This is a genomic window from Desulfuromonas sp. KJ2020, assembly GCF_024197615.1.
Classification (GTDB): domain Bacteria; phylum Desulfobacterota; class Desulfuromonadia; order Desulfuromonadales; family SZUA-540; genus SZUA-540.
In genome coordinates, this window is sequence record NZ_JAKUKE010000001.1 from 1,553,847 (window position 1) to 1,607,853 (window position 54,007).

The following is a 54,007-nucleotide window of genomic DNA, read 5'->3' on the forward strand; positions in this document are numbered from 1 at the left end:
GTCTCAAGACGACGATTCTGGGCGGTAACATCATCGGCGGGCTCATTTTCGGTGTCGGCTGGGGTCTGCTCGGCTACTGCCCCGGCACCTCTGCCGGGGCTCTGGGTGAGGGGCGTTGGGACGCGCTTTACGGCATCCTCGGTATGGTGGCCGGCGCCGCCATCTACGCCGAAGCCTTTCCCCTCATGAAACGCACCGTGCTCACCTGGGGAAACTTCGGCAAGATCACTATTCCGCAGGTACTGGGCATCAACCACTGGCCGGTGATCCTGGTCTTTGTCATCGGAGCGGTTTTGCTCTTTCGGTTTTTTGAGAAGAAGGGGTTATGAGAGACCGGCGGGTTGCGCCCCGCCGGACGCCTTACTTTTTGTCCAAGCCCACAAAAAGTAAGCAAAAAGGGGCTTTTTTATTGCTGACGCCGGGTTTTGGTGGCTTTGCTGAAATAGAGCCGGTTTAAGAGGTTCTTTATTTTGTGGCACGAAAAGGCAATGGCCCCGGCTCACTGCGTTCACACGGGCTAAATTGTTCCTGCCGTGTGTCAACTGTGCCGGTCTGCCGGGCATGGCCTGTTGGTCTTTTGATCGTTTTTGTTGTTCTGAGTTCACCCCTCTGGGTTTGCTGAGGTGCATGCTTCCTTTTCTTTTGCTATGCTGTCAGTTCAGTTCGACAATCCCGGAGAACATAAACATGAAAATCGTAGTGCTCGACGGCTATACTCTGAACCCCGGCGATCTCAGTTGGGGGGCTCTGCAATCCCTGGGGGAGTGCGTCATTTACGAGCGCACCCCGGCGGCGCAGGTGGTGGAGCGCTGTCAGGGCGCCGGGGCTGTGCTCACCAATAAGGTGGTCTTCTCCGCCGAGGTCCTTGATCAGTTACCCGAGCTGCGCTATATCGGCGTTACCGCTACCGGCTACAACGTGGTGGCGCTGGAAGAGGTGCGTCGTTGCGGTATTACGGTGACCAACGTGCCCGGCTACAGCACGGCCTCGGTGGCGCAGATGGTCTTCGCCCTGGTGCTGGAGCTGACCCAGCAGGTCGGCCATCATGACCATCTGGTCCGGCAGGGGCGCTGGTCGGCCAGCCCGGACTTCTGTTTCTGGGATCGCGGCCTGACCGAGCTCGACGGCCGGATCATGGGGGTGGTGGGTTATGGGCAGATCGGCCGGGCTGTCTGCCGTATTGCCGCCGCCTTCGGCATGGAAGTGCTGGTCCATACCGCGCATCCCAAAAAGTATGGCGAGCGCGAAGACGTGACCTTTGTGGCGCTCGATGCGCTCTTTGCCCGGGCCGACGTCATCAGTCTGCACTGTCCGCTTACCCCGCAGACCGAGCGGCTGGTGGATGAAGAGCGGCTGGCCGCCATGAAGAAGACGGCCCTGCTCATCAACACGGGGCGGGGGCCCCTGGTCGATGAAGTCGCTCTGGCCACCGCCCTGAACCGCGGCGATATCGCCGGCGCCGGCCTTGATGTTCTCAGCAGCGAGCCGCCGGCAACGGACAATCCTCTGCTCGCCGCAAAGAACTGTTTCATCACCCCGCATATCGCCTGGGCCACCCGCGAGTCCCGCCAGCGTCTCCTGGATATCACTGTCGGCAATCTGGCCGCCTTCCTGCGGGGAGAAGCGGTCAACATTGTGAGTTGACGGCCTTTGCCCGCTTCATCTTGACACCCGGCAGGGCCAATGGTATAAGAGGCCCTCGCTCAACAGGACAACCAGCCGCAGGGAATTTTCCCTGTGGCTTTTTTTTGAAAGAAGGAAAGTTTATGAGTCAGAAGAAAATCTCCGCCGGCGACCTTGTCGACTCCCAGTGCACCAAGTGCCGCATGGTCACCAACCATACCGTCGTCGCCATGGTGGGCGACAAAGTGGTGCGGGTTCAATGCAATACCTGCGGCGGCATGCACAATTACCGGGAGGCGGCGCCGAAGAAGACCGCCACGCCGCGGACCACGACCACCAAGGCCGACGCCGTGCCGCGCCAGCCGCGGCAGCGAGCCGCCACCGCCGACCTGATCTTCTGGGAGGAACGCTGCGGCGAGGACGCCACGGGTTCCGCCAAAACCTATGCCATGGATGGCGCCTATCGCGCCGACGACCTGGTGAGCCATCCTGTTTTCGGCATTGGTATCGTCACCGCCGTCACCCCGCCCAACAAGGTCGAAATTCTCTTCCGCGACGGCCGCAAGCTGCTGCGCGGCCTGCCTCGCTGATTCAATCTCTCGATTAATGGCCAGGCCCCACTTTTTCCGCGGGCCTGGCCTTTATTCCTGCCTTTAGACCCCGAAAAATCCTTCACCACCAAGCCACAAAGACACCAAGGAAATCCCTAAATTCCAACGGGACCCAGATGCGGACTGTTATCCATGATACAGACCTTCTTGGTGTCCTGGTGACTTGGTGGTAGATTATCTTTTACCGGTGATGTTGGCTTGATGATGACGGGGAGATGATGGACTTTGCACATCTGCATGATTGGTCGGTGACCTATACCGAGGCCGTCGCCCTGCAGCGGCAGCTGGCCACCCAGGTGCGTCTGGAGGATGGAGTGACGCCTTCGCTGCGATGGGTGGCGGGGGTGGACGTCTCCTACGAAAAGCACGGGGATTTGTTCTTTGCCGCGGTCGTGGTGCTGAGCTATCCGGATCTGCAGGTGGTGGAAGAGGCCAGTGCCGTCGACCGGGTCAGCTTCCCCTATATCCCCGGTCTGCTGTCCTTTCGGGAGCTGCCGGTGTTGCTGCAAGCTTTCGAGGGATTGCAGACGCGACCGGACGTCGTGCTGGTGGACGGGCAGGGCGTCGCCCATCCGCGTCGTCTTGGCCTGGCCAGCCATCTCGGACTCTGGCTGAAATTGCCGACCATCGGCTGTGCCAAGAGCCGCCTTTGCGGCGAGTACGAGGAGCCGGGCCCGCAGAAAGGGGAGGGCGCGGCTCTGGTGCTGAACGGCGCTCCCGTGGGGGTGGTGCTGCGGACGCGGGAGCGGGTGCGCCCCCTTTATGTGTCGCCGGGACACCTGTGCACGGTCGCCCGGGCCGCCCAGGTGACTCTGGCCTGCACGACACGTTACCGCCTGCCGGAACCGACCCGGCAGGCCCATCTGTTTACCAATCGGCTGCGGCTGCAGGCCCGTGAAGGGGTCGCTAAAGCCTGAGGCCGGCCTATTTCTGCAGCAGGCGGCGCAAGCCTTCGGCCTTGTCGGCCTCCAGTCGCCCCGATTCTTCCGCCAGGTCCACCGTTTTCTCCCCCATGAGGCGATAGATGCGCCTCACCTCTTCCGGCAGCGCCTCCAGCGCGGCCAGATGTTTTTCGACGGTGAGGATGTCGCCGCGCACGATAGGTCCCGTGAGTGCCGACTGCGGTCCCAGGGTGGAGAGGTTTTTCACGGTGCCGCTGAGCAGGGGAGCAAAGAGGCGGCCGGCGTCTTTCGCGTCGATGCCGCAGTAGGACAGCATCTCTCCGGCGGTCGCCACCAGCGCGACCAGGAAGTTGGAGGCCGTGCAGGCGGCAGCGTGGTAGAGGGGTTTCTGCTCGCGGGTGAGGATGAACGGTAGGCCGCCCATATCATCTACCAACTCTCGGGCGAGGGGGATGAGGGAGGCGTCGCCTTCAATGGCGAAGAGGCTGCCGGGCAGATTGCGCATGCCGATGACGGCGTCGGCAAAGCTCTGCATGGGGTGGATGGCCAGTCCCCGCACCGGCGTCCCTTCACCCTCCAGGATGCTGCTGTCGTGAATGCCGCTGAAATGAACGAGGACGGTGTCGGGGCGAACCAGACCTTCCTGGCGCAGGCGGGTCGCCATAGGGGCGATGGCGTCGTCCGGCAGGGCCAAAAAGACCATCTCCGCCTCCTTGACCTTCGTCAGGTCGGTCGTCGCTGCCTGGGGATTGCCGATAAAACGGGCGGCCGCCCGGGCCCTGGCGAGGTCGCGGCTGACCACGGCGACAAACTCGTGGCCGGCGTCAGCCAGCAGGCGGCAGACCGCCTGCCCCAACCGTCCCGGTCCGACGAGGGCGATCCGGGAGCTCATTTTACCCCCACTTCGAGACAGCCGACCCTGTCGATTTCGGCCCGCAGTCGACTGCCCCTCCCGACCGGGCCCACCCCCGCCGGGGTGCCGGTCAGGATAATGTCCCCTTCCTCCAGGGTGAAGATAGCCGAGATCGCCTGGATAATGGCGGGAAGGCGGCGCATCATCAAAGCGGTAGAGGCATCCTGGCGCACCTGACCATCGACGGAGAGCCGGATGCCCAGATCGTGCGGATCCTCCACCTCGCTGGCGGCGACGAAATCAGACAGCGGGCAGGCGGTGTCGAAACCTTTGGCGATTTCCCAGGGGAGCCCTTTGGCTTTGAGTTCCGACTGCACGTCCCGCAGGGTCATGTCGATGGCAACACCGTAACCCGCCACGTGGCTCATGGCCTCTCTTTCAGGGACATTTTTGGCGTACTTGCCGATGAGCACCGCCAGTTCCACTTCATAGTGGCAGTCGTTGCTGTAGGCCGGGATGACCACATTCTCGCCGTCGCGGATGATGCTGGTGGCCGGCTTGATGAAAAGAACGGGCTTGTCGGGAACCTCGTTCCCCAGTTCCTTGATATGGTCGGCGTAGTTGCGGGCCAGACAGACGATTTTCCCGACCCGGAAAACCTTCTGGCTGCTCAGGATATGAACGGTTTGCATGATGCGCTCCTCCAAGATGGTCTAGGGATTTCAGTACAAGTAAACCGCAGGAAAGAACAAAGGCAAGGCCCGTTTCATCATCGCTTTTACGTGCGCGCCTTGGGGAGAGCCCAGTTATGACGGATGGCCAGCAGGCGCACGATGATGACCGTCAGGGCGGCCAGAACCGCTGATAGACCGTGGGGCAGGGGGAGGTGGTGCAGCAGGTAGAGCAGGGCGCCCCCGGCCAGGCAGGCGGAAGCGTACACCTCTTTGCGCAGGATGAGGGGCACCTGGTTGGAGAGGACGTCGCGCACCACGCCGCCGGCGGTGGCGGTCATTACCCCCATCATGACGGCGCCGATGAAGCCGGTGTTGAAGGCCAGCGCCTTGCTGGTGCCGATGACCACGAAGGTGCCGAGGCCGATGGCGTCGAAGTAGAGCAGGGGATGCTGCAGGCGATGCAGGCGGTGGTGGAAGAAGAAGACGGCCAGGGAAACGGCAATGGAGAGATAGAGATAGGTCTCATCCTTCAGACTGAAGGGCGGCAGGTCGCCCAGCAGGATGTCGCGCAGGGTGCCGCCGCCGGTGGCGGTGACCAGACCCAGCACCAGCACGCCGAGCAGGTCCATTTTGCGGCGAATGCCGGCCCAGGCGCCGGAGGCGGCAAAGGCGGCGGTACCGATAAGATCGAGGGCATAGAGCAGGGACATGGCGGGCTACCTCCAGGCTGGGCAGAATACTCTTTTCAGGGGGGGAAAGCAAGAGATGTCAGTCGGCGCAATCTGTGTTAAACTGCCCTCCGGACCGCGTCGCCGCTGAGCTTTTCGAGACGGACGCTTCGCTGAGAAAGGTTTGCCATGTTTCTTCCCATTGGCGATACGCCCAATCCCCGCTCCACCCCCATCATGACCTACCTGCTTGTCGGGCTTAACGTGGCGATCTTTCTGCTGGTTTCCCTGCCGCTCACCGCTCGCAGCCCCGATCTGGCCGACCCCATGCTGCTCGAATACCTGCGCTCCCTCGGTCTGCGCGGCGGCATCTCGGCGCAGCAGGTCCTGGCGCATATGAGCGCCTACGATGTCTTTGTCTACCAGTACGGTTACCGCCCCGGCGATCCTTCCCTGGTCACCCTCTTTACGGCCATGTTCCTGCACGGAGGCTGGATGCATCTGGCCGGCAACATGCTCTTTCTATGGATTTTCGGCGACAATGTCGAACATCGCCTCGGCCATCTCGGCTTTCTGCTCGCCTATCTGGTCACCGGCATCGCCGCCACCCTATTCTTCGCCCTCTTCGTGCCCCATTCCCAGGTGCCCCTGGTGGGGGCCTCCGGCGCCATCTCCGGTGTGCTCGGTCTCTACTTTCTATGGTTCCCCCGTAACCAGGTCAAGGTTTTCATCTTTCTCTTCCCCTTCATCATGAACACCTTTCTCATTCCCGCCCGCCTGGTGCTCGGCTTCTATCTGCTGGCTGACAATCTGCTCCCCTTTCTGCTGTCCCGCGGCGGCGAGGGCGGCGTGGCCCATGGCGCTCACATCGGCGGTTTCGTTGCCGGGGTGGCCATCGCCTGGGGCATCGACCGCCTGCCTCTCTGGCGCTCCGCCTCTTCGGTAAAGTCAGCGTCGTCCCACCCGGATAAAGCCGAGCGCTCGGCCCTGCCAGAACAGATCGCCGACCATCTGCGCGAAGGCAACCCGGCCTGGGCGGCGGCCAAATACTTCTCTCTGGCCAGCCGGTCCGACCGCCTGCGGGTGCCGTCGCCGGTGGTGCTTGAGCTGGGCGAATATCTTCTGGGCAGCGGCGCCTATCCCCAGGCCCTTTCCCTCTTTCGGCGCTTCATCGGCGAGCGTCCCACCGATCCGCAGATCGCCCGGGCCTATCTGGGGGCCGGCCGGGCTCAGCTGCATATCCCCCGGGCCGTCACCAGCGCCTACCATTACTTTCTCTCGGCGCTCGATACGGCCCGCAACAATGAGGTCGCTGACGAAGCGCGTCTGCACCTGCGTGCCATCGAGCGCTTGGGCGAAAAAGACTAGCCAAACCCGATTCCCTCACGGATTCAAGCCCTTACCAATGCGGCCATTTGACATGAAAGGCTGTTTATGTTAAAAACGTTCGCGTACGAAATATTCGACTTGAAAATAAAAGGCGGGTTTTTCAGCTACCCGCCCTGGCATTCACTATCACCAAAGGAGTTTTTCCCGTGCCCATCTACTCGGCCGCACAGCAGGAAATCGCAGAAAAAATCAGTTCACATAATGTCACTCTCAAAAACTGGCGGGACTGGCGCTGGCAGCTTAAACATTCCATCCAGGATATCGATACGGTAGAAACGCTGCTGGGGATTCGTTTCGATCCGAAAAAACGCAAAGCCCTCGAAATGACCGTGAAAAAATTCCCCCTCTCCATCACCCCCTACTACCTGTCTCTCATCAATACCGACGACCACGAAAACGACCCCGTCTTCAAGCAGGCCTTCCCCAGTGCCCGTGAGCTGGAAATCGAGAAGCACGACATGGCCGATCCGCTCTCCGAGGACAAGGACAGCCCTGTTCCCGGCGTCACCCACCGCTATCCCGACCGGGTGCTGCTGCAGGTCAGCAATGTCTGTTCCATGTACTGTCGCCACTGCACCCGCAAGCGCAAGGTGGGCGACCGCGATTCCATCCCCGGTCGTGAGGATATCCTCAAGGGGATCGACTACGTCCGCCAGCATCCGGAAATCCGCGACGTGCTCCTCTCCGGCGGCGACCCGCTCATGCTCTCCGACGACTACCTCGACTGGATTCTCACCGAGGTGCGCCGCATCCCGCACGTGCAGGTCATCCGCATCGGCACCCGCATGCCGGTCGTGCTGCCTTACCGCATCACCCCCGAGCTGGTGGAGCGTCTGAAAAAGCACCAGCCGCTGTGGCTCAACACCCACTTCAACCACCCGCGCGAGATCAACGCCTCTGCCAAGGAAGCCCTGCGCCTGCTGGCCGACGCCGGCATCCCCCTGGGCAACCAGTCGGTGCTGCTGGCCGGGGTCAACGACTGCCAGCGCATCATGAAATCGCTGGTGCACAAGCTCGTGGAAAACCGCGTGCGCCCCTATTACCTCTACCAGTGTGATCTGGCCGAAGGGCTCTCTCACTTCCGCACCCCTGTCGGCAAGGGGATCGAGATCATGGAGAGTCTGCGCGGCCATACCAGCGGCTTCGCCGTGCCGACCTATGTCATCGACGCCCCGGGCGGCGGCGGCAAAATCCCCATGAATCCCAACTACCTCATTTCCCTGTCCACCAACAAGGTGGTGCTGCGCAACTACGAAGGGGTCATCACCACCTATCAGGAACCGGAAAAGTACGAGTCCATCTTCTGCAACCGCAAGTGCGACGAGTGCCACCTCGACCTCAAACTGGAGGATTCCACCGAGTGCGCCGCCGTTGGCATAGAGCGGCTGCTCTCCGATTGGGATCGCACGATTTCTCTTACGCCTGAAGACAACGACCGCATGGAGCGACGTACGCATGACTGATATTATCGAGCAGTTTGGACAATCGACCATCCAGCACGGCCCCCACAGCAACCGGGCCTACCTGATGAGCCTGGCGGCCGATGACCTGCCCCGGCTGGTTCCCTATCTCGATCAGCTGGCCCAGGAGCAAGCCTACACCAAGGTCTTCGCCAAGGTGCCGGAGGCCGCCCTCGAGCCCTTCCGAAAGAGCGGCTACGAGGCCGAAGCCGAAATCCCCGAATTCTACCGGGGGGAAGGACACGTCTATTTCATGGGCAAGTATTTCTGCCCCGAACGGCAGCAGGAGCAGAAGCCCGACCTGGTCGAGAGCGCCCTGCAGGCCGCCCAGTCCCGGCAGGGGCATCAGGCCGACCTCGCGCTGCCTGATGCCATGACCTGCCGTCTGGCCGAACCCGCCGACGCCCTGGCCATGGCCGACGTCTACCGGCAGGTCTTCGCCACCTATCCCTTTCCCATTCATGACCCCGGTTATCTGCGCGAGACCATGGAGAGTCACGTGGACTACCTGGGCATCTGGGATAAGGAGCAGCTCGTCGCCCTGGCCTCGGCCGAAAAGGACGTGCGGGGCCAGAACGCCGAGATGACCGACTTCGCAACCCTCCCCGACTACCGGGGGCAGGGGCTGGCCGGCCATCTGCTGGAGCGTCTCGAAGAGGTCGCCTCCGAGCGCGGCATCCAGACCGCCTACACCATCGCCCGCGCCTACAGCCACGGCATGAACATCACCTTCGCCCGCGGTGGCTACACCTACAGCGGCACCCTCACCCACAACACGCAGATCTCCGGCGAGCTCGAAAGCATGAACGTGTGGTACAAGCCGCTGGCCGGCTGAGGGGCGGAAGGCGGAGCTTCTAGAGCCTTGACAGGCCCCGGCAGGTATCGTAAGATCACCCGAATTTGGTAAGACCAATTATCCAGCCCCCTTCACCTTCGGATGACGATCACCTGCCCATGAACTCACTCTTTACTCCCATTCGTCCTCGCCGGATTGCCGAGGAGATTATCGAGCAGATCAAGGAACTGATTGCCAGGGGAGAGCTGGGTCCGGGAGAACGTATCCCCTCTGAACGGGATCTGGCCTCTCTGCTGGGGGTCAGCCGCCCTTCAGTCCGCGAGGCGATCACCGTGCTCGAGGCCATGGGTTTTCTGGAATCCCGCCAGGGCGGCGGCACCTACGTGCGCTCTTTGGCGCAGACTTCCCTGGCCGATCCCCTCTCCGCGCTGGTCGGGGAAAAAGATCCCCAGATGCTCCATGCCCTTGTGGAAGTCCGCATGGGACTGGAGAGCTGGTCGGCTTACCTGGCGGCGCAGCGCGCGCGCCCCGACGAGCTGGACCGGATGAGGATACTGCTGGAAGAGATGGAGGGACAGGCCCCGAGCGGCGGCTGGGATCCCGAACTCGATTCGCAGTTTCACTATGCGATTACGGCGTCCACCCACAATACCCTGCAGGTGCATGTCCTCGACACCATTCATTCCCTCTTTCATGCCACCGTGCATGTGGCCCTGATGGAGTTCTACCGGAAAGAGGGCTATATCGACATTCTCAAAAAGCAGCATCGGGACGTGTACAAGGCCATCGCTGCCGGCGACCCCGAAGGAGCCCGACAGGCCATGATGACGCACCTCGTCATGGTCGAAGAGAAAATGGCCGAACTCCTCCAGAATTCCTGATTTCTTCCCCATAACGAAAGGCCATCCCCGCGGATGGCCTTTCGTTATCTGTTCATCTCTTTCGTTCAATCACTCAGTCCGGAATCGCTTCCCCCAAAATTTCCATGAGGTGTCGCACCTCTTGTGGCATGTCGGCCTGGCGCACTCCCCAGGCGAGCTGCAGGTGGCAGCCCGGATTGGCGGTGACCAGAATCTCGGCCTGCGTCGCCGCCACATTCTGGAGCTTGCGGTCCAGCACCTGGCGGCTCTCCTCACTGTACTTCAGGCCCCAGGTGGCGGCCGAGCCGCAGCACCAGCTGGACTCCGCCATCTCTCGCAGCTCCAGGCCGGGAACGGATTTGAGCAGCTGTCGGGGCTGGCTGGAGATCCCCTGGGCGTGGCAGAGGTGGCAGGGTTCATGATAGGTCACCGCACGGCGCACCTCCCTCAACCCCTCGGTGCGCAGGCCCTCGGCTGCCAGAAATTCGGAGATGTCCCGGACCTTGGCGCGGAAGAGCGCGAGCCGATGGTGATCGGCGTCCTCCGCCAGGATCTCCTCATATTCCTTCAGGGCGGCGCCGCAGCCGGCGCAGTCGGTGACGATCCAGTCGACGTCCTGCGCGAGGAAGAGCTCGAGATTGAACAGGGCCAGCTCCCGGGCGGTCTGCCGATCGCCTTCGGAGAGGTGGGGAGCCCCGCAGCATTTGGTCGCCCTGGGGGTGACCACCTCATACCCCTGGTGGGCGAGCACCCGCACGGTCTGCCGGGAAACCTGGGGGTAGAGCAGGGTCATGACGCAGCCGAGAAAGAAGCCAACCCGCCCGCGTTTTTCCCCTTGGGCCGGGATCACTTCCGGCAGCTGGGAGCGCAGCGGCTTCTCCAGCGAGGGCAACATCCCTTCGGCCTTGGCCATCCAGCCCGGGCCGAGCTTGAGGACGCCCAGATGGCGCACGAGCCACTGCAGGCCGAGACGCTGGTACAGCCGCGTGGGCAGCATGGCATGTTCGAGAAGATCGGGGGATACCAGCATGCGCTGCAGAATGAACTCGCGAAAGGTCTTGCCGATAGCGCCCAGAGGATAGAAGTCATGGGACTGACTGCGACAGACCTCCATGACTTCCCCCGCCTTTACGCCGGAAGGGCAGGCCGTGGTGCAGGCGCGGCAATCCAGGCAGAAGAAGGCCTCTTCCTTGACGGCGCCGGTAAATTCGAGTTTCTTCTCGGCCACGGCGCGGGCCAGGGCCACCCGCCCGCGGGGGCTGGAACGCTCCCGGCCGGTGAGGGCGTAGGTCGGACAGGTAGGCAGGCAGAAGCCGCAGCGCATGCACTGCAGAACGTCTTCGTAGTCCGGAGCGTCCTTGGGACGGAAGTTGCCGAGGCTGTCAGTGTGAGACACGGAATCCCTCCTCCAGATGCTGTTCGGCCTCGGGGTCGTGGTCCTCGAAGATCTTGCCCGGGTTGAGCAGGCCTTCGGGGTCGAAGGACTGCTTGATGCGCTTCATGACCCTGACGCCGCCGGCGCCGATCTGACGGGCCAGATATTCCTTCTTGGCCAGGCCGATGCCGTGTTCGCCGGAAACGGTCCCCCCCCAGTCGAGCACTTTTTCATAAAGCTCATTGTAGAAGGCGTGGGCCCGCGCCATCTCGTCGTGGTTGCGCTCGTCGCACAGCACCGTCGGGTGCAGGTTGCCATCGCCGGCGTGCCCGAAGGTACCGACCTTCAGCTTGAACTTGGCCGCCAGCCGCTCGATTTCGCCGAAGGTCTCGGCCAGGCGCGAGCGCGGCACGGTGGCATCCTCCAGCAGGGTCGTGGGGGAGACCCGGGCCAGGGCCGACAGGGCGGTGCGGCGCGCCGCCGCGAGGCTGGCTGCCTGCTCGGCTGTTTCGGCGACGTGGATCTCGGCCGCTTTTACCTGTTCGAGTACGCGCCGCACTTCCGCCGCCTCCTCGGCCACGGGGGCGGGGTGACCGTCGACCTCGATGAGGAGCAGGGCCGCCATCTGTCGGGGCAGGCCGATCTTGACGTAGTCCTCCACGCAATTGATGGTCTCCCGGTCCATGATCTCCATGGTCGAGGGGATGATGCGGGCGGCGATGATGCGGGAGACCGCCTCGCCGGCGGTGCGCACGTCGTTGAAGTAGGCGAGAAAGGTGCGCTTGTCGCGCGGGGGCGGCACGAGCTTGACGGTCACTTCGGTGATGATCCCCAGGGTCCCTTCGCTGCCGACCAGCAGATCCTTGAACCCGTAGCCCGCCACGTCCTTGACGCTCTTGCCGCCCGTGGTGATGAGGCTCCGGTCCGGCAGAATCCCCTTGAGACCCATGACGTAATCCCGCGTCACCCCGTACTTGAGGCCGCGCAGGCCGCCGGCGTTCTCCGCCACATTGCCGCCGATGGTGGAGATCTTCTGCGAGCCGGGATCCGGCGGGTAGAAGAGGCCTTTGGCGGCGACAGCATTGAAAAGATCGAGGGTGATTACCCCCGGCTCGACGGTGGCCGTGAGGTTCTCCTCGTCGATCTCCAGAATCCGGTTCATGCGGGTCAGGGTCAGCACCATGCCGCCCCGCACGGGGACGCTCCCTCCCGACAGGCCGGTGCCCGAACCTCGGGGAACCAGGGGCAGGCCTTCGCGGGCGGCGATCTCCATGGCGGCCAGCACCTGTTCGGTGCTGGTGGGATAGACGACGACTTCCGGGAGGTGATGGACCCCGGGGGTCGAATCATAGCCGAGGACCAGCAGGTCCTCCTTTTCGTGGAGCACGTTCTTCTCGCCCAGTTTTTCCTGGAGGTGCTTGATCGCAGTCTGGGAAATCATGATGGCCTCTTCAATGGCGTATCCGTGATCGATAGGTTCAGAAACCCGCTTCGTGGTAACCGTCGGGGATGCGCACCAGCAGCACCGGGATTTCCGAACGATGCACCACCCGGTTGGCGGTGTGCCCCAGCATGGACTCCCCCAGGGCGCTGTGACGGTGGGAGCCGATGATAATCAGGTCGGCCTTGATCTCCCGGGCGCAGGCGACGATCTCCAGGTGGGGCTGCCCTTCGCGCACCAGGATGTCGTCGACCAGATCCTCGCCGCCGGTGGCATGACAGACTTCCTTCTCGCAGAGTCGCCGTATGCGCTCCTCGATTTTCGAGCGGGCGTGATCGCGGGCCTGGTCCTGAATCTGCTGCCGCTGTTCATGGCTGATATGCAGTTCCACCAGATGCTGGCCAAAAGGGTTCAAAGGTTCCAGCACGTGCAGAACCACCAGCCTGGCCCCATGCTTTTCCGCCTCTTTTATGGCGTAGCGAAAGACGTGGGGGGCGCCGGGTCCGAGGCCGGTGGCATAGAGAATCGTCTTGATTTCCGGTAGCATAGGTCTCATCCCTCAAGGTTGAAGGTGAATCAGCCCCCGAAGAACACGGTGGGGAGCCAGGTGACGATTTGGGGGAAGGCGATCATCACGCCCAGGCCGATAACCTGAATCAGCACGAAGGGCAGAATCCCCTTGTAGATATCGCTCATGGTGTATTCCGGCGGCGCGACCCCCTTGAAGTAGAAGAGGGCATAGCCGAAGGGCGGCGTCAGGAAAGAGGTCTGCAGGTTGACGCACACCAGCATGGCGAACCAGAGGGGGTCGAAGCCCAGGTCGTTGGCGATGGGGGTGAAGATCGGCACGACGACGAGCAGGATGGCGGCCCAGTCGATGAACATCCCCATGATGAAGACCACGCCCATCATGATGGCCAGGATCACGTAATCGTGAACGTCCATCCCCAGGAGCAGATCGGCCACCACATCGCCGCCGCCCATGGAGAGAAAGACGACGCTGAACAGTTTGCCGCCGACAAACAGCAGCATGATCATGGCGGTGGTGCGCAGGGTCGCGTTGCAGGTCTGGGAGAGAACCTCCCAGGTGAGCTTGCGGTTGAACAGGGCCAGCACCATGGCGCCGATGCAGCCCAGGGCGGCCGCCTCCGTCGGGGTGGCGATCCCCGCCAGAATGGTACCCATGACGATAAGGATGAGGCTGAAGGGGGGGACGAAGCTCTTCAAGGTCATGGAAAGCTTCTGGCCCAGGGTGGCGGTGCGTTCTTCCTTGGGAATCGGCGGGCCCAGCTTGGGATTGAGGCCGCAGCGGATGGCGACGTAGAGCAGGTAGATGGCGGACAGCAGGATGCCCGGCAGGATGGCCGCGGCAAAGAGGTTGCCGACGGACGTCTCCTTCATGCCCGTCAGGCCGCCGTAGACCACCAGCATGATGCTGGGCGGAATCAGGATGCCCAGGGTGCCGGAAGAGCAGATGATGCCCGCCCCCAGTCCGGTCTGGTAGCCCCGTTTCAGCAGCGCGGGCCCGGCCATCAGGCCCATGGCCACCACGGAGGCGCCGATGATGCCGGTGGTGGCGGCAAAGACGGTGCTGACCACGATGACCGCCATGCCGAGGCCGCCGCGCAGCCCCCCCAGCACGATGTAGAGAGCGTCGAAGAGCCCCTCCGAGACTTTGGAGCGGTCCAGGATCTGGGCCATGAAGATGAACAGGGGAATCGCCACCAGCACGTAGTTCTGCTGCAGCCCCCAGGCATTGTTGACGAACAGGTCGATCAGGGCGCTGACGTTCCCGTCGTATTCAATCAGGCCGTAAAAGGTGGCGACCGCCGCCAGGGTGATGGCCAGCGGATGTCCGAGCGCGATGCAAAGCATCAGCGTACCGAACATCAATAAGGTCATGATTTCAGGAGTCATGGGAAAAATCTTCTCCGCGAGGCAAGGATGATCAGTCTCTGGTGTCGCCGAGGGTTCGGAAATCGGCGATAAGTTTGGCCACTCCCTGCAAAAAGAGCAGGATGAAACCGATGGCCATGATCGTCTTAAAGGGATAAAGCGGGGGAGCCCAGGACGTGGGCGCCTTTTCCCAGTTCTGCCAGGAGGAGGCAGCGTAGATCACCGAGCCGTAGGACAGCAGGCCGACGGTGGGGATAAAGAGGACAAGGTTGGTCACAATGCGCAGGATGGTGCGGGGGCGCGGCGGCAGCGTCGCCTCGAAGACATCGATGGACACATGGCCATCGTGCAGATAGGTGAAGCCGAAGCCGAGGACGAAATGCATACCGTAAAGGAAGGTCGTCAGCTCAAAACCCCAGGTGGTCGGCGCATTGAAGGCGTACCGCATGAAGACCTCGTACACCACCACCAGGATAAGGGGCAGGGCGAGATACGAGGTCAGGACGCCGGTTTTTTCATTCAGGGTGTTGATGGAACGCTCAACTGAGAGCATGGGAGTCTCCATGGCTGCAGGAGAGGGCCCCGACCGGTGCGATCGGGGCCCGGAGTTGTAAAAGACCGCTGCTAGTGCAGATGGTGCCCCTGGGATTTCTGCTCCCCGGTGGTGTAGGTGTCATAGGGCCAGGGGGCGACGCCGCTGCGGATCTGGCGCCAGGCGGCGAAGTCCTTCTTGAAGGCATCCTGGGAATCCAGGGCTTTTTTGACTTCGGGATGCTTTTTCTTGAGTCCGTCCAGGTACTCCTTGGTGTGCTTGGCGAAGGCGTTCAGGGTCTCGTCGTCCAGATGTACGAACTCGACCTTTTCCTGGAAACGCTTGATCGCCTCGGCATTGAGGTTCTCGATCCAGGCGTTGGACCAGAGCTGGGTTTCCTTGGCGGCGATATTCACGATCCATTTCAGATCGTCCGGCAGGGAGTCCCAGGCTTTCTGGTTGATCATGACGTCGCACTGGAATCCGGGCTGATGGACGCCCGGCGCGATGACGTACTTGGTGATTTCGTCAAAGCCCATCGGGTAGTTGATGGCGGGGGTGGAGTACTCGGCGGCATCGATGACGCCGCGCTCCAGGGCCAGATAGACCTCACCGCCGGGGAGGGGGCTGACGGAGGCGCCGAGACCGTTCATGATGTCCATGTACCAGCCGGGCGTGCGGATGCGCATCCCCTTGAAGTCAGACATTTTGGTGGCCTTCTTGTTGGAGAACAGGCCCATTTCCTGGCCGGTCTGTCCGGCCGGCAGAGCGTAGATGTTGTAGGGCTTGTAAAGCTCCTGAAGCATCTCCAGGCCGCCGCGCTCATAGAGCCAGATGTTGTAGCCCTCGGCATCCAGCCCGAAGGGGACGGAAGCAAAGGCGACAAAGGCCTCGTTCTTGCCTTTCCAGTACAGCGGTGAAGAGTGGGCGATTTCGGCCGAACCCTTGCTGACCGCGTCGAAAACCTCGTTGGCGCCGACCAGTTCGCCCGCCGAGAAGAGCTTGATCTGCAGGCGGCCGCCGGAGGCCAGAGCGACAGAGTCAGAGAAGTGCTGGGCAATGTCGTAAAAGAGCATGCCTTTGGCCCAGGGCATGACCATCTTCCAGCGGAACTCGTCCTTGGATGGTTTGATTTTGCGAATCTCCCGCTTGACTTCCTCGTTGCGCTTGTCCACGCCGAACTTTTCACGTTTTTCCTGAGCGAAGGTCTGTGGGGCGAAAGCCAGGGTGAAAACTGCGGCCAGAGCGACCAGCCATCCCAATCTCCTCATTGTTTCTCCTCCTTTTGTCCGAATCTGGCGAGCGCGCCCGTGCGCCCGCGGGGTGAATGCCATTGGTATGTCGGTAAATTGGTCAGACCAATAAACCTTAGACGAACTTTTTGGCCCCGTCAACAGAAAAAACAAACATTGTTTGTTGTATACCTTACGGGAAAAATGAGGAAAGTCAAAGCCAGGCAGGTTAAAGCCAGAAAAGAGGTTTGTAATATGGTCAGACCAATATATTCCTGTTTTGCTATATAGAACGGGAGCCGTTTCGTTGCCGGTTCTGAACACTTTTTCGGCTGACCAGCCGGCAAGCGCCTTCCCTGCGTGTCCTGGCCGACTCTGAAGACGCATTGCTGCCAGCCCTGTGGCCGCAAAGCCTTTGCCATTTTCGGCCAGTGCGGGTAAAGTCGGGGGAGTTCTTTCCTCCGTAACTCCAGCTGACAGGACATCAGGCATGTACTACTATTTCGATTACCAGGAGCCGGTCTTTCGGCCCCCCTCCGAAGCCCAGTCCCTCATCTTCCAGATCACCGTCGGCTGCAGCCAGAATCAGTGCCGCTTCTGCGGCATGTACAAGATGAAATCCTTCCACGTCCGCTCGGTGGAAGAGATCGCCGCCGAGATTGCGGAAGTGCCGGCCCATCATCGCCCCCACATCCGCCGGGTCTTCCTGGCGGACGGCGACGCCCTCGTCTATCCCCAGGCCGGTCTGCTCGACATTCTCGACCGCCTCGCCGAGGCCTTTCCCAACCTCACCCGTGTCGGCGCCTACGCCTCGCCCAACAGCCTCACCACCAAGAGCTTGGCCGACCTCGAAGCCCTGCGCGAAAAGAAGCTGCGCATCCTCTATTTCGGTCTCGAAAGCGGCGACGACGACACCCTCAAGCTGGTCAACAAAGGCTTCAGCGCCGCCGACATGCTGCAGCTCTGCCGCAAGGCCCAGGCCGCCGGCCTCAAGCTCTCCGTCACCGCCATTCTCGGCCTGGCCGGCAGTGAACGCAGCCGCGAACACGCCCGCGCCACGGCGGCGTGGATCACCGCACTCTCCCCCGAATACTTCTCGCTGCTCACCATGTTCCGCCGGCACAACGACGACTACTTCCGCCTCATCCGCCCCTTGAGCAACGGCCAGGTCATCCAAGAAGCCCTCGACATCGTGCGCCACCTCGACCCCCAGCGCACCATCCTGCGTTCCAACCACGTCTCCAACATCCTCAACCTCGCCGGCAGCTACCCCAAAGACCGCGACCGCATCATCGCCCAGGCCGAAATGGCCCTCGCCGAAGCCAAGAAACACCCGCAATGGTTCAACCTGGTGCCCGAGTATGAGGAGGAGTTTTTTTAAGAGGAAGAATCCTGATGAAAGCTACTGAAACGAACATTCTGATTTATCAGGCGGATGACGGCCGCACCCGTCTTGATGTTCAACTGGAACACGAAACCGTTTGGTTGACCCAGAAGCAGATGGCGGAACTTTTCACCAAAACGGTTCCGACCATCAATGAGCACATCAAGAACATTTTCAAAGAAGGGGAGTTGGCGGAGGAATCAGTTGTTAGGAAATCCCGAATAACTGCCGCCGACGGCAAAACCTACGACACCGCCCACTACAATCTCGACGTGATCATCTCCGTCGGCTACCGGGTGAAATCCAAACGCGGCACCCAGTTTCGCCAGTGGGCCACGCGGGTGCTGCGTGATCATCTGGTCAAAGGCTATACCGTACATGAACAGCGGTTGCGGGAAGAATCGGCCAAATTCAAAGAATTGCGCCAGACGGTCGATCTTCTGGCCCGCACCCTGACCTCGCAGGAGCTGGTAACGGATACCGGCAAAGAGGTGCTTCAGGTCATCACCGACTATGCCTACGGGCTGGCCCTGCTTGACCGCTACGATCACGGCCAGTTGACTATCGAGGGAACCACCCGCAAGGCCGGTCACCAGCTCGACTACGACGAAGCCATCGGCATCGTCACTTCCATGAAGGGAACCTTCGATGGGTTGTTTGGGGTCGAAAAGGATCAGGGCTTTAAAAGCGCCCTGGGCACCATTTATCAAACCTTCGACGGAAAAGAACTCTATCCCAGTGTTGAAGAAAAAGCCGCCAACCTGCTGTATTTCGTCGTTAAAAACCACGCCTTCTCCGATGGCAACAAACGCATCGCCGCCGCGCTGTTCGTCTATTTTATGGCGGTCAATCAGATTCTCTACCGCCCCGACGGCTCCAAACGTCTTGCCGACAACGCCCTGGTGGCGCTCACCTTGCTCATCGCCGAAAGCCGCCCCGAAGAAAAAGAGACTATCGTCAAGGTTATCGTTAATCTGATCAATCAGAGCAACGAATGATTGTAGATCATCCGTAGGGGCGGGTTTTAAACCCGCCCTTTACACAACCCTTGCAGCGGCATCAACGCAAATGAAATAACACGTAGGGGCGCAATTCATTGCGCCCGCTTGAAAAAAGGTGTGAAACTAAGGGATTTCCTGATACCCAAATTGTTTTTAATCCTTTATTGTTGATAGACGTTTTTAAGACCTTGATCATCGAATATTTTTTGCTACCTGATATTGATAAAAAAAACATATTTTTTCTCGCCGTTATGTTGATGGAAGCCTATGAACCGGGTTGCTGACAACTGGAGCCGTGTTGAGGTTGAAGCGATTGTCGCTGACTATCTTTCCATGCTTATTTTGGAACTCAAAGGCGAACCCTACAACAAAGCAGAACATAACCGTAAATTGCAGGCTTTTCTCAATAATCGTTCTCGCGGCTCCATCGAGATGAAGCACATGAACATCAGTGCGGTAATGACCGAGATGGGTTATCCCAGCATTGATGGTTACAAACCGGCACGAAATTACCAGCGTAGTTTGTTGCCAGAGGTCGTGTCGGCGCAAGTCCAGTCCAATAAAGTCCTCCATATTTTGATTGAGGAATTTACCGCTGAAGCAGAAATCGAAATACCCTCAGTTGAATCAATCCTTCGAGCCCTCGTCGAAACACCCAAACATGAAGACCGATCTCCCCCAAAAATAAAAGAAACCCAAGCGGTCTATCATCCCGGCAAGGTTGACTATCTGTCGCGGGATGCCGCAAACGAAAACCTGGGCCTGGCAGGCGAACGTTTTGCTCTTCAATTTGAAAAGGCGCGATTAATTGCCGCAGGGAAGGAAATATTGGCCGAAAGAGTGGAGCATTCAAGCCAAGTCGAAGGGGACGGTTTAGGGTTCGACATCCGATCTTTTGAAGAAAATGGCAAGGACCGGCTGGTCGAAGTCAAAACAACTAAGTTCAGCCGTTATACCCCTTTTTATGTGACACCCAATGAGTTGAAGGTCTCGGCTGAGAGGGATAAGGACTATTACCTTTACAGGGTGTTTCAGTTTGTGAAAACACCGCGGCTTTATATTGCACAGGGGTGCTTGGATAGACAGTTTACGCTGACGCCTTCTCAGTATTTGGCATATTAAAGGCATAAAAGGATTTTTTTGCCTCCACACTTTTCACAGGTGTAAGATGGCCTCTGTAAATACACACATTAATCAATTTGGCCACCTGCGTCGAGCACCCAATACTGTCTTTTCAGAGAGCACCAAAAAGCGCGCTCCACATAAACCAATCCTTCTTCTCGCGGTATTAGACCTTGTTCATCGCGGCATCATAACCACCCCATTCATCGACGTCACCGCCGATCTGGTGGAACTGAACGAACTGTTCAACCTCTACTGGCGGCGAGTCGTGCCGCTGGGGCAGACCAGCAGCATCGCCTTTCCCTTCTCCCGTCTCACTCGTGAACCGTTCTGGGAGCTGGTCCCCCAGCCGGGTAAAGCCATCACCGATGCGGTCATCAACAACACCGCCTCCGTCAGCTACCTGCGCAAGTACGCCCTGGGGGCGAAGCTGGACGATGGGCTGTTTCAGATCATGCAGAGCGGGGAAGGACGGGAGGCACTGCGAGAAGCGCTGCTCCTCTCCTGCTTCTCTGAGGAGGCGGCGGTGCTGCTGCGAGAGCAGTCGATCATCAACCGCGAGGCCTTCGACTACAGCCGGGTGCTGGAGGAGCAGGCCCACCTGCCGCTGGTGAAGGAGATCGTAGAGGCGGACAACTACCGGCCGGCGGTACGGGATCAAGCGTTTCGCAAGGTGGTGACCACGGCCTATGACCACCGCTGCGCCCTGTGCGGCATCCGTATCGTTACCCCGGACGGCCATACGGTGGTGGAGGCGGCCCACATCGTACCGTGGAGCAAGTCAAAGAATGACGACATCCGCAACGGTATGACGCTCTGCCGTACCTGCCACTGGGGCTTCGATGAAGGGATGCTCGGCGTTGCTGACAACTATACGGTAATTACTGCGCGCACCATTGGCAGCGACCCTAATTTCCCTGGTCTGCTCACAATGCTTTCAGGCCGCACCATCCTACCTCCAGCGGCGCGTGAATACTGGCCGGCCCAAGAATTTCTGCGAGAGCATCGGAAAGAGTGGCGATTGTAATTGAACGATAAAAAACTGGAATGCTTTCCAGAAAGGTTCATGGTATTGAGATGATTCGTTTACTATTTGCAGTTGTTTTTATTTTTGGATCACTGATCGCACCTGCTTATGCCGTCACCTTCGACATCTGGCATACCGGTATGACCCGGCAGCAAATTCTCCAGGCTGCCCAGGAAAGAAACCTTCCATTAGCAAAGGGGGGTGGCCTAAATTTAAACAAAAGGTATGATCCCAAATTGCTGGTTGGTGATGCGACCAGTTACAATTACCAGACAACCCTGTTTAATCATTCGGCCAAAGTTCAGCTTCGTTTGTCACCTGCCAAGGGGGGCTATGGTCAGTTCCTGTATGGGATCGACGTTATCTTCACCGATTCATCCAAAAACAAAGACCTGCGACCGTATGTGACCCGCATGTTGCGGGAAAAATACGGTCCGCCTCAGGTTGTTCCCGACCTTGTCAGGCAGGTTCTTCTGTGGAAACCTGAACCGAATAACGAGGTTCGTCTCACGAGTTTCATGGTGACCATGCAGGTCAATTACGTTGATTTAAAAATTAAAAAATTTGCCGATGAGCTTTCAAAATCGACTTTCGAACTACCTGGGAATCCTGTAAACCACAGGGATTCAGGCAAGTTTTGATTTGATTGGGCTGGGAGTATTGACGTGCGACAAAGTCTGAGTGAATTTACCGCCGAGAGAATTGCAAGACGTAACGAGTCGGCCTACCCCGCTCTTATGACGATCGCCATGCTGATCAAGGTGGGGGCGATAATCGGTGGCATTTTAGGTGTAGTGGTGGGCGCCAGAATGTTCTTCGAGGCAGAAATGCCTGGGACTCAGCAGGCTGGTCTTCTGGTGATCTTTGGGTCTTTTTTCTCCGCGCTCTTTACATACGGCTATGCAGAGATTTTAAATGCAACCAGGGATACGGCAATGAACACAGAGGCCTCAGTCGACTATCTTGCCGCTGTCTTAACGCACATGGAGCGAGGTGGGGCTAAGGACAAACCGGACGTATCGGATGATTTCACCTTGGGCCGAATTCCTGCCGGAAAGACTTCTCAGCAAAACCGACCCAACCAGAAGTGATTCAAGGGCGCAAAACCACAGAATGCAAATAAGGAGACGTGCATACATGACCCCAGTCCGACCGACAATTGCCAACAAAACCCGCACCCTGCCCTGAGAGTAAAGATGCCTACCTTCGTCGTCCAGGAACACCACGCTTCCCACCTTCATTGGGACTTTCGTCTGGAACACGACGGCGTGCTGAAATCCTGGGCCATCCCCAAGGGCCCGTCGATGGATCCGGCCGATAAGCGGCTGGCCATTCAAGTGGACGATCACCCGCTGGAGTATGCGGACTTTGAAGGAACGATTCCCGAAGGTCATTATGGCGCCGGCCGCGTGACTATCTGGGACAGCGGTGACTATGAGCCCCTTGAGGATATGGCGGCGGGGCTGAAAAAAGGGGCTTTCTCTTTCGTTCTTTATGGCGAACGCCTGCAGGGGGAGTTCTCTTTGGTGCGTTTTAAAAAGGGTGATGATCCCCAAAGCTGGCTTTTGATCAAGCGCTCTTCCGAATGATTGCCGAGGATCTGGGAGAAGAGGTTCCATTCTTACCCTATCAACCAACGGAGAGTCCCATGAGCGAAATTGCTTTTGAGCCGTTTTACGAGCGTTGGGCCGATCGCCTCGGCCTGGGGGTAGTGGGCAAACTTCTGCTCTCCGTGGCCGCCGCCCTGGTTTTCTTTCTCCCCTATTATGCCCGTGTCGGCACCACGGCCCTGCACAACTGGAGCTGGCTGCTGGCCTTGCTGATCGCCGGCGCCCCGATCTTCCTCTTTTTTGCGACCGCGACCCTGCGCCATCTCTTCCCCCTGTGGGAGGAACATTGCGAAGAACCGGGGTTGGCGACCTTTCTGGTGCCGCTGAACCGGGTGCTGAGTGATCGCCACTTCGTGCTCGCCGGTCTTGGCTTCGGCCTGGCGAATACCGCCATGGGCGCCTTGTTCGGGGTGTCGGAACCTGACCCGGTGGCGGCTCTGCTGCTCTTCGCCGGCTTCTTTATCGCCGGTTTTGTGTGCGGGCTCCCCGCCTGGGGGATATTCGGCGTGGTGACAACCTTCCGCAAATTCACCCACGCGGCAGAGCTCAAACTCGATTACACTGCCCCGGACCGTTGCGGCGGTCTTTCTTTCTTTGGTGCGGCGCTGGTTAAGTTCAGTGTGGTCACTCTGGCCGAGGGGGGCTTGATCGCTACTTATATTCTGATGGCCTCCTGGACGCGCGAGTCCAACCCCTGGGTGCAGCTGCTCATGTGGAGCTGGATTGTCTTCCCTTTTCTGCTGTCGCTGCTGGTACTGCTGGTGCCGGCACTCGATCTGCATCGGATGTTGAGCCGCTATCGTCACCAGATGGAACGGGAGCTGAAAAGCAAATGCGCCGACCTGCGCCGACGCATCGAAGAAAGCAGTGGGGAGGCGGATCTGGAACGTCTGCACAGCGAGTATGGCTATCTGTGCAGCCGCCGGGAGGAAGTGCATGGCATGCGCAACTGGCCGTTCAGCCTTGGCGCCACGACCACCTTTGCCGGGGCGTTCGTGTCGAATCTTGTCATTGCCGTCGAGCTCGGCAAAACGCTTTTCGGGGCTTAGATTTTAAGGGCGGGATTGAACGGGTTAAGGAAGGGTTTGGGCGGTGTAGGGGCGGGTTTGAAACCCGCCCCTACGGATATTGGGGTGCGATGAATCGCGCCCGTACGGAGGGACGGATGGTTTTCAATCCGGACATTCACCACCGGCGGTCCATCCGGTTGCCGGATTACGATTATTCCCGCGAGGGGGCGTATTTTGTGACGATATGCGCCCACGAAAGGGAATGTCTGTTCGGCGAGGCGGGTGATGGCAGGGTGGTGATGAATTCAAACGGGCGCATCGTTCTGGAGGCCTGGCACGATTTGCCCCAACATTACCCCCAGGTCGCATTGGATTCGTTCGTTGTCATGCCGAACCATGTGCATGGGATTATTGTGATCAATAACCCCGTAGGGGCGCAATTCATTGCGCCCGAATCGGCGAATCCGGCCCCCGGTCATCGGGGCGCGTTAAATCAGGGCGCGATGAATCGCGCCCCTACGGTGGGTGCAATTGTGCGGGCATTCAAGGCGCGTTGTACCCATGCCATCAACCAATCCCGCAACACCCCCGGTGTCCCGGTCTGGCAGCGTAATTATTATGAACGCGTTATCCGCGACGACCGGGAATTGGCTGGTATCCGGCAGTATATCGCCGAGAACCCGGCTCGATGGGAAGAGGATATCAATCACCCGACGCGGGTGGTGTAGGGGCGCAATTCATGGCGCCCTGTCTGCGTGTTGGGCGCGATGAATCAGGGCGCGATGAATCAGGGCGCGATGAATCAGGGCGCGATGAATCAGGGCGCGATGAATCGCGCCCCTACGGAGTGGTTGTTGGAATGGGGTTTGGTTGGTGTAGGGGCGGGTTTGAAACCCGCCCTTACGGTTATCGTTTTTTACCGCCACCGCCACCGCCACCGCGTTCGAGAATCCGCACATCGATATAGGTCAGGTTGTTGATGAAATCGAGGACTGCCTCGGCGCCGACGGTGGGATTGTTTTCTTCTTCGGCAATGACGACCTCACCTCCTGTGGTCTCTTCTTCCACGGGGAGCAGGATGCGGGTGCCGGGATCATCGCCGCTGGCCGCCTCAAAGAAGGTGTTGAGGGTGACGGTCGCGCCGCTGGTGTCGGTGCCGCAGGTTTCGTCCAGGCTGAAGGTGATGCGATAATCGCCGCCGGCCTCGCCACCGTTGACGATGGCGTCATTCAGGCTGCGCACGTTCCAGGTATAGCCGAAAATGACCTTGCCCTTGACGTTGATTTCCGCCGAGTAGTAACCGGGTCCGTCCCCGCCCTCATAGACGGGCTTGTTGAAAATAGGCGGATTGACCAGGCTTTCTCCCTCGCTTTCCCCTGTCCACAGCTTGGCCGTATCGTCCCACATCAGGTTAGCCAGCAGAGGATTGGTCTGCCCGGGGTAGTCCGGGTCGTCCCGGCTGACGAGCAGCTTCTGGATGGTCAGGCGGGCGCAGGGGGAGTAGACCGTCGCCTGGCTGCCGGGGCCTTCGAGCGCCGACGAGCCCTGTACGGCCAGGCCGTGGACCTCGTCAATGCCCCAGCCGTCGACGTGACGCATCTGATACTCCAGCATGGGCGTCGCCAGATCCTGGTAGAGTACGACCTCGGTTCGTACTTGCGACCGCGTGTACCAATCCACCGATTCCAGATTGTCGCCCCAGTCGATCCAGTCCACCACCACGGGGGCGCCGATGCCCTCGGCTGCGGCCGCCTGCCAGACGTTGTTCACGTCCTTCTGCACATAGGCCCGCACGTTCCCTTCCCCGGGAAGGGAGCCGGTGGCCTGGTTGGGAATGCGGTCGTCACAGAACCCATTGTCATCGGGATCGGGCAGGCAGCTTAAGGGGACATCATCCCCCGTCGTGCCCCACCAGTACCACCAGGTGCCGTTGGTGACCGGGGTCATGCCGGGTGTTCCCGTCAGGGTCTTGCTGACGCCCTCGGCCCAGATCACCGGAAAGCTCAGGTTGTTGCCGGCCGCCTCTTCGCCACCTCCCGGTTTGCCGGGAATGCCTCCTTTGGCAGCCAAGGCCAGACACGGCCACGCCAGCAGAAAAGTGGCCACTATGGCTGTCAGGGTGCCAATCCACGCAATGTCTTTGGTCCATCCGCCTGGTTTTTTCATAACGCCTCCTTTTTGTTACAGGAGAGTCGCACCGCCCCCCCCTTGATAGACGTGTAAATGGGTAAAGATTAATCTTATTATTCCAGAGCAGGCTGGGGCCGCAATGATGCAAGGGGAGCTTAATGAGCAACGAAGGGATATATACGAAAGTCAGGAAGGGATAGACGAAAGGCTAGGACTCCTGTTCGCCGGTCCAGCCGCTTTCGGCGGCCAAAGCGACCAGGCCGGAGCGGTTATTGACCTTGAGGATTTTGTAGAGACGGCTGAGGTGGGCCTTGATGGTCGGTTCACTCAGGCAGAGGAGGTCGGCAATCTCCCGATTCTTCCTGCCGCCGGCGACGAGTCTGACGATTTTTCGGTCCTGTTCGCTCAGACCCCGCAAACGTCCGCGGGAGGGAAACGTGGTGCCCTCGCCGAAGACCGCTTTGAGATGAATCTGTTCGACCCAGATTTGTCCCTCATACACGGCCCGCAGCGCCTTGCCGAACATGCTCACGTCGAGCTCGGGGGAGATGATACCGTGAATCCCCTGGCAGTAAAGAAGCCAGGCCAGATCCGTATCTTTCAGGCCGACATCGATGCACAGAAAACGGGCGCGGGTATAGTGCTTTTTGAGAAGATCAATGCGCTCGCGGGAATCAAACAGCACGAGGTCTGGCCAGGTGCCATCCCGGCCCGAAAAGCATTTGTCGACCATCGCACCCGTCACGTGGTCAAAAATGATTCGCTGCAGTCCTTCAGCCAAAACCCGGTTGTTGATACAGATGAGAATATTCATCTTTCGCCCTGGTTGAGGAGGTATTTTCTTGAGTCCTGTGCCTGTGCATCCTCTATGAGTTTAAGATCAATACGATAAAGATCAACCGTACTGAACGGATTATTGTTGCGGGCCGATGGACGAAACCGGCGCTGATCTGCTAAACTTCAGGCAGTTCTGTGTTTGCAAAGGGGACTCAAATGAATAATGGAAACAAGGACAGGGCTCGCCATAGTGAGACGATGATTTTCAGGCCGGGGGAGCTTTCAGCCCAGGCGCACCAGAAGCAGGCGGTGCTGACCGTGATACGGGGCAATCGGGCTGATCTGGGGCATAACAAGCCCATCGGCCAGGAGATCCTGGTCGGCCGCGCCCGGGAGTGCGGCCTGGTACTGACGGACATGATGGTGTCTTCGCGCCATGCCCGCATCACGCGGCAGGCGGAGGGCCGCTATGGGCTGGAAGATCTCGGCTCGACCAACGGCACCCGGGTCAACGGCCAGCCGCTGGCCGGGGTCAGGGAACTGGTCGAGGGGGACAAGATCTACCTGGGCCAGGCGGTGCTGCGCTTTTCCATGGTGGACGCCATGGACCTCGGCTATCACGATGAGCTGTCGCAGCTGGCGCGCGTCGATCCCCTGACGGGGCTCGACAGCAAGCGCTGCTTCGACGATGCCCTCGCCGTCGCCTTGCAGCATGCTCTGCAGCAGGGGGGGCCGCTGTCGGTGCTGATGATGGACATGGACGGTATCAAACCCATCAACGACACCCATGGGCACCTGTTCGGGGAGTACGCCATCGCCCAGACCGGCCGCCTGATCGCCCGGGTGCTGGGCGAGCAGGGGCGGGCCTGCCGCTTCGGCGGCGACGAGTTTACCGCCATGCTGCCCGGTTATGACAAGGCCGCCGCCGTACAGGTGGCCGAGGAGATCCGCCGGCTGTTGCAGGAAGCGGGTCTGGAAAAGAATGGTATCGCGCTGCAGCCGACCATCTCCATCGGTGTCGCCAGCTGCCCCGAAGACGGCGACACCTTGCTGGCGCTGGTAGAGGCGGCGGATCAGGCCCTCTACCGCTCCAAGCGGGCGGGCAAGAACCGGGTGAGCGTCTGAGACTGGCGGCCGCCTGAATCGGCTCGCGCCTGTATGAAAGGGAAACGGACATGCCTGCTGCCCAGCGTCTGCCCTTTCGTTACCTCGAACCGGCTTTTTTCGCCGGCCTGCTCGACGATCCCCTGCTGTGGGTGCGTATTCGCCCGCTGGGGCGGGCGCTGCTCTTTGACTGCGGCCAGCTCGCCCACCTGGCCAAGCGGGTGGTCAAGCCCATCGATACGGTCTTCGTCAGCCACGCCCACATGGACCACCTCATGGGGCTGCCGACCCTGGTGCGCCACCATCACGCCTCTCCCAAAGCTCTCGACCTCTATGGACCGGCCGGCATGGCCGAGCGGGTCTACCATCAGCTCAGCGGCTACGACTGGAACCTGTGCGAACCGACCTGGTGCACCCTGCGCGTGCACGAGGTTCATCCCGCCGAAATCCATCACTATCGTTTCAGTGGCCCGCAGGGTTTCCGTCGTCACAGCGACGGGGTCTCCCGTCGCGACGGTCCGGTTATCTGGTCTTGTCGTTATGCCCGGGTGAGCGCCGTCATTCTCGATCATCGCCTGCCGGTGCTCGCCTTCCGCCTGGAGGAAAGATCGCCCTTTGCTCTCGACCGGCAGAAACTGGCGGCGCAGGGGCTGGTGCAGGGGCCGTGGATCAGGGAGCTCAAGCACCGCGTCTGGCAGGGGGAGGGGGAAGGGACGCTGCCGGTGTGGCAGCGCCAGGGGGAGGCTGTCGTGAGCGCCCCGCGTGAAGCGAGGCCCTTGTACGAATCGATCCGCCTGGAACAGCGCACGGAAGCGGTCGGCTATCTCACCGATGTCGGCTGGACGATGGCGAACCGCGCCCGCATCCTGGCTTTTTTCAACGACCTCACCCTGCTCTGTGCCGACTGCGCCTTTCTGGCCGAGGATGTGGCCAAGGCCCGGCAGTCCTATCACCTGTCTACCCGCGACCTGAACGAGCTGGCCCAGCGTCTGGCCCCGCGCTTTCTGCTGCCCACGCACCTTTCCAAGAGCTATCTGCGCCGCTGGGAGGAACTCTACCGGGAACTGCAGCCCCCCGCGGCCACGACGGTGCTGCCGCTCCCCCCGCATGTGGTGCCGCCGCCCCTGCAGGTGGAGGCGGGGAGGCGCTGGCTGCGGCCATGACCGGGGCGAGACGGCCGGTTGGCAAGGGGGTTTTGCCTGCTATGCTTTCAGGGCGTTCGTCTCTTTAGGGCCGGACGGTCAAATTACGGCAGGAGGAGGTGCTTATGAAAAAAATAGGGGTAATTCTGGCGATGCTGATTTTAGGCGGCGCCGTGGCGGCCGGGGCGGGCGAAAAGCTGGCGCCGGCGCCCAACGGCATCGAGGTGCCGGAAGGCTATCGGGATTGGCGAGTCATTGCCGTTTCGCACCGCACGGACAACCAGTCGCTGCGGGTGATTCTGGGCAACGACGTGGCCATCGCGGCGGCGCAGGCAGGGCAGACCAATCCCTGGCCGGACGGCGCCATGCTGGGCAAGATCGTATGGAAGGATGCGACCCACGCCCTGTGGCCGGCCGCCCAGGTCCCCGGCGAGCTGCTGCATACCGAGTTCATGATCAAGGACAGCGGGCGTTTTGCCGCTACCCACGGCTGGGGCTTCGCCCGCTGGCGCGGTCCGGAGCAGGTGCCCTACGGCCAGGACGCCTCCTTCGTGCAGGAGTGCATCGGCTGCCACACCCCGGCCAAGGATAACGACTACGTCTTTACCCACCCGGCCCGGTGGCCCAAGCTCCCCTGAGGCGACAGGAAGGCCACATTGCTCTTGCCTTACGGAGGACGATGGCCTAGTGTCAGGGGTCTATGACATCCTCTGCTTCCCCTTTTCATCCATCGACGCGTCTGGTGACAGCCCTGGTCCTTTTCAGCGTACTCGCCACGGGTATTGGCCAGTCGATGACCTTTGCCCTGCTGGCGCCCCTCGGTCGCGAGGTCGGTCTTAAGGAAATCCAGATCGGCCTGATTATCACCAGTTCTTCCCTGGTTTTTACCCTGACCAGTCCCCTCTGGGGGCGTACCTGCGACCGTTGGGGGCGTAAGCCGGTTTTGCTGGTCGGCCAGTTCGGCTACGTCCTTGGCTCCCTGCTTTTTGCGACGGTCTTCCTTTTCGGGCTGAAGGGGGCCTTAAGCGGTTTGCTGCTCTATGTTCTGGCCATCTCCTCGCGGGTTCTCATGGCGTCCCTCATCTCGGCGGCGCCCAGCGCGGCCTCGGCCTATGTGGCGGATACCACCACCGACAGGCAGCGGGTGGTGGGAATGGGGCGGCTGGGAGCGGCCCGCACCCTGGGGACGATTCTGGGTCCGGGTATGGCCGGCGCTTTGGCCGCCATCGGTTTGCTGGCGCCGTTGTATGTCGCCGCTGCCGGCGCGCTGGTCAGTTCCGTGCTGCTCGCACTGGTCATGAAGGAACCGACCCGCAGTGCCCATCGGTCGGGGAGACCGCCTCGCCTGCGGCTCTTTGATCGACGCTATTTCCCTTTCATGGTTGTCGGGGTCGGCACCTTTCTCTCCTTTTCCATGGTCAGCCAGACCATCGGCTTCTATTTTCAGGATCGCTTTGTCCTCGACGGCCAGACCACGGCGCAGGCCATCGGCATGGGCATGATGGTGTCGGCTTCCATGTCGCTCTTCGCCCAATCTTTTCTGGTCCGCCGCGCGGGCATGACTCCCCGGCGCCTGATCAAGGTGGGTTTGCCTCTTCTGCTGGTTGGCTATCCTTCCCTCCTTCTGGCGGGCAGTGTGCCCATGCTGGTGGGGCTGATGGGGATTCTCGGCCTGGGATTGGGACTGGTCGCTCCCGGCTTCACGGCCGGTGCCTCCTTGTCCGTGGGCCCGGAAGAGCAGGGTGCCGTCGGTGGCCTGGTCTCCGCCTGCCCGGCGGCGGGGTTCGTGGCCGGACCGCTTATCGGCACCAGCTTATATCAGGTCAACCACGTCTATCCCTATCTGTGCGCCTGTCTCCTGCTGGTTCCTCTGACCCTCTATGCCTGGCGCCTGGACCGGCCGCCGGGGAAATGACCGTTCGGTTCGTCTTGTCGTTTGGTGCTTTTTTGTTTTCAATCTTTTTCCCCTCCACTAAGATAGCCGCTTTTTCGGGCAGCCCGACACCTGTGTCCCCGCCCGGCGGCAGGGTGGACATGGTCCGGTCTGACGTTATACTTAAGAGGCTGTGCGTGGTTTGTCCTTGTTCATGACTTTTGCGGAGGAGGGGTTGAATGCGGTTTGAACAGACCCGGGATGTGCTCAATAATATTGGGGCTTTCCATAAGCAGGCCGGTTTTCTTTATACCGAACTGAAAAAGCACTGCAGCAATGCGCGGGTGCGCCTTTTGCTGGACTATATTTCTCGCCATGAGCTGAACCTGGAAAAGAATATCGCCGCCTTTCGGGATGACCTCCCGGAAAGCGTGCTGTCCAGCTGGTTCAAGTACTCCCACGATCAGGATATTTTTGCCGCCCTCCATGAGGTGGATCGGGGAAAGGATATGCCTTTTGACGATGTGCTGGATCTAGCACTGGAGCTGGATGGACAGTTGGTTGAGCTCTACGAGGAAATGATGGAGCGAAGTACCTCCACCGAGGTGAAAGATATCTTCAACAGTCTGCTGCTGCAGGAGATGAAAGAAAAGCAGACCCTGGTTCGCAACGCCCTGGGTCTGATGGATATTTGACGAGACGGCACTGATCTACTCCATGACACCAGGTGAAATCCACCCCATGAAAATCATTCAGATACGGCGCGGGCTCGATATCCCGTTTGTCGGACAACCTGAGCAGCATATCAACAACGGATCCTCCGTAAAGCGCGTGGCTCTTTTGGGGCCCGACTATCCCGGTCTCAAGCCGACCATGGAAGTGGCCGAAGGAGACCAGGTGCGGATCGGTCAGACCCTCTTCACCGACAAGCGTTGTCCCGAGGTGCGCTTCACCGCGCCGGGCGCCGGGCGGGTGACGGCGATCCACCGGGGCCCCAAGCGGGTGCTGCTGGCCGTGGAGATCGCTCTGGAAGGTGACGCGGCGGAAACCTTTCCGAACTACCCGGAAAATCGCCTGTCGCAGCTCTCGCGCCAGCAGGTCGTCGACAACCTGTTGCAGTCGGGCCTGTGGACGGCCCTGCGCCGCCGCCCCTTCGACCGCGTGCCCGACCCGGCGGAAATGCCTGCGGCCCTCTTGGTCACCGCCATGGCCAGCGATCCCCTGGCCGCCGACCCGGCAGTGGTTCTCGGCGAGCAGCGGGACAATTTCCACCACGGCCTGCGCGTGCTCAGCCATTTGTGCGAAGGCCCGCGCTACCTTTGCCAGGCTCCGGGGCTGGAGCTGCCCGAGGTGGACACCTTCGAGGCGGTCGCTTTTGCCGGGCCCCATCCGGCCGGGCTGGTTGGCACGCATATTCACCATCTGCACCCGGTGACCGTTGATCGCCCCGTCTGGCACATCGACTACCAGGATGTCATTGCTATCGGCCATCTCTTTGTACGCGGGAAGCTGCGGCTGGAGCGGGTCATTGCCCTGGGGGGAGAAGGCATGCGCAAGCCGCGTCTGCTGCGTACCCGTCTGGGTGCGCATCTGGGCGACCTGCTGCGGGACGAACTGGCCGAAGGGACACAGCGGCTGCTGTCCGGATCGCCCCTGAGCGGTCATGCCGCCCGCGGTCCCCTCGGCTTTCTCGGCCGCTATCATCTGCAGGCCTGCGCGTTGCCCGAAGCGCCGGATACCCCCGTCTCGCTCAGCTGGCTGCGGCCGGGATTCGGCTCCTGGTCGGTGCGCAATCTCTTTGCCGGCGGGCTGGCCCGGCGGCGGCCGCACGGCTTCACCACGGCGCGGGGCGGGGAGGGGCGGGCCATCTATTCCATCGGCACCTATGAGCAGGTGCTGCCGCTGGATGTTTCCGCCACCTATCTACTGCGGGCGCTGGCGGCGGGGGACAGTGAAGACGCGCGGGCGCTCGGCTGCCTCGATCTGGCCGAGGAGGATCTGGCCCTGTGCAGTTTTGTCTGCCCGGGGAAAAACGATTTCGGATCGCTGCTGCGCAACGTTCTTGATGACATTGAGAAGGAGGGGTGATGGCCGCGGACCGGCTTGCTCCCATTAAACGTGCTCTGGCTGGTGTCTGGCGCACCAGGCCTGGGAAAACGGCGAACGCCCCGCATGTGCGCGACGCCCTGAACCTCAAACGCATTCTGCTGGCGGTGGTTGTGGCTCTGCTTCCCTGCGTTTTTTTCGGCCTGTGGAACAGCGGCTATCAGATGCACCGGGCCATGCAGGCCGAAGGGCTCGCCCGCCTCGAAGGCTGGCGACAGGGGGTCTTTTCCCTCTTCGGCATCGGCCACGATCCTGCCTACCTGGGGGACAACCTGCTGCTGGGGACTCTTTATTTCGTACCGCTGCTGCTGGTCTGCTGGCTCATGGCCTTTTGCTGGGAGGCCCTCTTTGCTTCGGTGCGTCAGCTGGAGATCAATGAGGGCTGGGGGGTTACCGGCCTGCTGCTGGCCCTGATCCTGCCGCCGGCCCTCCCTTTGTGGCAGGCCGCCCTGGGGGTGAGCTTCGGCATCGTGTTGGGCAAAGAGATTTTCGGCGGTACGGGCCGCAATTTCATGAATCCGGCCCTGACGGCCTATGCCTTTCTCTTCTTCGCCTATCCGGGGCAGTTTTCCAGTAGTAATTCCTACGTGCCCATCGACGGGGTGACCGCGGCCACACCGCTGGCTCTGGCCGCCGAAGGCGGGCTGCTCGAAGTGCAGCAGGGCTGGAGCTGGCTGCAGGCTTTTATCGGCACTATTCCGGGGGCCCCCGGCGAGACTTCGGCCCTCGCCTGTCTGATCGGCGCCGCCATCCTGCTCTTTACCGGCGTCGCTTCCTGGCGCACCATGCTGGCGGTGCTGGTGGGTGCCGTTGGTCTTTCGTCGCTTCTCTATGCCGTCGGCAGCGAAGGCAACCTGCTCTTTTCCGTGCCACCACACTGGCACCTGGTGCTGGGCAGCCTCGCCTTCGGCCTGGTGTTTATGGCCACCGATCCGGTTTCTTCGGCCCTGACCGATACGGGTAAATGGTTTTACGGGCTGCTCGTCGGTGCGATGCTCATTCTCATCCGTGTACTCAATCCGGCTTTTCCGGAAGGAACCATGCTCGCGATCCTGTTCGGCAATGTGCTGGCCCCTTTGATTGACCGTTTTGTGCTCAAGGCACAGATGCGGCGCCGGAGGATGCGCTATGGCCAATGATACCGTCGGCCGCACTTTTCTGGTCGCTTTCCTCGTCTGTTTCGTTTGCTCCCTGCTGGTCTCGGGGACCACGGCCGGGTTGCGCGCCAAGAAGGAGCGGGACGCTCTGGTCCGCCACTATGGCGATGTCCTGGCTGTCACTGGCCTGATGACTTCGACGGACGACGTTTATGAATTCTGGAAGGCTCATGTCGATCCTCGTCTGGTCGAGCTGGCGACGGGGAGTTACAGCGATGCCTTCGACCCGGAAGCCTTCAACCAGGAACGGGCGGCAAGGGATCCTTCCCTGAATCGGACCATTCCTGCCGACCTGGACATCGCCGGCCTGCGCACCCGGTCGCGTTTTGCCCCTGTCTACCTGATCCGGCAGGAAGGCGAGGTTCGCCAGGTGGTGCTGCCGGTATACGGCAAGGGGCTGTGGTCCACCATGTACGGTTATCTCGCTCTGCAACCCGATTTGCGCACCGTTGCCGGTTTCGGGTTCTACGAGCACGGCGAGACTCCTGGCCTGGGCGGTGAAGTGGACAATCCCCAATGGCTGGCCCAGTGGCCGGGCAAGGTGGTCTTCGACGATAAGGGGGAGGTGCGTATCGAGGTGCTGCGTGGCCAGGTGGATGAGGATTCCGCCAAGGCCCGCTATCAGGTCGATGGTATTTCCGGGGCGACCATGACGACCAAGGGCGTGACCAACCTGCTGCGCTACTGGCTGGGGCCGGATGGTTTCGGTCCCTATCTGGAGCGTTTGCGACAGGAGGGATTCAATGGGTAGGATGGGCAAAACCCTCTTCGGGCCGATTTTCGACAACAATCCCATCGCGCTGCAGATTCTCGGTATCTGTTCGGCCCTGGCGGTGACGACCCGTCTGGAGACGGCCCTGGTCATGTCCCTGGCGGTGACGGCCGTCGTGGCCTTTTCCAGCGCTTCCGTCAGCCTCATCCGCCGGCAGATTCCTGACAGTATCCGCCTTATCGTGCAGATGACCATCATCGCTTCGCTGGTCATCGTGGTCGATCAGTTTCTGCAGGCCTTTCTGCCCGATATCAGCAAGCAGCTCTCCGTCTTTGTCGGCCTCATCATCACCAACTGCATCGTGCTGGGACGCGCCGAGGCCTTTGCCATGAAGAACCCGGTGGGGATGAGTTTTCTCGATGGCATCGGCAACGGCCTGGGCTACAGCCTGGTGCTGCTGCTCGTGGCCTTTCTGCGTGAACTCTTCGGATCGGGTTCCCTCTTCGGGGTGCAGGTCTTCGGTCTGGCTCAGTCGGGCGGCTGGTACGTGACGAATGGGCTCATGCTGCTGCCGCCGAGTGCGTTCTTTATTATCGGCCTGCTCATCTGGGCCTTGCGCACCTGGAAGAAGGATCAGGTGGAGGAGGCGTGATGGAGCACTATCTCAACATATTCATCCGCGCGGTCTTCATCGAGAATATGGCCCTGGCCTTCTTCCTCGGCATGTGCACCTTTCTGGCCGTCTCCAAGAAGGTCGACACCGCCTTAGGTCTGGGGCTGGCCGTGGTTGTCGTGCAGACCATCACCGTGCCCGTCAACAACCTCATCTACCGCTACCTGCTACGGGAAGGGGGGCTGTCCTGGGCCGGCCTCGACAACGTCGATCTGACCTTTCTCGGGCTGATCTGCTACATCGGTGTCATCGCCGCCATCGTGCAGATTCTGGAGATGGTGCTGGATAAATACGTGCCGCGCCTTTACGCCGCCCTGGGTATCTTTCTGCCCCTGATTACCGTCAACTGTATGATTCTGGGCGGCTCCCTCTTCATGGTGGAGCGCAGCTACAGTTTCAGCGAAAGCATCGTCTTCGGCCTGGGCAGCGGCACGGGCTGGGCCTTGGCCATTACCGCCCTGGCCGGCATTCGCACCCGGCTTAACTACAGCAACATCCCGGCTGGCCTGCGCGGTCTCGGTATCACCTTTATCGTGGTCGGACTCATGTCCCTGGCCTTCATGGCCTTTTCGGGGATCCAATTATAACGACGGATTTTTTCATGCTTGAAGTCGTACTCGGCGTCTCTCTTTTTACCGGCATCATCCTTCTTCTCGTCGCCCTGATCGTGACGGCGCGCTATTTTCTCGTGCCGCGCGGCAAGGTCAGAATCGTCATCAACGAGGATGAGGAGAAGTCTCTCAAAGTCAGCCCCGGTGGCAAGCTGCTGCAAACCCTTGGCTCGCAGGGGATTTACATCCCTTCGGCCTGCGGGGGCGGCGGCTCCTGTGGGCAGTGTCTGGTCCGGGTCGAGGAGGGCGGCGGTGCCATTCTGCCTACGGAGACAGGGCACATCAACCGCCGCGAGGCCCGGGAGGGGATGCGGCTGGCCTGCCAAGTCAGCGTCAAGCAGAATCTGAGAATCGAACTGCCGCCGGAAATCTTTGCCATCCGCAAATGGCAGTGTACGGTGCGCTCCAACCGCAATGTCGCCAGCTTCATCAAGGAGCTGGTGCTGGAATTGCCGGAAGGCGAAGAGGTCGATTTCCGGGCCGGCGGCTACATTCAGATCGAGGCGCCGCCCCACGAAGTCCATTACCGGGATTTCGACATCGAGGAGCGTTTTCGCGGCGATTGGGACCGTTTTGACCTCTGGCAGTACAAGTCGGTGGTGAAGGAGCCGGTGGAGCGGGCCTATTCCATGGCCAACTACCCCGGTGAGCCAGGGATCATCATGCTCAACGTGCGCGTGGCGACGCCGCCCCCCCGCCACCCCGATGTGCCGCCCGGCAAAATGTCCTCCTACATCTTCAATCTCAAGCCGGGCGATCAGGTGACGATCAGCGGCCCCTACGGCGATTTCTACGCCCGCGACACCGAGGCGGAAATGATCTTCCTCGGCGGCGGCGCCGGTATGGCGCCTTTGCGTTCCATCATTTTCGACCAGTTGCTACGGGTGAAGAGCAAGCGCAAGATCTCCTTCTGGTACGGGGCGCGCAGTCTCAAGGAGCTCTTTTACGACGCGGACTTCAAGGAGCTGGCGGCCGAGTACGACAACTTCAGCTGGCATGTGGCTCTGTCCGACCCCCAGCCCGAGGACAACTGGGAGGGCCCGACGGGTTTTATCCACGAGGTGCTTTATGAGCGCTACCTCAAGGACCACCCGGCCCCGGAAGACTGCGAATACTATCTGTGCGGGCCACCCATGCTGCTGGTGGCCGCCCGGGAGATGATGGAGAACCTCGGCGTCGAGCCGGAAAGCATCTTTTACGATGACTTCGGGATGTAGGCCATGACCATTTTTCTGATGGTTCTGTTGGCCTTCCTGTTCACCTTTGCCTGCCTCGGGATCGGTCTCCTTTTTCGGCGTCCGCCCCTGCGCCGTCGCTGCGGCGAGCCGCTGGACTGCCACTGCGCCGCCGAAGGACGTCCGCCGGAGGAGTACTGCTCTCGTGAGGACGATGGCGGGCAGGATCGCTGTTCTCACTGACGGAGACACATCAGGGACTGGGGTGTGCACTTAACTCCCCCATGCACAAGATATGGAGACATCCTTGAAAGAACGAAAGCCGCTAAGGTCGGTTTTTCTTGCATGTCAGCACCACGTTTACTAGAATTGCTACAAATCCTAGCAAGGAGAGCCCGTGTTATGTCAAAACGCAATCAGATCAATATCACCCTAGACGATGCAGAATTGCACAATGTCAGCGAATATTGCCGAGTTCACAATATGACGCCCCAGGCCTTTTTCAAGGCCGGTGGGCAAAGACTGATCACTGAAGACCTTCTGGAGCGGAGGGCCGATCTCATGACCTTGCAATCGTTAGAGGAAATCAGGGATGGGCGCGCCACTCCAATTGACGATCTCCTTCAGATGATCGATGAGGACAGGAAAATCGCCGAGGAAATGGTTAGAGACAATCTGCGGTCAGCTAAGAAGGCGCAGTAATGTCCGGGAAATATCTCCGGATTCAGAAAACTCCCACCTTTCTAGCGGCCTTTTCGGGTGTTAGGGAATATTTGCGGCTTAAAAGCCCATCTGCCTACCGTGCCCTACCTTCGGCTATGATAACCATATTGGACGTCATGGACGAACATCCCCACGCCTGGCCGGTTAAACGAAAAATACTGAATGGCGTCAATCAGGAGTTTCACCTTGCCGTAACAGATATCGCCTACAGGCGGCTTCATGTTCGATATATCGTTGATGAAGATGGTATGTGTTATCTATTGGCAGCTTGGGTTGACGGACAGGACGAACCCCGCTACATAGTTGAAAACTAACCATTTATACTTAACTCAAAACAGCACGAAAAAAGGCGACCCCATCGGGGCCGCCTTTCCTATCTTCTCTATCTAGGCGTTAGCGGGTAACCGCCTTCACGCTCCCGGTGCTTTTCTGGCCACCCGGGCGACGGGGACGGCCGTGGCCGTTGCCCTGTTTGCCGGCCGGAGCGGGCTTGGCCTTTTGCCGCTGGGGGCGCGGTGCCCGCGGCGCCTGGGGCTGCTTGGGCGGCGCCGGTTGGTTGTAGTCGAAGCCGGCGACCTGGCGCCGTTCGACGGCTTTGCCCAGCACCTTCTCGATGGCGCGCACCATGGCCGTATCTTCGCCGGTCACCAGGGTGAAGGCGTCGCCGCTGCGAGCAGCGCGGCCGGTACGGCCGATGCGGTGGATGTAGGTCTCGGGGGTGTCGGGAATATCGTAGTTGACCACGTGGGAGACTTGGGAGACATCGATACCGCGGGCGGCGATATCCGTCGCCACCAGGATCTGGAAGCTGCCGTCCCGAAAGCCGTCGAGGGCGGCCTGCCGCCGGTTCTGGGACAGATTCCCCTGCAGGGAGGCGGCCTTGTAGCCGGCCTTCTCCAGCTGCAGACCCAGCCGCTTGGCGCGGTGCTTGGTGCGGGTGAAGACCAGCACCGAGCCCGTGTCCGTATGCTGCAGCAGCTGCAGCAGCAGGTCGGTTTTAAGGTGCTGGGCCACCGGGTAGAGGGCGTGGCTGACGGTGGTCGCCGGTGACACCCGATCGACCTGTACGGTCAGGGGATCGCGCAGCACTTCGCTGGAGAGTTTGCGAATCTCCGCCGGCATGGTGGCCGAAAAGAGCAGAGTCTGCCGCTTGGCCGGGAGATGCCCGAGGATGCGGCGGATGTCGGGGAAAAAGCCCATGTCGAACATCTGGTCGGCTTCATCCAGGACGAGGACTTCGAGCCGCGACAGGTCGATGGTGCCCTGCCGGATATGGTCGAGCAGGCGGCCGGGGCAGGCGACGACAATTTCTGCCCCGCGCTTGAGCTTCTGTATCTGCGGGTTGATGTTGACGCCGCCGTAGACGGTCAGGCTGCGCAGCCGGGTCTGCTCGCCCAGGCTGGTGATGGCGCCGTGAATCTGCTCGGCCAGCTCCCGGGTCGGGGCGATGATCAGGGCCCTTACCTGGCCGCGCGGACCGTCCATGAGCCGATGCAGAATCGGCAGGGCAAAAGCGGCGGTCTTGCCGGTGCCGGTCTGGGCCAGGCCCATGACGTCGCGGCCGGCCATGACGGGGGGAATCGCCTGTGTCTGGATGGGGGTCGGAGTATGGTAGCCGGCGGCGCTGACGCCGGCGGCGACCTGTGGGTGTAATTGAAACGAGTGAAACGACATGCTCTTCTTCTTTCCGCGTTCCTACAAAAAAAGCCCCGGAGGGATTCCGGGGCTCACGATGACTTTATTGTGACTTCGTATGTTTCCTGGAACGACTATCTAGTTTCGTGACCCTAACAGCATCGGGGGAGCGCTGTCAAGGTAAATCCCGGTTGCCTTTCGGCGCTGTGGCAGGTATGGTGGCCCCTGCTCTGCTCCCCCCTTCGCAAGGACGAATCATGGCGCAACCCTGGAAGACTTTGGAATGTATCGAAACCGACGAGGGCGTGCTCGAACTGCGCCAGCGCGGCGAGAAGGATTTTCTCATCCTCGTCGGCGGTCTGGTGCTCATGAACAGCCTCTCCAACCGCTCCGAGATTGTCCTGGGGCAACTCGGCTGCCGTCACCTCAAGGACCATGCCGCTCCGCGGGTGCTGGTCGGCGGCCTCGGCATGGGCTATACGCTCAGGGCCGTGCTGGACTGCCTGCCCGCCACGGCGCAGGTGGTGGTGGCCGAACTCAATCCCATCGTCGTGCAATGGTGTCGGGGCCCCCTGGCTTGTCTTACCGACAACGCGGTGAACGATTCCCGCGTCACCATCGAAATCGGCGATGTGGCCGAGTATGTGCGCCGCGCGGCCCGGGACGCCGACGGTCTCCGCTTCGATGCGGTCGTCTTTGATCTCTACAAGGGGCCGCATCCCAAGACCGACCGCACTCAGGATCCGCTCTACGGCAGTCGGGCCATCGCCAATGTCCATGCCATTCTGCAGCCGCAAGGGCTCTTTACCGTCTGGGGAGAGAACTACGATGAAGGCTTCGACAAGCGCCTGCAGGCCGCCGGCTTTGCCACCAGCAGCCAGCGCCCGGGGCGCGGCGGCTACCGCCACGTTGTCTTCGTGGCGACGAAAAAGGTACGCCGGACGACAGCGGCGAAGGGGTAGAAAAGCATGCTGTTACACTGCACACGCAAACTGGCGGCTAAAATGCCGACGATTTCCCCCGCACCTCTGGTCGAGAAGAGCCCTCTCGGCAGCTGGCACGCCAACCTCGTGCAGGTCAAGCATCGCCAGTGTGTTCTTTTCTGCCATGACCTGACGCGTTACATGCTCTTTGTCCCCGGTCTGAAGAAACCCCATTTCGAGGATCTTGGCCGGATCTTCAGGGATGTTTTTCTCATGAGCCTGGTCTCCCATGGCTTGACCGATGCGAAGATCATGCGGGTGAGTCTGGCGCTGGGACCGCCGGCCTTCGATGGCAACACCAACCGTTCGGTTCTGGGGGCGATGAATATCGCCATGCAGGATCTGGAAGGTTATCTGGTCACCTGCCAGGACCTGCTGGAGATCGACCTGGCCGGTGCCGCCCTTTATCTCAACGAACGGCCCACTTCGGTGCAGGGGGACTGGATCTGGCCCGCGCGGGAGATGCTGGACAGGGTGGCCGCTCTTTAACCCTATATTTTATGGGAGAGGGATAACCATGAAGCTGGTCTCTTTCAACGTCAACGGGCTGCGCTCGCGTCTGCACCAGCTCGAAGCGCTGGTCAAGAAGCACGATCCCGATATCATCGGCCTGCAGGAAACCAAGGTGCAGGATGGGGATTTTCCGCTGGCGGCTATTGAGGCGCTCGGTTACCAGGCCGCTTTTCACGGCCAGAAGACCCACTACGGGGTGGCGCTGCTGTCAAAGATCGCGCCCATCAAGGTGCAGCTCGGTTTTCCCGCGGATGGCGACGAAGCCCAGAAACGCTTCATCAGCGGCTGGTTCGCCCGACCGGATGGGCAGGTCCTGCAGGTCATCAACGGCTATTTTCCGCAGGGGGAAAGCCGTGACCACCCGGTGAAGTTTCCGGCCAAAGAGCGCTTTTACGCCGACCTGCAGCACTATCTGCAGTCGGCCTGCGATCCGGCGGCGCCGCTGGCCGTCATGGGGGATTTCAATATCGCCCCCGTCGATTTCGATATCGGCATCGGCGCAGACAACGCCAAGCGCTGGCTGCGCACCGGCAAGACCAGCTTTCTGCCGGAAGAGCGGGCCTGGTTTAAAGGCCTGCAGGGCTGGGGTCTGCACGACAGTTTCCGTGAGCAGCATGCCGATACCGCCGACCGCTTCAGCTGGTTCGATTACCGCAGTCGCGGCTTCGAGGCGGAACCGAAGCGCGGTCTGCGCATCGACCACATCCTGCTGACGGCGCCGTTGATGGAGCGCTGCCGGCAGAGCGGCATCGACTACGAGATCCGGGCCATGGAGAAGCCCTCGGATCATTGCCCGGTGTGGGTCGAATGCGCGCTGGACTGAGGAAGGGCGGGATTGCTCTGCTGGCGGCGCTGGTGCTGTCCCTGCTGCCGCTGACCGCTGGCGCCGCCGCAGAATTCATGCAGGCGCAGGTCGACAGCGGGCAGGTCGATGTCAGCGGCTGGCTGATGAGTGAAAAGCTCGATGGCGTGCGGTCCCACTGGGATGGCCAGACCCTGTGCTCCAAAAACGGCTATCGCCTGACGCCGCCCGCCGACTTTCTGGTCGGCTGGCCCCCCTTTGCCCTGGAGGGGGAACTCTGGGGCGGCCGAGGCTCCTTTGTCGAGACGGCAGCTACCGTTCAGAGGGCGCAGGATGACGCCGGCTGGCGGCAGCTGCGCTTCGCCATTTTCGATGTGCCTGACGGCGGTGGCCCCTTTGTCGAGCGCCTGCAGCGGGCCCAGCAGTGGTTTGCGAAGCATACGGCGCCCCACGCCTTTGTCATCCCCCAAGTTCCAGTACGCGACCGTGAGCACCTGCGCCAGGAGCTGGCCCGGGTGGAAGCGGCCGGTGGCGAGGGTCTGATGGTGCGCCGCCCTGAGGCGCCTTACACTACCGGACGCAGCGCCGAAATTCTCAAGGTGAAGAGCTGGCAGGATGCCGAAGCTGTGGTCGTCGCCCATCTGCCGGGCCAGGGCCGCCATCGCGGCCGGCTGGGGGCGCTGCTGGTCGAAAGGCCGGACGGCATCCGCTTCCGCCTCGGCACGGGCTTTACCGACGCCGAACGCGAGGAGCCCCCACCGCTCGGCTCCTTGATAACCTATAAATTTCAGGGATTTTTTCCATCTGGCCTCCCGCGTTTCCCCTCCTATCGGCGCCTGCGCCAGGATGGGAATCTGTAAGCGGGACTTTCTCGTGAGGTGACCATGAACAAAGGACTTAAAGTGTTGGTCTTCGCCGGTGTCGGCACGCTGGCCGGCGCCCTCCTCGGCTATCTGGGGCAATGCGTCGGCAATACCTGAGGCGCTTTGGCCGGCCCCTGGTCAGGGGCCCTGTTCGGGGTGATTGTGGGGACGGTGCTGGGTTTGCTCCCCGAAGAGAAAAAGTAAGCCGGGGCAGAAGGTCTGCCTGAAGTGGTTTAATCCCCCGTCACGGTCTCATCGTACCGTGGCGGGGGATTTTTTTTAAACGCGGGCAGCTGGTCGAGGAGCCAGCGCCGTCAGAAACGTACGGGCGGCTTCGGCCGGGTCGGCGGCCGTCAGGATGGCGCCGATACAGGCGGCGCGGGTGCAGCCCGCTTCCAGCAGTTCGGCCACGCGGGCGGGGGTGACACCGCCGAGAGCGAAAACGGGGATAGGGGCGGTGGCGCAGGCCTGGCGCAGGGCGCCCGGACCGACGGGGGCGCCATAGGGGAGTTTGGAGGGGGTGGCGTAGACGGGACCGAAGGTGACGAAGTCGGCGCCCTGCTCGGCGGCCCTGAGGATCTCGTCGGCCCGGTGGGTGGAGACGCCGAGGAGCCGGTCGGGGCCGAGCAGCCGCCGGGCGACGGCGACAGGGAGGGAGTCGCCCCCCAGGTGGACGCCGTCGGCATCCACGGCCAGCGCGACATCAAGGCGGTCGTTGATGAGCAGGCGGGCGCCGGCCTCGCGGGTGAGGCCGCGCAGCTGTCTGGCCAGCGTGTAGAGGGCGGCGACGGGCAGGTCCTTCTCCCGCAGTTGTACGGCCCGCACGCCGCCGGCCAGGGCCTGGCGCACGGTTTCCACCAGATCGCGACCGTCCGTCAGCATATGGCGGTCACTGATGAGATAGAGGCTGAAGTCGACGACACCCGCTCCCGACATGGCTCAGTGGCTGCCGATGGCTTTGTCGAGAAAGGCGCTGTCCCAGTCTTTCCACACCGTCTCGTAGCCCTTGGCGCGGATCATGCGGCAGACCTCTTCAACGCTGCGGTCGTCGTCGATGGCGAACTGCTCGGTGCTCTTCTCCTTGTTCAGGTAGCCACCGGGGGCGGTGCTGGAGCCGGCGCTCATCTGGGTGATGCCCAAAGGGAGCAGGTGATCGCGCAGGCTGGCGCTCTCCCGGGTGGAAAGCACCAGGCCGGCGTCGGGCAGCAACAGGCGCAAGGCGCAGATCAGCTGGACGAAGGCGCGGTCCGACACCGGGTGCAGGGGTTGGAAGCCGCCGTCGGCCGGGCGGATGCGCGGAAAGGAGACGCTGACCTGGGTGCGCCAGTAGTGTCTTCCGAGGTGAAGGGCGTGCAGCCCGACGAAGAAGGCTTCGGCGCGAAAGTGGCCGAGGCCGAGCAAAGCGCCGAGGCCGATACGGCGCAGACCGGCGGCCCCGCCGCGCTCGGGGGTGAGCAGGCGCCAGTCGTAGTCACGCTTGCGGCCGAAGGGGTGCATCTCGGCGTAGAGGCCGCGGTCGTAGGTCTCCTGATAGATGGTGAGGCCGTCGACGCCGGCGCCGACCATCTGCCGGTAGCCGTCGGTATCCATGGGGTAGACCTCGATGCTGATCGAGCTGAACAGCGGCGCCAGGCGGCGCACCGCCTGGGCCAGAAAATCGTTGTCCACGGCCGTGGGGGCTTCCCCCGTCACCAGCAGGATGTGCTCAAAACCTTTGGCCCGTAGGGCGCGGGCTTCCTCTTCGGCCTCGTCGAGGCTGAGGGTCTGCCGGCCGACCTTGTTGGTGGCGTTGAAGCCGCAGTAACGGCAGCCGTTGCTGCAGACGTTGGAGAGGTAGAGGGGGGCATAGAGCAGAATATTGCGGCCAAAGCGCTGCAGGGTCTGACGATGGGCCTTCTGGGCCATGGGCTCGAGATAGGCGGCGGCCGCCGGTGACAGCAGGGCCTTGAAGTCCTCGGGTCGCAGGCGCTCGGCCGCCAGCGCCCGTTCCACCTCTGCGGCCGTTTTGCCTTCGATATCCGCCAGCACCTGCTGGTAGTCGTATTCTTGGATGACGTCGAGAAAACTCATGTTCAATTCCCTAGAAAGCCTGTCAGCGGGCTGGAGGCCTCGGCCTGCTGACGCTGTTCGCCCAGCCCGGCCAGAAAGGCCTCGCGACCGGCTTCCACCCCTTTTTTGAAAGCGGCACCCATGGCCCCGGGATTGCCGCTGACGGCGAGAGCCGTGTTGACCAGGACGGCGTCGGCCCCCATCTCCATGGCTTCGGCGGCGTGGGAAGGCGCTCCCAGCCCGGCGTCAACCACCACCGGCACGATGGCCTGCTCGATGATGATGGCGATGTGGTCGCGGGTGCGCAGTCCCTTGTTAGTGCCGATGGGGGCGCCCAGGGGCATGACGGTGGCGGTGCCCACTTCCTGCAGGTGCTTGGCCAGCACGGGGTCGGCGTTGATGTAAGGCAGCACGATGAACCCTTCCTTGACCAGGATTTCAGCGGCCTTGAGGGTTTCGATGGGGTCGGGCAGCAGGTAGTAGGGGTCGGGGGTCACCTCAAGCTTGACCCAGGGTTCGCAGCCGGCGGCGCGGGCCAGGCGGGCCAGACGCACCGCTTCGTCGGCGTCGCGGGCGCCGCTGGTGTTGGGCAGCAGCAGATACCTGTCGCGGTCGATCGCGCCCAGCATGCTGTCCTGGGGATTGTCGATATCGACCCGGCGCAGGGCGACGGTGACGATTTCGCAGCCCGAATTCTCCATGGCCGCCACCATGGCGTCGTTGGAGGCAAATTTGCCGGTACCGACCAGCAGCCGGGAGTTGAAAGCGCGTCCTGCAATAATAAGTTGGTCCATAGGCCTTCCTTTATAGGAATGAGTGAGGTGCGGGGGTAGGGTGCGCGGCCGGGTTCAGCCGCCGCCGACAAAGTGAACGATCTCGATCCGGTCGCCATCCTGCAGGTGGGTGGTGGCAAAGGCCTGCCTGGGCACGATGGCCCGGTTGAGCTCCACAGCGACCCGGTCGTCGGCCAGTTGCAGCTGTTCGATAAGTTCGGCCACTGTCAGGGCGGCTTCAAGGGTCTTTTCCCTTCCATTGAGAAGAATTGTCATGAAAAATCCTTTTCGTCTTCCGGAGTTTCACCGAGAAGGAGTCGAAGCACGGCGTTGGCCTGATGGTGGGCGGCGATGCCGACGCGAGGCGCCATGAGACCCTGGCCCGGCCGCGCTTCGCTGTCGCCGTCGCCGACCAGGTAGAGGCGGCTGGCGGCCCGGCGGGTGATGATGGTGTTGGACGGCCCGGCTCCGGCCACACCGGAAGCCGCCACGATGGGGGCCGCCGAATTCGTCTGCAGAAAGGTCTGGACGAGCATGGCCTTCTGGTCCGGGGCATCGAAGGCTTCCACCAGTACATCGACGCCGGCAAAGACTTCGGCGATATTCGAGGGGGTGAGACGGCCGTTGAAGAGGCGGAGGTCGACGCCGGGGTTGATACGGCGCAGGTTGTCCCGCAGAGCCTCGACCTTGGGCTGGCCAATCTGGTCGATGAAGAACTGCTGGCGGTTGAGGTTGGAGGGTTCGACGACATCGAAGTCGGCCAGAATGAGGCCACCGATGCCAGAGCGGGCGAGGGCGACGGCCACGGCCGAGCCGAGGCCGCCGGTGCCGGCGATGCCGACGGTGCCCTGCTTGAGTTTGGCCTGCACGCCAGGCGTGTGACGGGCACAGAGCAGAGCTTCGAATTCCGCCGGTGAAGGCTGCTCGCCCCGGCGGATGAGGACGACGCGGTCCCCTTCGGCCAGTGCTCGGTCGTCAGAGAGGGCGAAGCCGTTGACGATGAGCACGTCGGCGCCAGGATTGAAACGGTCGCGCAGCTGGTAGAGGGTCAGCCCTTCCCCGGTGTCGAGTGGATTTTCGTTGAGATAGATGGTCATAAAAAGAAAAGGCCGCAGAAAGCGGCCTTTTTCGGCTGGATAAATCCAGTGCTCCGAATCGTGCGCCGCTTCCCTACGCCGGTATCACCCGGATCAGGTTCAAAGGGTCGCCTCGCCGTGGCCAGGCTCTCAGTAAAAAACTCCCCTAGGGCATTTCCAATTGTGGTGAGTCGGTACGTTAGCAACAGCGCTGCGGGTCCGTCAACTTTTTTCTCCCTTTGCCGTTGTTTTTCCCCGTCGATTTGATTACTATGAGGCCCTTCCGAAAACCTGCGAAAACCCCGCTGTGGCTGGTTGCCGACAGGGTGGAAGAGGAGGAGAAACCATGACAATTTCAGATCGCTATCGGGACCTGGTGAACGAGGCTGCACAACTGGTGCAGAAGCTGGATGGGACGGCGGATGACAAGGCTGTCCAGGGTGTGCGCCAGGGGCTGGCCGGGCTGGAAGAACTCAAGGAGCAGGTAGGGGAGATCCCCCGTATCCGTCTGGAGGTCGAGCTGACGCCGGTACTGCTGGCTGCCCATACCCGGCTGGATCGGGCCAGGCTGCTGCTGGAAGAGGCCGGCGCCGAGGACCTGGCCGTGGCCGTCTGGGATGTCGAGCAGAAGATCTACCGTCTCCTCAACGAGCTGTAATTCCCCTCTCCGCTGGCCGGGGCTTTTCCTGTCGCCCTTATTGTCAGGCTTTCGACACGGCCTGCCGCCAGTCGCGAATCAATTCTTCCCGGCGCTTTTCCGCCATTTCGGGGGCAAAGCGTCGTTCTTCCCGCCAACTCTGCCGCAGTTCATCGAGATTTTCCCAGAACCCTACCGCCAGGCCCGCCAGCATGGAGGCGCCCAGGGCCGTGGTTTCCACGGTCTGCGGGCGGACGACCGGCAGCTGCAGCAGGTCGGCCTGCAGCTGCATGAGCAGGTTGTTCTGGGCGGCGCCGCCGTCCACCTTGAGGTGTCGCAGCGCGGCGCCCCGGTCTTCGGTCATGGCTGCTACCAGGTCGTGAATCTGCAGCGCCATGCCCTCCAGGGTGGCCCGGGCCAGGTGGGCGGCGGTCGTGCCGCGGGTGATGCCACTGATCAGCCCGCGGGCGCCGCTCTTCCAGTGGGGGGCGCCCAGTCCGGTGAGGGCAGGGACGAAAACGACGCCACCGCTGTCCGGGACGGAAGCGGCCAGGTGCTCGATATCCGCTGAGGCGGGGAAGAGACCGAGGCCGTCCCGCAGCCATTGCACGGCCGCGCCGGCAATGAAGGCGCTTCCTTCCAGCGCGTAGCTGGTACGGCCGTCGAGCTGCCAGGCGACGGTGGTCAGCAGGCCGTGGCCGCTCTCCACCGGTTCTTCTCCCGTGTTCTGCAGCAAAAAGGCGCCGGTGCCGTAGGTGCACTTGGCTTCGCCGGCCTCGAAGCAGGCCTGTCCGAAGAGGGCCGCCTGCTGGTCTCCGGCCATGCCGGCCACCGGGATACCGTCGGGGAGAAGATCCAGACCGCGGGTCTGGCCGTATACGGCCGAGGAGGGGACGATGTCGGGAAGGACGGCCGCCGGAACCTCAAAGAGGTCGAGGAGCTCCTTGTCCCAATCGAGGCGGCGCAGCTCCATGAGCAGGGTGCGCGAAGCGTTGGAGACGTCGGAAACGTGGCGGCGCCCGCCGGTGAGGCGCCAGACCAGGAAGGTGTCGATGGTGCCAAAGGCCAGATCGCCGGCCTCGGCCCGTCGGCGCAGCTCCGGCTGGTGGCGCAGCAGCCAGGTGAGTTTGGTGGCGGAGAAATAGGGGTCGAGCACCAGGCCGGTCTTGCGGCGAACCAGGGGTTCGGCGCCCTGTTCCTTAAGTTCGTCACAGATGTCGGCGCTGCGGCGACACTGCCAGACGATGGCGGGGGCGGCGGGCCGGCCGGTGCGGCGATCCCACAGCAGGGTGGTCTCCCGCTGGTTGGTCAGGCCGATGGCGGCGATCTCGCGCGGATTGACGCCGGTGCCGTCCAAGACGCGGCGGATGGCCTGAATCACCGAGAACCAGATTTCTTCCCCATCGTGCTCGACCCAGCCCGGTTTGGGGAAATGCTGGGGAAAGTCGACGGTGACCTTGGCGGCGATGCGCAGGTCCCGTTCGATGAGCAGGGCCGTGGTTCCGGTGGTTCCCTGGTCGATGGCGAGTATGTATCTGGACATGGCAACCCTCCGGGGCAGGAGATGTTCATGACTCTTGAGGGGAGGATGATCCGGAGGCGGCGGGATGGGGCGACCCTCAGGCCGAGGCCATGTGCTCCGGCGATGACGGGCAGTCCCCATGCAAAGAAACGCGGTTGCGGCCCGTGCGCTTGGCGCGGTATAGGGCGTAGTCGGCCTCGCGAATCAGATCGTCAAGAGTGTGGATGTCGGGGTGGGGGAAGGCGGCCACCCCCAGACTGATGGTCAATTTTAGAGCGGACAGCTCGTCAGGAAAGGACAGCTCGCTGCAGGCCAGGCGCAGGCGTTCGGCCGCCTCGAATCCTTGCTCCGGGCTGGTTTCCGGCAGCACCAGGGCAAATTCCTCACCACCGAAGCGGGAGGCCAGATCGTATTCGCGCAATCCGGACAGGAGCAGGTCGGCCACCCGCTTAAGAATAAGGTCGCCCCGCTGGTGTCCGTAGGTGTCGTTGACTTTTTTGAAGTGATCGATATCCAGCATGACCAGGGTCACCGGGGTGTTGTTGCGGGTGCTGCGGTTCATTTCCCGCTCCAGGGCATCGGTGAGAAAGCGGCGGTTGTAGAGCTGGGTCAACGGATCGGTGTTGGAAAGCTTGAGGAGCATCTCGTTGCTTTTTTTCAGACTGTCCTGCAGCGACTTGATCTTGACCTGGACCTTGACGCGGGCGATGAGTTCGGCGGGATCGAAGGGCTTGGTGACATAGTCGCTGGCCCCCTGCTCCAGCGCCCGCACCTTGGCCTCCTGGCTCTCGCGGCCGGTGAGCATGATGACGGGAATGTCCTGCAGTTCATCACGGGTACCCATCATGGTCAGGAATTTGAACCCGTCCATGCCCGGCATCTCCAGGTCGCAGAGGATGATGTCCACGGCTTTATTCAGGGCTATCTTGAACCCCTCGATGCCGTCACCGGCCTCGTAATAGAACTTGAACAGGGAGGTCTGGCGCAGGATATGGATGATCTCCTGGCGGAGGGTAGGGGAGTCATCTACGATAAGGATGGATGAATTCATGAGCGGCCTCTCAGGTTTTGCCCATTATAGGGATTCCGCCGACTTTGTAAAGATATAAGGGAGACGTCGTCCTGACAATCTTTTTTCCTCGACTATAATGAAATGAAACAGTTGCGTAAACAGGAGGAAGATATGTCTCTGGTCAAAACCTGGTATTCGCCGGAATCGGCGGCCGACAAGTTTGGGATAGGCAAAGCCGCTGTGCTCGAGTGGGTGGATGAAGGACTGGTGCGCTGCGAGCGCGAAGGCGGCAAGGTCTCTTTCGTCAATATCGACGATGTGAGGCTGCAGGTGGAAGCGATGGTGCGCCAGCAGGAAAAATGAATCCGGCCGGCCTGAGGGCGAAAATACTGCCCTCAGGCCGGAGTCGGAGTGACTGTCACGGGGTGCGGCGGCCTCCGCAGGCTTGCAGCCGCGCCGCCGCCTGGCGCAGCATCCGTTCGGTAGTGGCCCAATTCACGCACTTGTCGGTGATGGAGACGCCGTAGCGCAGGTCGGTCAGGGGAGCGATGGGCTGATTGCCCGCTTCGAGACAGCTTTCGATCATCAGGGCGAAGATCGACTGGTTGCCCTGGGCGATCTGCTCCATGACGTCCTGCAGGACCGTTTCCTGACGCTCGTGGTCTTTCTGCGAGTTGGCGTGGCTGCAATCGACCATGATCGCCTTGTTGAGGCCGACTTTTTCCAGCATCTGCTCCGTGCGGGCGATGTCTTCCGCCTGGTAGTTGGGCTTGTCATTGCCGCCGCGCAGCACGATATGCACGTCGGGATTGCCGACGGTCTTGACGATGGCGTTGTGCCCCTCGTTGTTGATTCCCAGGAAACTGTGGGGATGGCGGGCGGCGCCCATGGCGTCGATGGCAATCTGCAGACTGCCGTCGGTGCCGTTCTTGAAGCCGACGGGGAAGGAGAGGCCGCTGGCCATCTCGCGATGCGTCTGCGACTCGGTGGTGCGGGCGCCGATGGCCCCCCAGCTGATCAGGTCGGCGAGGTAGTTGGGCGTGATCGGGTCGAGCATCTCGCAGGCAATGGGCAGGCCCAGTTCCGTGATGTTGCAGAGCAGGCCGCGGGCCACGCCCAGGCCTTTGGAGATCTGGTGGGTGCCGTTGAGGTCGGGGTCGTTGATAAGCCCTTTCCAGCCGATGGTCGTGCGCGGTTTTTCAAAATAGACCCGCATGACCAGCAGCAGCTGATCCCGCAGCTCGCGGGCGAGCACAGCCAGTTTCTGGGCGTACTCCAGGGCGGCGCGGGGATCGTGAATGGAACAGGGGCCGACGACCACCATCAGGCGGTTGTCGCGCTGGTTCAGGATGTCGGTGAGCTGCTCCCGGGAAGAGCTGACAAACTCGGCCATCTTCTCAGAGAGAGGGAAGACCTGCTTCAGGTCCGCGGGGGAGATAATGGGGGTCAGGCCACGGATGCGGAGATTGTTGGTGCGTTTCATGGGCTTTCCTGTCAACGGGGTTAAGACGAACCGAAAGGAGAGGGGAAGGGGAGAGTCTCTCGGTGCTGCCAGACTGTGCGCAACTTTAGTCCTTTTTTTTAAAAAAGTCAAAAGTTGCGCACAGTTCTGTCGATATCGAAAAATCGTTCAGGGCGGCAAAACGCCGGCGGGCGCGGCCGGACGGCAGGGGAAAGCGTTTGACAGGGGGGACGGGATTCTGTATAAACGACTCTGTTCGGATTTTTTATCGTGAAAACCGCAGTTTAGAGAGGTGTGCTTGATGATTCTCCGCGAAATTGTCCTGGCGGTCGCCCAGGTGGTCGATCTGGCCTTCAGCATCTACATATTCATCGTCATCGCCCGGGCGCTTATTTCCTGGGTGAATCCCGACCCCTACAATCCCATCGTCCGCTTTCTCCACAATGCCACCGACCCCGTGCTGTCCAGGATGCAGCGGGTGTTGCCCCTGAGCTTCGGTGGCATCGATTTTACGCCGATCGTGCTTCTGGTCGGGCTTTCCTTTGTCCAGCGTATTTTGAAGGCCCTCTTGCTTCAGTTGGCCTACAGCTTCTGACGGAAAGAGACTATGCGCATCACTCCCATGGAGATTCACCAGCAGCAGTTCAAGACCCGCCTTCTTGGCTATGATACCGCCGGGGTTGACCAGTTTCTCGAACAGGTGGCGGACGAGCTGGAGCGGATTCACAAGCAGAACCATGAACTGAAGGAGGAGCTGGCCCGTACCCGCTCCGCTCTGAACGAAATGCGGCAGCGCGAGGCCATGCTCAAGGAAACCCTGCTGACGACGCAGCGCATGACGGATGATATCAAAGCCAATGCCCGCAAGGAGGCGGAGGTCACCTTGGCCGATGCCGAGATCAAGGCCGAGGCCATATTGCGTTCCGCCGAAGACCGCCGCGTCCAGCTGATCAACGAGATTCAGGAAATCAAGCGGCAGAAGATCTCCTTCGAGAGCAGCCTGCGGACCCTGGTGGAGAGCCACATGCGCCTGCTCGACCTGGAGGTGGTGCAGGTGCGGCATGAAGCCCGGGAAGATCGTCTCCTGCAGGAGAACCTGCCGCTGGAGAAAAACGCTTCCGAACAAGAGCGCTAGGATGTTCGCCTTTCTGCACGAGGTCCCCGGCGGCGTGACGATTGACCTCTGGGTGCAGCCGCGTGCCAGCCGCAATGAAATTATCGGTCTGCAGGGCGAGGAACTGAAGGTCAAGTTGACCTCCCCCCCCGTGGACGGGGCCGCCAACAAGCTGTGCTGCGAATTTTTCGCCAAAACTGTCGGCGTGGGCAAAGGTTTGGTGCGGCTGGTCGGCGGCGAGAAGTCCCGCCACAAGCGCCTGCTGATCGAGGGGGTTAGACTGGCCGATATGGAAGAGCTCCTCCGCAAGCTGCTTTAGTGTTCAGGATCTTTTGTCTCCGGTCCTGCCGCCCCCCCCCCTGCCTTGACAAAATTCCCCAAAGTTATTAAATTGCCACCGAATTGATTTCTGGGAGGAAAATCGCTATGCCCATGTACGAATATGCCTGTGAGAAATGTGGTCAGATCTTTGAAGTTATGCAGAAATTTTCCGATGCGCCTCTGACGGAGTGCCGCTCTTGCGGCGGGCCGGTGAAAAAGCTCATTTCGCAGACGGCCTTTGCCCTCAAGGGGGGCGGCTGGTATGAGCAGGGCTATTCGGGAGGCGCCGGCGCCCCAGCCTGCAGCAGTGCCGGCAGCGGTGGCGGCTGCGCTGGCTGTCCCAAGGCAGCCAACGAATGAAAAAATCCCCGGACATCGGTTGTGTCCGGGGATTTTTTTTGGTCAAAGCGGCCTGTCACACCCGCTGCGTCGCCGGGAGGACAAGAGGGCTGGGCCAGTCTTCTTCCTCTGGCTGGAGCGGGTCGTGAACTTCGGTACGGTTGCGTCCATGGCGCTTGGCCCGGTACAGCGCTTCGTCCGCTTCGGCCAGCACCCGGGTGGCATCGCTGATGTCCCCCGCCGGGACAGGGCGGATGCCGATGCTTACCGTCAGTGGATGTTCCGGAAGTTCAGGAATCTGCAGGCGGGCGATCTTCCGGCGCAACCTCTCGGCCACGCGGAAGGCGTTCTCCCCATGGGTTCCCGGCATGATGAGGGCAAACTCTTCGCCCCCGAAGCGGCAGGCCGTATCCGAAAGGCGGATGCTGCCCTCGATGGCTCCGGCGATCATTTTCAGGGCGGCGTCGCCCGCCAGATGCCCGAAGAGATCGTTGATCTGCTTGAAGTGGTCGACGTCGGCCAAAAGCAGGGAGAAGGATTGATTCAAACGGGTGCTGCGGGCGATCTCGGCCTCCAGGGTCCTTTGAAAGAAACGACGGTTGAACAGTCCGGTCAAGCCATCCGTAGTCGCCTGCTTTTCCAGATCTTCCTTGGCGCGGCGCAAGAGAGTGAGCTGCTGTTTTTTCCCGAGGTGGGTCCGTATGCGGGCGGCCAGTTCCTTGGGTGAGGTGTCGAAGCTGAGAAAATCGCAGGCACCGGCTTCCAGGCCACGAATTTTCTCCTCTTCATCTCCGGCCCGGGCAAAGAGAAAGACCGGCACGTCGCATCCCTCCTGGTCGCCATAGAGCCGATGCATCCAGTCGTAGGTCTCGCCGGCGGGATCGGTGACCCCATAAAAGATGATGTCGACCGGCCGCTTTCTGACGCTGCTGATGGCCCGATGGACGTCATTTTCCTTCCAGATATGACTGAAGGCCGCGGTGCCCTTGATTTTGTCCAGCAGGGTGCGGCTGTCTTTATGTGAAGATCCTATTACGAGGCTTGTGGCAGTCATCGAAGGCCTTCCTTTGGAAAAATTCCTCTCCCCTTGACCTGTCGGCGGGTGTGACCGGTTTCTATTGCAAAAAGCAATCCAACCTTTGCAGGGCTGCTGACCGACCCCGAAGGTTGTCGCGGCCGCGTTGTTATAGCGGGTGGGTCGATATTTTGACCTTTGGGGCAGTCTGAGCGGATATTAACCTCTTTGAGGGGATTTGT

General features: G+C 61.2%; 61 protein-coding genes and 1 riboswitch (1 of these 62 running past the window's edge). Of the genes, 40 read left to right on the forward strand and 21 right to left on the reverse strand.

Annotated elements, in window-relative coordinates; genetic code table 11:
- The 4 genes from MJO47_RS07075 to nfi form a co-directional block, all read left to right on the forward strand.
- On the forward strand, window positions 1-329 hold the 3' portion of the coding sequence (locus tag MJO47_RS07075; protein WP_253960413.1) for a DUF6691 family protein. Its footprint begins 199 nt before the window's first position; 329 of the gene's 528 nt are visible here — the last part of the coding sequence; the start codon falls outside the window, past its left edge; its stop codon occupies window positions 327-329.
- Between the two features lie 358 nt (window positions 330-687).
- Window positions 688-1,644, forward strand: coding sequence for a D-2-hydroxyacid dehydrogenase (locus MJO47_RS07080; protein WP_253960414.1), 957 nt, complete (start codon window positions 688-690; stop codon window positions 1,642-1,644).
- 122 nt (window positions 1,645-1,766) lie between these two features.
- Entirely contained in the window at window positions 1,767-2,213 is a 447-nt protein-coding gene (locus MJO47_RS07085; RefSeq protein ID WP_253960415.1) for a hypothetical protein, read from the forward strand.
- Between the two features lie 236 nt (window positions 2,214-2,449).
- Window positions 2,450-3,151, forward strand: a complete 702-nt coding sequence (gene nfi / locus MJO47_RS07090) for a deoxyribonuclease V (RefSeq protein WP_253960416.1) — start codon at window positions 2,450-2,452, stop codon at window positions 3,149-3,151.
- 7 nt (window positions 3,152-3,158) lie between these two features.
- Here the strand turns inward: nfi and MJO47_RS07095 are convergent, their stop codons facing one another.
- From MJO47_RS07095 to MJO47_RS07105, 3 genes are all read right to left on the reverse strand, one after another.
- Window positions 3,159-4,028, reverse strand: a complete 870-nt coding sequence (locus MJO47_RS07095) for a Rossmann-like and DUF2520 domain-containing protein (protein ID WP_253960417.1) — start codon at window positions 4,026-4,028, stop codon at window positions 3,159-3,161.
- Window positions 4,025-4,681, reverse strand: a complete 657-nt coding sequence (locus MJO47_RS07100; RefSeq protein ID WP_253960418.1) for a fumarylacetoacetate hydrolase family protein — start codon at window positions 4,679-4,681, stop codon at window positions 4,025-4,027. The genes MJO47_RS07095 and MJO47_RS07100 overlap by 4 nt, the downstream gene beginning before the upstream one ends.
- 86 nt (window positions 4,682-4,767) lie before the next feature.
- Window positions 4,768-5,373 (reverse strand): trimeric intracellular cation channel family protein, encoded by a 606-nt coding sequence (locus tag MJO47_RS07105; protein ID WP_253960419.1) that lies wholly within the window; start codon window positions 5,371-5,373, stop codon window positions 4,768-4,770.
- 147 nt (window positions 5,374-5,520) lie between these two features.
- Between MJO47_RS07105 and MJO47_RS07110 the strand changes: the two genes are divergently transcribed.
- The 4 genes from MJO47_RS07110 to MJO47_RS07125 all read left to right on the forward strand — a co-directional run bounded on the left by MJO47_RS07110 (window position 5,521) and on the right by MJO47_RS07125 (window position 9,857).
- The gene (locus tag MJO47_RS07110) at window positions 5,521-6,699 is read left to right on the forward strand and encodes a rhomboid family intramembrane serine protease (protein WP_253960420.1); all 1,179 of its coding nucleotides are present in this window, start codon (window positions 5,521-5,523) and stop codon (window positions 6,697-6,699) included.
- Window positions 6,700-6,866: 167 nt separating this feature from the next.
- Window positions 6,867-8,183, forward strand: coding sequence for a lysine 2,3-aminomutase (gene ablA, locus MJO47_RS07115; RefSeq protein ID WP_253960421.1), 1,317 nt, complete (start codon window positions 6,867-6,869; stop codon window positions 8,181-8,183).
- Window positions 8,176-9,015 (forward strand): putative beta-lysine N-acetyltransferase, encoded by an 840-nt coding sequence (gene ablB / locus MJO47_RS07120; RefSeq protein WP_253960422.1) that lies wholly within the window; start codon window positions 8,176-8,178, stop codon window positions 9,013-9,015. Before ablA ends, ablB begins: the two co-directional genes overlap by 8 nt.
- Before the next feature lie 119 nt (window positions 9,016-9,134).
- Window positions 9,135-9,857 carry a FadR/GntR family transcriptional regulator gene (locus tag MJO47_RS07125; RefSeq protein ID WP_253960423.1) on the forward strand — a complete coding sequence of 241 codons (723 nt, stop codon included), beginning with the start codon at window positions 9,135-9,137 and terminating at the stop codon, window positions 9,855-9,857.
- 73 nt (window positions 9,858-9,930) lie between these two features.
- On the opposite strand, the gene MJO47_RS07130 is transcribed toward MJO47_RS07125, so the two are convergent.
- From MJO47_RS07130 to MJO47_RS07155, 6 genes are all read right to left on the reverse strand, one after another.
- Window positions 9,931-11,232 carry a heterodisulfide reductase-related iron-sulfur binding cluster gene (locus MJO47_RS07130; RefSeq protein WP_253960424.1) on the reverse strand — a complete coding sequence of 434 codons (1,302 nt, stop codon included), beginning with the start codon at window positions 11,230-11,232 and terminating at the stop codon, window positions 9,931-9,933.
- Entirely contained in the window at window positions 11,219-12,652 is a 1,434-nt protein-coding gene (locus tag MJO47_RS07135) for an FAD-binding oxidoreductase (RefSeq protein WP_253960425.1), read from the reverse strand. Before MJO47_RS07135 ends, MJO47_RS07130 begins: the two co-directional genes overlap by 14 nt.
- 37 nt (window positions 12,653-12,689) lie before the next feature.
- Entirely contained in the window at window positions 12,690-13,199 is a 510-nt protein-coding gene (locus MJO47_RS07140; protein WP_253960426.1) for a universal stress protein, read from the reverse strand.
- Between the two features lie 29 nt (window positions 13,200-13,228).
- Window positions 13,229-14,569 (reverse strand): TRAP transporter large permease subunit, encoded by a 1,341-nt coding sequence (locus tag MJO47_RS07145; protein ID WP_253960427.1) that lies wholly within the window; start codon window positions 14,567-14,569, stop codon window positions 13,229-13,231.
- A 31-nt stretch (window positions 14,570-14,600) separates the two neighbouring features.
- A complete protein-coding gene (locus MJO47_RS07150) occupies window positions 14,601-15,101 on the reverse strand; it encodes a TRAP transporter small permease subunit (RefSeq protein WP_253960428.1) in 501 nt (166 codons plus the stop codon).
- 71 nt (window positions 15,102-15,172) lie between these two features.
- Window positions 15,173-16,351 (reverse strand): TRAP transporter substrate-binding protein, encoded by a 1,179-nt coding sequence (locus MJO47_RS07155; RefSeq protein ID WP_253960429.1) that lies wholly within the window; start codon window positions 16,349-16,351, stop codon window positions 15,173-15,175.
- 451 nt (window positions 16,352-16,802) lie between these two features.
- Between MJO47_RS07155 and MJO47_RS07160 the strand changes: the two genes are divergently transcribed.
- From MJO47_RS07160 to MJO47_RS07200, 9 genes are all read left to right on the forward strand, one after another.
- A complete protein-coding gene (locus MJO47_RS07160) occupies window positions 16,803-17,693 on the forward strand; it encodes a radical SAM protein (RefSeq protein WP_253960430.1) in 891 nt (296 codons plus the stop codon).
- Window positions 17,694-17,707: 14 nt separating this feature from the next.
- A complete protein-coding gene (rhuM, locus tag MJO47_RS07165) occupies window positions 17,708-18,694 on the forward strand; it encodes a virulence protein RhuM/Fic/DOC family protein (protein ID WP_253960431.1) in 987 nt (328 codons plus the stop codon).
- A 270-nt stretch (window positions 18,695-18,964) separates the two neighbouring features.
- A complete protein-coding gene (locus tag MJO47_RS07170) occupies window positions 18,965-19,819 on the forward strand; it encodes a DUF3883 domain-containing protein (RefSeq protein WP_253960432.1) in 855 nt (284 codons plus the stop codon).
- A 226-nt stretch (window positions 19,820-20,045) separates the two neighbouring features.
- A complete protein-coding gene (locus tag MJO47_RS07175) occupies window positions 20,046-20,846 on the forward strand; it encodes an HNH endonuclease (protein WP_253960433.1) in 801 nt (266 codons plus the stop codon).
- Between the two features lie 20 nt (window positions 20,847-20,866).
- On the forward strand, window positions 20,867-21,487 hold the full coding sequence (locus MJO47_RS07180; RefSeq protein ID WP_253960434.1) for a hypothetical protein: 621 nt from the start codon (window positions 20,867-20,869) through the stop codon (window positions 21,485-21,487).
- Window positions 21,488-21,511: 24 nt separating this feature from the next.
- A complete protein-coding gene (locus MJO47_RS07185) occupies window positions 21,512-21,937 on the forward strand; it encodes a hypothetical protein (RefSeq protein ID WP_253960435.1) in 426 nt (141 codons plus the stop codon).
- Window positions 21,938-22,042: 105 nt separating this feature from the next.
- Window positions 22,043-22,435 carry a DNA polymerase ligase N-terminal domain-containing protein gene (locus tag MJO47_RS07190; protein WP_253960436.1) on the forward strand — a complete coding sequence of 131 codons (393 nt, stop codon included), beginning with the start codon at window positions 22,043-22,045 and terminating at the stop codon, window positions 22,433-22,435.
- Window positions 22,436-22,494: 59 nt separating this feature from the next.
- Window positions 22,495-23,505, forward strand: coding sequence for a hypothetical protein (locus tag MJO47_RS07195; RefSeq protein ID WP_253960437.1), 1,011 nt, complete (start codon window positions 22,495-22,497; stop codon window positions 23,503-23,505).
- A gap of 116 nt (window positions 23,506-23,621) precedes the next feature.
- On the forward strand, window positions 23,622-24,194 hold the full coding sequence (locus MJO47_RS07200) for a transposase (protein WP_253960438.1): 573 nt from the start codon (window positions 23,622-23,624) through the stop codon (window positions 24,192-24,194).
- Between the two features lie 178 nt (window positions 24,195-24,372).
- On the opposite strand, the gene MJO47_RS07205 is transcribed toward MJO47_RS07200, so the two are convergent.
- A complete protein-coding gene (locus MJO47_RS07205; RefSeq protein ID WP_253960439.1) occupies window positions 24,373-25,632 on the reverse strand; it encodes a hypothetical protein in 1,260 nt (419 codons plus the stop codon).
- Between the two features lie 172 nt (window positions 25,633-25,804).
- Window positions 25,805-26,410 (reverse strand): response regulator transcription factor, encoded by a 606-nt coding sequence (locus tag MJO47_RS07210; RefSeq protein WP_253960440.1) that lies wholly within the window; start codon window positions 26,408-26,410, stop codon window positions 25,805-25,807.
- A gap of 179 nt (window positions 26,411-26,589) precedes the next feature.
- Between MJO47_RS07210 and MJO47_RS07215 the strand changes: the two genes are divergently transcribed.
- The 13 genes from MJO47_RS07215 to MJO47_RS07275 all read left to right on the forward strand — a co-directional run bounded on the left by MJO47_RS07215 (window position 26,590) and on the right by MJO47_RS07275 (window position 37,628).
- A complete protein-coding gene (locus MJO47_RS07215) occupies window positions 26,590-27,498 on the forward strand; it encodes a GGDEF domain-containing protein (protein WP_253960441.1) in 909 nt (302 codons plus the stop codon).
- A gap of 50 nt (window positions 27,499-27,548) precedes the next feature.
- On the forward strand, window positions 27,549-28,640 hold the full coding sequence (locus MJO47_RS07220; RefSeq protein ID WP_253960442.1) for an MBL fold metallo-hydrolase: 1,092 nt from the start codon (window positions 27,549-27,551) through the stop codon (window positions 28,638-28,640).
- Window positions 28,641-28,744: 104 nt separating this feature from the next.
- A complete protein-coding gene (locus tag MJO47_RS07225) occupies window positions 28,745-29,257 on the forward strand; it encodes a cytochrome P460 family protein (RefSeq protein ID WP_253960443.1) in 513 nt (170 codons plus the stop codon).
- A 62-nt stretch (window positions 29,258-29,319) separates the two neighbouring features.
- Window positions 29,320-30,534, forward strand: coding sequence for an MFS transporter (locus tag MJO47_RS07230; protein WP_253960444.1), 1,215 nt, complete (start codon window positions 29,320-29,322; stop codon window positions 30,532-30,534).
- 197 nt (window positions 30,535-30,731) lie between these two features.
- Window positions 30,732-31,187 carry a hypothetical protein gene (locus tag MJO47_RS07235; protein WP_253960445.1) on the forward strand — a complete coding sequence of 152 codons (456 nt, stop codon included), beginning with the start codon at window positions 30,732-30,734 and terminating at the stop codon, window positions 31,185-31,187.
- 52 nt (window positions 31,188-31,239) lie between these two features.
- Window positions 31,240-32,580 carry a Na(+)-translocating NADH-quinone reductase subunit A gene (locus MJO47_RS07240; RefSeq protein WP_371926651.1) on the forward strand — a complete coding sequence of 447 codons (1,341 nt, stop codon included), beginning with the start codon at window positions 31,240-31,242 and terminating at the stop codon, window positions 32,578-32,580.
- Window positions 32,580-33,737, forward strand: coding sequence for an NADH:ubiquinone reductase (Na(+)-transporting) subunit B (locus MJO47_RS07245; protein WP_253960447.1), 1,158 nt, complete (start codon window positions 32,580-32,582; stop codon window positions 33,735-33,737). Before MJO47_RS07240 ends, MJO47_RS07245 begins: the two co-directional genes overlap by 1 nt.
- A complete protein-coding gene (locus MJO47_RS07250) occupies window positions 33,727-34,506 on the forward strand; it encodes a Na(+)-translocating NADH-quinone reductase subunit C (RefSeq protein WP_253960448.1) in 780 nt (259 codons plus the stop codon). Before MJO47_RS07245 ends, MJO47_RS07250 begins: the two co-directional genes overlap by 11 nt.
- Window positions 34,499-35,119: an NADH:ubiquinone reductase (Na(+)-transporting) subunit D gene (locus tag MJO47_RS07255; protein ID WP_253960449.1), complete on the forward strand. Its 621-nt coding sequence runs from the start codon at window positions 34,499-34,501 to the stop codon at window positions 35,117-35,119. Before MJO47_RS07250 ends, MJO47_RS07255 begins: the two co-directional genes overlap by 8 nt.
- The gene (gene nqrE, locus MJO47_RS07260; protein ID WP_253960450.1) at window positions 35,119-35,727 is read left to right on the forward strand and encodes an NADH:ubiquinone reductase (Na(+)-transporting) subunit E; all 609 of its coding nucleotides are present in this window, start codon (window positions 35,119-35,121) and stop codon (window positions 35,725-35,727) included. Before MJO47_RS07255 ends, nqrE begins: the two co-directional genes overlap by 1 nt.
- A gap of 14 nt (window positions 35,728-35,741) precedes the next feature.
- Window positions 35,742-36,968, forward strand: coding sequence for an NADH:ubiquinone reductase (Na(+)-transporting) subunit F (gene nqrF / locus MJO47_RS07265; protein ID WP_253960451.1), 1,227 nt, complete (start codon window positions 35,742-35,744; stop codon window positions 36,966-36,968).
- 3 nt (window positions 36,969-36,971) lie between these two features.
- Entirely contained in the window at window positions 36,972-37,169 is a 198-nt protein-coding gene (locus MJO47_RS07270; RefSeq protein ID WP_253960452.1) for a hypothetical protein, read from the forward strand.
- A 159-nt stretch (window positions 37,170-37,328) separates the two neighbouring features.
- The gene (locus MJO47_RS07275) at window positions 37,329-37,628 is read left to right on the forward strand and encodes a hypothetical protein (protein ID WP_253960453.1); all 300 of its coding nucleotides are present in this window, start codon (window positions 37,329-37,331) and stop codon (window positions 37,626-37,628) included.
- 414 nt (window positions 37,629-38,042) lie between these two features.
- On the opposite strand, the gene MJO47_RS07280 is transcribed toward MJO47_RS07275, so the two are convergent.
- Window positions 38,043-39,323, reverse strand: coding sequence for a DEAD/DEAH box helicase (locus MJO47_RS07280; protein ID WP_253960454.1), 1,281 nt, complete (start codon window positions 39,321-39,323; stop codon window positions 38,043-38,045).
- A 218-nt stretch (window positions 39,324-39,541) separates the two neighbouring features.
- Between MJO47_RS07280 and MJO47_RS07285 the strand changes: the two genes are divergently transcribed.
- From MJO47_RS07285 to MJO47_RS07300, 4 genes are read left to right on the forward strand one after another with little or no spacing between them, the layout of a single operon-like run.
- Entirely contained in the window at window positions 39,542-40,246 is a 705-nt protein-coding gene (locus MJO47_RS07285) for a spermidine synthase (RefSeq protein ID WP_253960455.1), read from the forward strand.
- 6 nt (window positions 40,247-40,252) lie between these two features.
- Window positions 40,253-40,756 (forward strand): hypothetical protein, encoded by a 504-nt coding sequence (locus MJO47_RS07290; protein WP_253960456.1) that lies wholly within the window; start codon window positions 40,253-40,255, stop codon window positions 40,754-40,756.
- Window positions 40,757-40,784: 28 nt separating this feature from the next.
- Entirely contained in the window at window positions 40,785-41,603 is an 819-nt protein-coding gene (gene xthA, locus MJO47_RS07295) for an exodeoxyribonuclease III (protein WP_253960457.1), read from the forward strand.
- On the forward strand, window positions 41,588-42,442 hold the full coding sequence (locus tag MJO47_RS07300) for a DNA ligase (protein ID WP_253960458.1): 855 nt from the start codon (window positions 41,588-41,590) through the stop codon (window positions 42,440-42,442). Before xthA ends, MJO47_RS07300 begins: the two co-directional genes overlap by 16 nt.
- A gap of 282 nt (window positions 42,443-42,724) precedes the next feature.
- On the opposite strand, the gene thiE is transcribed toward MJO47_RS07300, so the two are convergent.
- From thiE to thiF, 5 genes are read right to left on the reverse strand one after another with little or no spacing between them, the layout of a single operon-like run.
- Window positions 42,725-43,381: a thiamine phosphate synthase gene (thiE, locus tag MJO47_RS07305; protein WP_253960459.1), complete on the reverse strand. Its 657-nt coding sequence runs from the start codon at window positions 43,379-43,381 to the stop codon at window positions 42,725-42,727.
- A 3-nt stretch (window positions 43,382-43,384) separates the two neighbouring features.
- Window positions 43,385-44,515, reverse strand: coding sequence for a 2-iminoacetate synthase ThiH (gene thiH, locus MJO47_RS07310; RefSeq protein WP_253960460.1), 1,131 nt, complete (start codon window positions 44,513-44,515; stop codon window positions 43,385-43,387).
- A 2-nt stretch (window positions 44,516-44,517) separates the two neighbouring features.
- Entirely contained in the window at window positions 44,518-45,288 is a 771-nt protein-coding gene (locus tag MJO47_RS07315; protein ID WP_253960461.1) for a thiazole synthase, read from the reverse strand.
- Window positions 45,289-45,342: 54 nt separating this feature from the next.
- Window positions 45,343-45,543 carry a sulfur carrier protein ThiS gene (thiS, locus tag MJO47_RS07320; RefSeq protein WP_253960462.1) on the reverse strand — a complete coding sequence of 67 codons (201 nt, stop codon included), beginning with the start codon at window positions 45,541-45,543 and terminating at the stop codon, window positions 45,343-45,345.
- The gene (thiF, locus tag MJO47_RS07325; RefSeq protein ID WP_253960463.1) at window positions 45,540-46,364 is read right to left on the reverse strand and encodes a sulfur carrier protein ThiS adenylyltransferase ThiF; all 825 of its coding nucleotides are present in this window, start codon (window positions 46,362-46,364) and stop codon (window positions 45,540-45,542) included. Before thiF ends, thiS begins: the two co-directional genes overlap by 4 nt.
- Window positions 46,365-46,417: 53 nt before the next feature.
- A riboswitch (TPP riboswitch) is annotated at window positions 46,418-46,521 on the reverse strand.
- A 168-nt stretch (window positions 46,522-46,689) separates the two neighbouring features.
- Here thiF and MJO47_RS07330 point away from each other — a divergent pair.
- Complete coding sequence (locus tag MJO47_RS07330) at window positions 46,690-47,001, forward strand: hypothetical protein (RefSeq protein WP_253960464.1); 312 nt, start codon at window positions 46,690-46,692, stop codon at window positions 46,999-47,001.
- A gap of 43 nt (window positions 47,002-47,044) precedes the next feature.
- Here MJO47_RS07330 and glpK read toward each other — a convergent pair whose 3' ends face one another.
- Both glpK and MJO47_RS07340 read right to left on the reverse strand, forming a co-directional pair.
- A complete protein-coding gene (gene glpK / locus MJO47_RS07335) occupies window positions 47,045-48,523 on the reverse strand; it encodes a glycerol kinase GlpK (RefSeq protein WP_253960465.1) in 1,479 nt (492 codons plus the stop codon).
- A gap of 76 nt (window positions 48,524-48,599) precedes the next feature.
- The gene (locus tag MJO47_RS07340) at window positions 48,600-49,553 is read right to left on the reverse strand and encodes a diguanylate cyclase (protein ID WP_253960466.1); all 954 of its coding nucleotides are present in this window, start codon (window positions 49,551-49,553) and stop codon (window positions 48,600-48,602) included.
- 132 nt (window positions 49,554-49,685) lie between these two features.
- Here MJO47_RS07340 and MJO47_RS07345 point away from each other — a divergent pair, with 132 nt between their 5' ends.
- Window positions 49,686-49,877 (forward strand): MerR family transcriptional regulator, encoded by a 192-nt coding sequence (locus MJO47_RS07345; protein ID WP_253960467.1) that lies wholly within the window; start codon window positions 49,686-49,688, stop codon window positions 49,875-49,877.
- A gap of 55 nt (window positions 49,878-49,932) precedes the next feature.
- Here the strand turns inward: MJO47_RS07345 and MJO47_RS07350 are convergent, their stop codons facing one another.
- The gene (locus MJO47_RS07350; protein ID WP_253960468.1) at window positions 49,933-50,997 is read right to left on the reverse strand and encodes a 3-deoxy-7-phosphoheptulonate synthase; all 1,065 of its coding nucleotides are present in this window, start codon (window positions 50,995-50,997) and stop codon (window positions 49,933-49,935) included.
- 280 nt (window positions 50,998-51,277) lie between these two features.
- On the opposite strand from MJO47_RS07350, the gene MJO47_RS07355 reads away from it, so the two are divergent.
- The 4 genes from MJO47_RS07355 (at window position 51,278) to MJO47_RS07370 (ending at window position 52,771) form a co-directional block, all read left to right on the forward strand.
- A complete protein-coding gene (locus MJO47_RS07355) occupies window positions 51,278-51,571 on the forward strand; it encodes a YggT family protein (protein WP_253960469.1) in 294 nt (97 codons plus the stop codon).
- A gap of 12 nt (window positions 51,572-51,583) precedes the next feature.
- Window positions 51,584-52,111 (forward strand): DivIVA domain-containing protein, encoded by a 528-nt coding sequence (locus MJO47_RS07360; protein ID WP_253960470.1) that lies wholly within the window; start codon window positions 51,584-51,586, stop codon window positions 52,109-52,111.
- A gap of 1 nt (window position 52,112) precedes the next feature.
- Window positions 52,113-52,409: a DUF167 domain-containing protein gene (locus MJO47_RS07365; RefSeq protein ID WP_253960471.1), complete on the forward strand. Its 297-nt coding sequence runs from the start codon at window positions 52,113-52,115 to the stop codon at window positions 52,407-52,409.
- Between the two features lie 107 nt (window positions 52,410-52,516).
- The gene (locus tag MJO47_RS07370) at window positions 52,517-52,771 is read left to right on the forward strand and encodes a zinc ribbon domain-containing protein (protein WP_253960472.1); all 255 of its coding nucleotides are present in this window, start codon (window positions 52,517-52,519) and stop codon (window positions 52,769-52,771) included.
- Window positions 52,772-52,826: 55 nt separating this feature from the next.
- Here MJO47_RS07370 and MJO47_RS07375 read toward each other — a convergent pair whose 3' ends face one another.
- On the reverse strand, window positions 52,827-53,804 hold the full coding sequence (locus MJO47_RS07375; protein WP_253960473.1) for a diguanylate cyclase: 978 nt from the start codon (window positions 53,802-53,804) through the stop codon (window positions 52,827-52,829).
- Window positions 53,805-54,007 lie beyond the last annotated feature (203 nt).

Excerpts from the sequence above, each read along its gene's own strand:
- nqrF (WP_253960451.1), top strand. The coding sequence starts at position 35,742 with ATGCTTGAAGTCGTACTCGGCGTCTCTCTTTTTACCGGCATCATCCTT.
- MJO47_RS07220 (WP_253960442.1), top strand. The coding sequence starts at position 27,549 with ATGCCTGCTGCCCAGCGTCTGCCCTTTCGTTACCTCGAACCGGCTTTT.
- MJO47_RS07330 (WP_253960464.1), top strand. The coding sequence starts at position 46,690 with ATGACAATTTCAGATCGCTATCGGGACCTGGTGAACGAGGCTGCACAA.
- MJO47_RS07375 (WP_253960473.1), bottom strand. The coding sequence starts at position 53,804 with ATGACTGCCACAAGCCTCGTAATAGGATCTTCACATAAAGACAGCCGC.
- MJO47_RS07270 (WP_253960452.1), top strand. The coding sequence starts at position 36,972 with ATGACCATTTTTCTGATGGTTCTGTTGGCCTTCCTGTTCACCTTTGCC.
- MJO47_RS07095 (WP_253960417.1), bottom strand. The coding sequence starts at position 4,028 with ATGAGCTCCCGGATCGCCCTCGTCGGACCGGGACGGTTGGGGCAGGCG.
- MJO47_RS07280 (WP_253960454.1), bottom strand. The coding sequence starts at position 39,323 with ATGTCGTTTCACTCGTTTCAATTACACCCACAGGTCGCCGCCGGCGTC.
- MJO47_RS07360 (WP_253960470.1), top strand. The coding sequence starts at position 51,584 with ATGCGCATCACTCCCATGGAGATTCACCAGCAGCAGTTCAAGACCCGC.
- MJO47_RS07110 (WP_253960420.1), top strand. The coding sequence starts at position 5,521 with ATGTTTCTTCCCATTGGCGATACGCCCAATCCCCGCTCCACCCCCATC.
- MJO47_RS07140 (WP_253960426.1), bottom strand. The coding sequence starts at position 13,199 with ATGCTACCGGAAATCAAGACGATTCTCTATGCCACCGGCCTCGGACCC.
- MJO47_RS07200 (WP_253960438.1), top strand. The coding sequence starts at position 23,622 with ATGGTTTTCAATCCGGACATTCACCACCGGCGGTCCATCCGGTTGCCG.
- MJO47_RS07125 (WP_253960423.1), top strand. The coding sequence starts at position 9,135 with ATGAACTCACTCTTTACTCCCATTCGTCCTCGCCGGATTGCCGAGGAG.
- MJO47_RS07370 (WP_253960472.1), top strand. The coding sequence starts at position 52,517 with ATGCCCATGTACGAATATGCCTGTGAGAAATGTGGTCAGATCTTTGAA.
- MJO47_RS07205 (WP_253960439.1), bottom strand. The coding sequence starts at position 25,632 with ATGAAAAAACCAGGCGGATGGACCAAAGACATTGCGTGGATTGGCACC.
- MJO47_RS07180 (WP_253960434.1), top strand. The coding sequence starts at position 20,867 with ATGCTTTCCAGAAAGGTTCATGGTATTGAGATGATTCGTTTACTATTT.
- MJO47_RS07225 (WP_253960443.1), top strand. The coding sequence starts at position 28,745 with ATGAAAAAAATAGGGGTAATTCTGGCGATGCTGATTTTAGGCGGCGCC.
- MJO47_RS07155 (WP_253960429.1), bottom strand. The coding sequence starts at position 16,351 with ATGAGGAGATTGGGATGGCTGGTCGCTCTGGCCGCAGTTTTCACCCTG.
- MJO47_RS07250 (WP_253960448.1), top strand. The coding sequence starts at position 33,727 with ATGGCCAATGATACCGTCGGCCGCACTTTTCTGGTCGCTTTCCTCGTC.
- MJO47_RS07245 (WP_253960447.1), top strand. The coding sequence starts at position 32,580 with ATGGCCGCGGACCGGCTTGCTCCCATTAAACGTGCTCTGGCTGGTGTC.
- MJO47_RS07340 (WP_253960466.1), bottom strand. The coding sequence starts at position 49,553 with ATGAATTCATCCATCCTTATCGTAGATGACTCCCCTACCCTCCGCCAG.
- MJO47_RS07315 (WP_253960461.1), bottom strand. The coding sequence starts at position 45,288 with ATGGACCAACTTATTATTGCAGGACGCGCTTTCAACTCCCGGCTGCTG.
- MJO47_RS07210 (WP_253960440.1), bottom strand. The coding sequence starts at position 26,410 with ATGAATATTCTCATCTGTATCAACAACCGGGTTTTGGCTGAAGGACTG.
- MJO47_RS07300 (WP_253960458.1), top strand. The coding sequence starts at position 41,588 with ATGCGCGCTGGACTGAGGAAGGGCGGGATTGCTCTGCTGGCGGCGCTG.
- MJO47_RS07160 (WP_253960430.1), top strand. The coding sequence starts at position 16,803 with ATGTACTACTATTTCGATTACCAGGAGCCGGTCTTTCGGCCCCCCTCC.
- MJO47_RS07345 (WP_253960467.1), top strand. The coding sequence starts at position 49,686 with ATGTCTCTGGTCAAAACCTGGTATTCGCCGGAATCGGCGGCCGACAAG.
- nqrE (WP_253960450.1), top strand. The coding sequence starts at position 35,119 with ATGGAGCACTATCTCAACATATTCATCCGCGCGGTCTTCATCGAGAAT.
- MJO47_RS07255 (WP_253960449.1), top strand. The coding sequence starts at position 34,499 with ATGGGTAGGATGGGCAAAACCCTCTTCGGGCCGATTTTCGACAACAAT.
- MJO47_RS07230 (WP_253960444.1), top strand. The coding sequence starts at position 29,320 with ATGACATCCTCTGCTTCCCCTTTTCATCCATCGACGCGTCTGGTGACA.
- glpK (WP_253960465.1), bottom strand. The coding sequence starts at position 48,523 with ATGTCCAGATACATACTCGCCATCGACCAGGGAACCACCGGAACCACG.
- MJO47_RS07215 (WP_253960441.1), top strand. The coding sequence starts at position 26,590 with ATGAATAATGGAAACAAGGACAGGGCTCGCCATAGTGAGACGATGATT.
- thiS (WP_253960462.1), bottom strand. The coding sequence starts at position 45,543 with ATGACAATTCTTCTCAATGGAAGGGAAAAGACCCTTGAAGCCGCCCTG.
- MJO47_RS07285 (WP_253960455.1), top strand. The coding sequence starts at position 39,542 with ATGGCGCAACCCTGGAAGACTTTGGAATGTATCGAAACCGACGAGGGC.
- MJO47_RS07290 (WP_253960456.1), top strand. The coding sequence starts at position 40,253 with ATGCTGTTACACTGCACACGCAAACTGGCGGCTAAAATGCCGACGATT.
- MJO47_RS07100 (WP_253960418.1), bottom strand. The coding sequence starts at position 4,681 with ATGCAAACCGTTCATATCCTGAGCAGCCAGAAGGTTTTCCGGGTCGGG.
- MJO47_RS07355 (WP_253960469.1), top strand. The coding sequence starts at position 51,278 with ATGATTCTCCGCGAAATTGTCCTGGCGGTCGCCCAGGTGGTCGATCTG.
- MJO47_RS07365 (WP_253960471.1), top strand. The coding sequence starts at position 52,113 with ATGTTCGCCTTTCTGCACGAGGTCCCCGGCGGCGTGACGATTGACCTC.
- MJO47_RS07150 (WP_253960428.1), bottom strand. The coding sequence starts at position 15,101 with ATGCTCTCAGTTGAGCGTTCCATCAACACCCTGAATGAAAAAACCGGC.
- MJO47_RS07350 (WP_253960468.1), bottom strand. The coding sequence starts at position 50,997 with ATGAAACGCACCAACAATCTCCGCATCCGTGGCCTGACCCCCATTATC.
- thiE (WP_253960459.1), bottom strand. The coding sequence starts at position 43,381 with ATGTCGGGAGCGGGTGTCGTCGACTTCAGCCTCTATCTCATCAGTGAC.
- MJO47_RS07135 (WP_253960425.1), bottom strand. The coding sequence starts at position 12,652 with ATGATTTCCCAGACTGCGATCAAGCACCTCCAGGAAAAACTGGGCGAG.
- MJO47_RS07080 (WP_253960414.1), top strand. The coding sequence starts at position 688 with ATGAAAATCGTAGTGCTCGACGGCTATACTCTGAACCCCGGCGATCTC.
- ablB (WP_253960422.1), top strand. The coding sequence starts at position 8,176 with ATGACTGATATTATCGAGCAGTTTGGACAATCGACCATCCAGCACGGC.
- rhuM (WP_253960431.1), top strand. The coding sequence starts at position 17,708 with ATGAAAGCTACTGAAACGAACATTCTGATTTATCAGGCGGATGACGGC.
- MJO47_RS07195 (WP_253960437.1), top strand. The coding sequence starts at position 22,495 with ATGAGCGAAATTGCTTTTGAGCCGTTTTACGAGCGTTGGGCCGATCGC.
- MJO47_RS07235 (WP_253960445.1), top strand. The coding sequence starts at position 30,732 with ATGCGGTTTGAACAGACCCGGGATGTGCTCAATAATATTGGGGCTTTC.
- MJO47_RS07145 (WP_253960427.1), bottom strand. The coding sequence starts at position 14,569 with ATGACTCCTGAAATCATGACCTTATTGATGTTCGGTACGCTGATGCTT.
- MJO47_RS07170 (WP_253960432.1), top strand. The coding sequence starts at position 18,965 with ATGAACCGGGTTGCTGACAACTGGAGCCGTGTTGAGGTTGAAGCGATT.
- MJO47_RS07085 (WP_253960415.1), top strand. The coding sequence starts at position 1,767 with ATGAGTCAGAAGAAAATCTCCGCCGGCGACCTTGTCGACTCCCAGTGC.
- MJO47_RS07275 (WP_253960453.1), top strand. The coding sequence starts at position 37,329 with ATGTCAAAACGCAATCAGATCAATATCACCCTAGACGATGCAGAATTG.
- thiH (WP_253960460.1), bottom strand. The coding sequence starts at position 44,515 with ATGAGTTTTCTCGACGTCATCCAAGAATACGACTACCAGCAGGTGCTG.
- nfi (WP_253960416.1), top strand. The coding sequence starts at position 2,450 with ATGATGGACTTTGCACATCTGCATGATTGGTCGGTGACCTATACCGAG.
- MJO47_RS07190 (WP_253960436.1), top strand. The coding sequence starts at position 22,043 with ATGCCTACCTTCGTCGTCCAGGAACACCACGCTTCCCACCTTCATTGG.
- MJO47_RS07105 (WP_253960419.1), bottom strand. The coding sequence starts at position 5,373 with ATGTCCCTGCTCTATGCCCTCGATCTTATCGGTACCGCCGCCTTTGCC.
- xthA (WP_253960457.1), top strand. The coding sequence starts at position 40,785 with ATGAAGCTGGTCTCTTTCAACGTCAACGGGCTGCGCTCGCGTCTGCAC.
- thiF (WP_253960463.1), bottom strand. The coding sequence starts at position 46,364 with ATGACCATCTATCTCAACGAAAATCCACTCGACACCGGGGAAGGGCTG.